The organism is Pseudomonas sp. p21 (genome assembly GCF_001642705.1).
GTDB lineage: Bacteria > Pseudomonadota > Gammaproteobacteria > Pseudomonadales > Pseudomonadaceae > Aquipseudomonas.
On the sequence record NZ_LWBV01000008.1, the window covers coordinates 283,700 to 339,115 of the forward strand.

Consider the following 55,416-nt stretch of genomic DNA (forward strand, 5'->3'; position numbering starts at 1 on the left):
GCGGCCGTGCAGAGAGCTCGCAGAGGCGAATCTGCCCATCGCTGCGGCGCAAGTGGCACGTGAAGTCGCGCACGAAGCCATCGCGGTTGAGCTGTTCGACCAGGCGCTTGCGTTCGTTGAGGTCGACCCAGATGCCCAGGTCCAGCGAGGTCTGGTCGAGGGTCGGGCTGAGGTCATAGCCGGTGAGGCGGCAGAAGCCCTCGTTCACTTCGAGCAGCAAGCCGTCGCTCTGGCGCGACAGCAACAGGCCGTCGGGCGAGGCGTGGAAGGCCTTGGCGAATTTCTCTTCCGAGGTTTGCAGCTGCTCCTGGGTTTCCTTGAGCTGGCTGATGTCGCGTACCGCCACCACCAATGCGAGGTTGCCGTCGAGCTCGAAGGTTTCGGCCGAGGTCAGGCCGGTGAACAGCTGGCCGTTGCTGCGGCGGAAGCTCATTTCCAGGTTGCGGATACCGCCCTGATGCAGGCGTTCGAGCAGCCGCGGGCCGGTGCCTTCGACGCCCCACAGGTTGAGATCGGTGGCAGTGCGGCCGATGACCTGGCCCGGGGAGAGGCCGATCTGCTCTTCGAAGGCTTCGTTCACCTCCAGCAGGCAGCCGTCGCTGTGGCGGGCGATCAGCAGGATGTCGGGGCACTGCTGGAACACCGAGGCGAACTTTTGCTCGGACAGGCGCAGGGCGTCCTCGGTGCGCTTGGTCTCGCTGATGTCGATCATCAGCCCGCGCATCACTGGCTGGTGGCCATGCTCGATCATGCTGACGATGTTGCGCACCCACAATGGCTGGCCATCGGCCCGGATCACCCGGTAGTCGAGGCTGTGGTCGCGCCCGGCGGCGGTTTCGCTGTCGCAGTAGGCCTGGGCCCAGAGGGCATCCTCCGGGTGCAGGATGCTGCGCCAGAAGCCGGGCTTGAGCCAGTCGCCCAGTGGGTAGCCGAGCAGGCCTTCGGCGTGGGGCGAGACGTAGCTGTAGGTGAAGTCGTTGGCGTCGGCCTCCCAGGCGATGGCGGACAGGCTCTCGACCAGGCTGCGGTAGTGGTACTCGCTGCTGCGCAGCTCCTGTTCGAGGGCGATGCGTCGAGAAATTTCCGAGCTGAGCCGACGGTTGATGCGGATGACCACTGCCAGCACGGCCATCAATACCAGCACCGCGGGCAGGCCATACACCAGCAGGTCGGACCAGAACATCCGTTGGTCGACCACATAGCCCACCCAGCGTTGCTGGATCTGGCTGACTTCGCCACTGCTCATGTCGGCCATCACTTTGTCGAGAATGCCGACCAGTACCTTGTTGTCGCGCGGGGCGGCCATGGCCAGTTGGTAGCGGTAGGGCGTTTCGCCGCTGACGTAGAGGCCGTCGAGCTTGAGCTGGCGCAGGCTCCAGATGCTTGAAGCGAGGTCACCGACCACCGCGTCCACTTCGTCGGTGGCCAGGGCCTGCAGGGTGGAGCTGACGTTGGGCAGGGCCACCAGGTTGAGGTCCGGGTGGTGGGTGCGCAGCAGTTCGTGCGGAGCGTAGTTTTCGACCACGGCAATCTTCAGGCCGTACAGGTCTTTCAGGTTGCGCGGCTGTGCGCCGCCTTTGTGGGCGAGGATGACGATGGGGAAGTCGAGGTACGGCCGGGTGAAGGCCAGGTAGCCTTGGCGTTCGGGGGTGGACATGATGCCGGGCAGCAGGTCGATGCGGCTTTCGCGGGCTTGCGCCAGTACCTCGGTCCAGCTGCTGGGTTCGACCGGTTTGAGCGTCACACCCAGGCGTTGCTGGATCGTGGCGATGTAATCGGCGGCCAATCCCTGGTACCGGCCCTCCTGGTCGCGAAACTCGAACGGTGGCCAAGAGGCGTCTACACCCAGGCTCAGCTGCGGATGGGCAGCCAACCAGGTTTTTTCCTCGTCTGTCAGGGTCAGGGCGCCGGCCGTTGTGTTCCACAAAATCAGGAGCAGCAACAGGATGGCCGGCATCAGCGGCATAGCGGCCTCACATTCAAGTGGTATGAAGTCGAGTGTAGACGGGCATTGCGGCCGGTGTGTGGTGGAGGGCGGGGTCTTTTGTCAGAGGCAACAGGGTCTTGCGGGTGTGGGGCGGCCTGTAGCGCCATCATGGGCATGCGCGCCCCCTGTAGGAGCAGCCTTGTGCTGCGAAGACGCCAGTTAGGCGAAAGATCATCTACTGTTGCAATGGACTCTTCGCAGCACAAGGCTGCTCCTACAGAGATCGCGCCAGAATTCAGATTTTGCGCAACAGGCGGAAAAGAAAAACCCCGGCCTGGGCCGGGGTTTTGTCATCACTCGTCGAGGAAGGAGCGCAGATGCTCGCTGCGAGTCGGGTGGCGCAGTTTGCGCAACGCCTTCGCTTCGATCTGACGGATCCGCTCACGGGTCACGTCGAACTGCTTGCCCACCTCTTCGAGGGTGTGGTCGGTGTTCATGTCGATACCGAAACGCATGCGCAGCACCTTGGCTTCGCGTGCGGTCAGGCCCGAGAGCACGTCACGGGTGGCTTCCTTGAGGCTTTCGACCGTGGCCACGTCGATCGGGGACTGCATGGTCGAGTCCTCGATGAAGTCGCCCAGGTGCGAATCTTCGTCGTCACCGATCGGGGTTTCCATGGAGATCGGCTCTTTGGCGATCTTCAGTACCTTGCGGATCTTGTCCTCAGGCATTTCCATGCGCTCACCCAGCTCTTCCGGGGTCGGTTCGCGACCCATTTCCTGCAGCATCTGGCGGGAAATACGGTTGAGCTTGTTGATCGTCTCGATCATGTGCACCGGAATACGGATGGTGCGCGCCTGGTCGGCGATCGAACGGGTGATTGCCTGGCGAATCCACCAGGTGGCGTAGGTCGAGAACTTGTAGCCGCGACGGTATTCGAACTTGTCCACCGCTTTCATCAAGCCGATGTTGCCTTCCTGGATCAGGTCGAGGAACTGCAGGCCACGGTTGGTGTACTTCTTGGCGATGGAGATCACCAGACGCAGGTTCGCCTCGACCATTTCTTTCTTGGCGCGGCGTGCCTTGGCTTCACCGATCGACATGCGACGGTTGATTTCCTTGATCTCGGCAACGGTCAGGCCGGTTTCGGTCTCAAGGTCGATCAGCTTCTGCTGGCAAGCGACGATGGCAGCGTCCTTTTCACCCAGGGCGGCAGCCCACTTGGTGTTGCGCTTGGCCAGGTCACCGCTCCAGGTCTGGTCGGTTTCGTTGCTCGGGAACATGCGCAGGAAGTCGGCACGCGGCATGCGGGCGTCACGCACGCACAGCTGCATGATGGCGCGTTCCTGCTGGCGCAGACGGTTCAGGGAGTCACGAACACGCTCTACCAGTACCTCGAACTGCTTGGGTACCAGCTTGATCGGCATGAACAGGTCGGCCAGGGCCTGCAGGGCCTCGACGCTGTCCTTGTGGGTGCGACCGTTTTTCTTCAGGACCTTGTTGGTGGCCTGCAGTTGGTCGTTGACCGCACCGAAGCGCTGACGGGCAACTTCCGGGTCCGGGCCGCTCTCGGCCTCTTCCTCGTCGTCACCGCTTTCGGACTCTTCCTCGTCGTCGTCGGACTCTTCCTTCGCGGCGGCGGCCTTGGTGCCCGGGATCGGCACTTCTTCGGTCGGCGCGGCGATATTGTCGTCAGGGTCGATGTAACCGCTGAGAACGTCCGACAGACGGCCACCTTCGCTGGTGACGCGGTCGTATTCGCCGAGAATGTAGTCGACAGTGCCCGGGAAGTGGGCGATGGCGCCCATGACTTCACGGATGCCTTCCTCGATACGCTTGGCGATTTCGATTTCGCCTTCGCGGGTCAGCAGCTCGACGGTACCCATTTCGCGCATGTACATGCGCACCGGGTCGGTCGTGCGGCCGATATCGGTTTCAACTGCCGCCAACGCAGCAGCGGCTTCTTCGGCCGCGGCTTCGTCGGTGTCGGCTTCCGCCAACAGAAGGGCATCCGCATCCGGAGCACTCTCGAATACGTTGATCCCCATGTCGTTGATCATGCGGATGATGTCTTCCACCTGTTCCGGATCTGAAATATCCTCAGGCAGGTGGTCGTTGACCTCCGCGTAAGTCAGGTAGCCCTGCTCACGACCGCGGGTGATCAACTCTTTGATACGAGACTGCTGTTGCGCTTTTCCGGACATAACACCCTATCCACTGAAGGTCTTGGCGGGCAAAAAACAAGCCGAGGATTATACCCGAGCATGGGCCTCACGCGCCAGATGAGGTCGGCGTTTGTGCGGGAACATTCCGGCTCAGCAGGGCGAGGAGCTGGGTTTTTTCCTCGCTGGTCAATTCGCTTTGACGTGATTTCCTGAGCAGTTGTTCCAGGCTGCGCTCGCGTTGGCGGGCGGACAAGCTAGTTATAGTGTCGAAAAACTGTTGTTCAAGGTTGTCGGCCACGATCAGCCATTCCTTTTCCGCCAGGGCTCGCAGCAGGCGCCCCTGTTCGGTGCCGTGCCAACGTGCGATCAACTGCATTGAGCTTAGCCCAGGATTTTTCTGCGCGGCTTCGATCAGTGCCACCAGCAGCTGGCTGTACAGGTGCTCTTCGTCGGCGAAGTGGCTGGCATCTTCCACCTTGCCGGCCAGCAGCGGGTGGTGCAGCAGGGTGCGCAGGGCGGCCAGGGTGGGCGGCTCGACCGGGGCCGGCACGCGGGGTGGCGCTTCGTCACGTTGCTGCCAGGGCTTGCCGCCCTTGCGGTTCTTGTCCCAGGGCTTGTCGCTCCACTGCTTCTTGCCAGCACCCTTGTTCGGCTTCCACTCCTGTTCCTGATGAACGGGGGCGTAGTCGTGCTGCGGCATGTCGCCGTAGTCGGGGGTGTAGCTGGCCATGGCGTCGTAGTCGTAGCCAGGGTCGTAGTCCGGCACGCTGCTGGAGGCCGGGGCGTGTTGCGCCAGTTGCTCGACCTGCTGCGGGTCGAGGCCGGTGATTTCCTTCAGGCGGTTGCGCATCAGTTGGCGCAGGTTGGCGCCGGGGATCTTTTCGATCAACGGTGCGGCCAGGGTCGCCATGTGCGCCTTGCCTTCCAGCGAGCGCGGGTCGGCTTCGACGCTCAGTTGCTCGAAGAAGTAATCGGCCAGCGGCTGGGCGTGCTGGTTGATGCGGGCCATGAAGGCATCGGTGCCTTCGGCGCGCACCAGGCTGTCCGGGTCTTCGCCTTCGGGCAGGAACAGGAAGCGCGCGCGGCGGCCGTCCTGCAGGTTCGACAGGGTCGATTCCAGGGCGCGCCAGGCGGCCTTGCGCCCGGCCTGGTCGCCGTCGAAGCAGAACAGCACGCTGGGTACCACGCGGAACAGGCGCTTGAGGTGCTCTTCGCTAGTGGCGGTGCCGAGCGTGGCCACGGCATTGCGCAGGCCCTGCTGGGCCAGGGCGATGACGTCCATGTAGCCTTCGACGACGATGATTTCGTCGAGGTTGCGGTTGTGCTTGCGTGCCTCGTACAGGCCGTACAGTTCCTGGCCCTTGTGGAACACCGGGGTTTCCGGGGAGTTCAGGTACTTGGGCTTGTCATCACCGAGCACCCGGCCACCGAAGGCGATGATGCGCCCGCGGCTGTCGCGGATCGGGAACATTACCCGGTCGCGGAAGCGGTCGTAGCGCTTGCCGCTTTCGGCGTTCTCGATCAGCAGGCCGGCATCGATCATTACCTTTTGCTGCAGGGTGTCGGCACCCAGGTGCTTGAGCAGGTTGTCCCAGCCTGGCGGGGCGAAGCCCAGGCCGAAGTCACGGGCGATTTCCCCGGACAGGCCGCGGCCCTTGAGGTACTCCACCGCCGCCTTGCGGGTCGGGTGGTTGCGCAGGGCCTGGCGGTAGAACTCCGAGGCGGCGTCCAGCAGCGGGTACAGCGGCGAATCGGTTGGCTGGCGCGGCTTGTGGTCGCGGCGGCCTTGCTCGCGGGGCACTTCCATGCCAGCGGCGCGGGCCAGCTCCTCGACGGCCTGGGGGAAGTCCAGGTTGTCGTGGTCCATGACGAAGCCCAGGGCGTTGCCGCCGGCACCGCAGCCGAAGCAGTAGTAGAACTGCTTGTCGGGGCTGACCGTGAAGGAAGGGGTCTTTTCCTTGTGGAACGGGCAGCAGGCGGAGTAGTTCTTGCCGGTTTTTTTCAGCTGGACGCGCGAACTCACCACGTCGACGATGTCGAGGCGGTTGATAAGGTCGTCAATGAAACTCTGGGGAATCAGCCCGGCCATGGCAGTCTCGTCATCTGGCAGCTGGCAAGTCTAATCGCTCACGCGCCGAATGGGGCGAGTGCCGCTTGGGGAAGTGCGAGGGAATGTGTGCTCGTCGCCAGCCCCTGAGGGCCCGTCAGTCGGACGTGCACGTCTGGTCATACAACAAGGAGGACCAGCTCTGACGTTTCAGGCAGGTTGCCCATATGCAGTTCGCATGAAGCTTGTGCAGGGCCTTGAGCTAGCTGCCCAAGTTTGAAGCGACCGCTGCCATCGCCCGGCGGTTAGCCGGGCAGGGCAGAAGCTTTGCGTAGAACGTCTGTATTAGTACAGACGAACGGCGCGGCGCTGTTCGCGCTGAACTTTCTTGGCGTGACGCTTAACAGCAGCAGCTGCTTTACGCTTACGCTCGGCGGTCGGCTTCTCGTAAAACTCGCGGCTACGAACTTCAGCCAGTACACCGGCTTTTTCGCAGGAGCGCTTGAAACGACGCAGAGCTACGTCGAAGGGTTCGTTCTCTTTAACTTTGACGGCTGGCATCCAGGGCTACCTTAATTCATTACCGGGGTAGACGTGCTCCTGGCAAAACAAAGGTGTGCTGGAGAACGTCGGTTTTCAAGGGTTGCGGATGTTAACCCTTAGCAAGCCGGAATGCAAAGCCTCTGATCGAAAACCGCTGGTCGGCATCCGACACGGGGACTATCATGCGCGGCTTCGAATTCAGCCCCCACAAGGGACGAACCCATGCTAGTACTGGGATTGGAAACATCCTGCGACGAAACTGGCGTCGCATTATACGACAGCGAGCGCGGTTTGTTGGCCGACGCGCTGTTCAGCCAGATCGACCTGCACCGCGTGTTCGGCGGTGTGGTGCCAGAGCTTGCCTCGCGTGACCACGTCAAGCGCATGCTGCCGCTCATCCGCCAGGTGCTGGACGAGGCCGGCTGCGTCGCCACCGAGATCGACGCCATCGCCTACACCGCGGGCCCGGGCCTGGTCGGTGCATTGCTGGTGGGGGCCTCCTGCGCCCAGGCGCTGGCATTTGCCTGGGACATTCCGGCGATTGGCGTGCACCACATGGAAGGCCACCTGCTGGCGCCCATGCTGGAAGAAAACCCGCCGCAGTTTCCGTTCGTCGCTTTGTTGGTTTCCGGTGGCCATACCCAGCTGGTGCGGGTCGATGGCATCGGCCAATACGAGCTGCTGGGCGAGAGCCTGGACGACGCCGCCGGCGAAGCGTTCGACAAGACGGCCAAGCTGATCGGCCTGAACTATCCCGGTGGCCCGGAAATCGCCCGCCTGGCCGAGCGCGGCGTGCCTGGCCGCTTCGTGTTCCCGCGGCCGATGACCGACCGCCCGGGCCTGGAGTTCAGCTTCAGCGGCCTGAAAACCTTTGCCCTGAACACCTGGCAGCAGTGCCGCGATGCCGGCGACGACAGTGAGCAAACCCGTTGCGACCTGTCCCTGGCATTCCAGCAGGCGGTGGTGGAGACTTTGACCATCAAGTGCAAGCGGGCGCTCAAGCAGACCGGCCTCAAGCGCCTGGTGATTGCCGGTGGCGTCAGCGCCAACAAGGCCCTGCGCGCGTCCCTCGAGGACATGCTCGGCAGCATCAAGGGCAACGTGTACTACGCGCGCCCGCAGTTCTGCACCGACAACGGCGCGATGATCGCCTACGCTGGCTGCCAGCGGTTGTTGGCCGGGCAGCAGCAGGACCTGGCAATCAGCGTGCAGGCACGCTGGCCGATGGAGCAGCTGCCGCCGGTTTAAGCGTCAGAAGTGCCGTTCGCGCCCGGCAAACAGGTCGCGCAGGTTGCTGCGGTGGCGCCACACGATCATCGCCGTCAGCACGGTGATTGGCAGTAGGGCCTCGGGCTCGCGCCAGGCCAGCAATGGCAAGGTCAGTGGTGTGGCGATCAGCGCCGCCAGCGAGCTGGTGCGGGTAAGGTAGAAAGTCAGCAGCCAGGCGCCGATGGCCAGCAGTGCGGCCGGGAAGTACAGGGCCATGAGCATGCCGGCGGCGGTCGCCACGCCCTTGCCGCCCTGGAAGCGGAAGTACAGCGGGAACAGGTGGCCCAGCACCGCGCACACGCCAACCCAGGCCTGCGCGTGCAGGTCAAGCCCGGCAAGGCGGGCGAGCAATACTGGCAACAGGCCCTTGCACAGGTCGCCAAGCAGGGTCAGGATCGCCAGTTTGCGGCCTGCCAGGCGTAGCATGTTGGTGGCGCCGGCATTGCCTGAGCCGCTGGAACGCGGGTCCGGGCTGCCCGTGAGGCGGCTGAGGACGATGGCGAAGGACAGCGAGCCGAGCAGGTAGGCGAGCAACGCCAGTAACCAAAACATGCTAACTATTCCGGGCGAGGACGCCCTGATTCTAACGGCGCCAGTCGCCCTTGTCGTGCTGTGGAGAGAAGTGCTTGGACAGAGTGTTCATCGAAGGCCTGGAAGTCGATACCGTCATCGGTGCCTATGACTGGGAGCGGGATATTCGCCAGTGCTTGCGCCTGGACCTGAGCTTTGCCTGGGACAACCGCCCGGCAGCGGCCGGTGACGACCTGAACCTGGCCCTGGACTATGCCAGCGTGTCGGCGCGCATCCAGGCATTTGCCGAACAGGCCCGTTTCGAGTTGGTGGAAACCTTCGCCGAGCGCCTGGTGGCGACGTTGATGGAAGAGTTCCACATCCCGTGGGTGCGGTTGAAACTGACCAAGCCGGGTGCGGTGCCTGCGGCCCGTGGTGGTGTTGGCGTGGAGATCGAGCGCGGATGTCTCTGAGCACGGTTTACCTTGGTCTTGGCAGTAACATCGAGCGCGAGGCGCACTTGTGCGCCGGGCTCGATGCGTTGGCCGGCATCCTGACCGATATGCGTTGTTCGCCGGCGTTCGAAAGCCAGGCGGTGGGGATCAAGAGCGGGCCGTTCATCAACTTCGTGGTGACCGGGCAGACTGCGTTGCCGTTGATCGAACTGGACCGCCGGCTGAAGTTCATCGAGGCCGACAATGGCCGCTATGCGCCGGACCGCAAAGGGCTGCCGCTGGATATCGATGTGCTGATGTATGACGATTTGCACGGCACGTTCGATGGGCTGGTGTTGCCTCGGGCCGAGATCCTGAAGAATGCCTTCGTCCTGTGGCCGCTGTCGCTGCTGGCGCCGGAGCTGGTGCATCCGGGGGTAGGCAAGACGATGGCGCAGTTGTGGCAGGAGGCGCGGATCGATCAGGTGTTGGCGCCGGTTGCCTTTGAGTGGCGTGGGTTGCAGCTGACTCCGGCATAAGCCTGTACCGGCCCTTTCGCGGCTAAAGCCGCTCCCACAGGGATCGCATGATGCCAAATGTTGTGCGATCCCTGTGGGAGCGGCTTTAGCCGCGAAGGGGCCGGTATGCTCAACCGAGCTTGTAAGCCTCGAGGGCTTTCAGCCGCTCACCTTTGAGCGCTTCGCCCAAGGCCTGGCCAGTCAGCCCTGCCTGCACCAACGGCTTCACATCCACCGCCCGCGCCGCCGCCGCTGCCCCGCGCAGGTAATCGGCCTGTGGATAACCCGACTTGCCCTCGCCCAGCGCGGTCATCTCGCAAGCGATCAGGAAGTCCTCGAACCGCTGCGGTCGCCGGTACACATCGAACTTCTGCAACAGCTCCAGCAATGCCGTGGCAGGCAGCTCCAGCGCCTGGTTGCCTTGCACCAGGCACTCACCCGTCAGTAACGCCAGCTCCTGGCACTCCCGCGGCGCCTTGAGGCGCTGGTTGACGGCTTTGATCGCGGCTGGTGCCAGCTCCCGCAACAAGCAGGCCCAGCGTACATGCAGGGGCTGTTCGTGCAATGCCGCCTGTTCCAGCGCCGCCAGGGCCTGGGGAGCATCATCAAGCTCAGGCAACAGCTGCTGCAGGGCGCCACAAGCATGCAGCACCTGGAAGAACACCTGCGGCTGCGCCTCCATCAGCGCCCGCTCGATTTCCTTCCAGCTGCGCTCGGCAGTCAGCGCCTGCAATTCGCCAGAGGCGCTGATCTGGCGCATCAGCTCAAGTGTCTCATCGGCAACCCGGAAACCCAGCGGTGCATAACGGGCAGCAAAGCGTGCTACGCGCAGCACGCGCAAGGGATCTTCGGCGAATGCCGGGGAAACATGGCGCAAAAGGCGCTGATCGAGATCGTCCTGGCCATGATAAGGGTCGTACACCGTACCCGTCTCGTCCTCGGCCATCGCATTGATGGTCAGGTCGCGGCGGATCAGGTCTTCTTCCAGGGTCACATCGGGGCTGGCGTGGAAGGTGAACCCGCCATAGCCACGCCCGCTCTTGCGTTCGGTGCGCGCCAAGGCGTATTCCTCGCCGGTTTTCGGGTGCAGGAACACCGGGAAATCAGCGCCGACCGGTCGAAAGCCCTTGGCGTGCATTTCCTCGACCGTGGCGCCGACCACCAGCCAGTCGATATCGCTGACGGGGCGGCCGAGCAGGCGGTCGCGCACGGCGCCGCCGACTTTGTAGATGTGCATGTGCAACTCTCCATAACTGCCGACAGGATACCCTGTCGGCAGTTATGGCGTGGCACTAGAGGTGGTGGATGACAGCCAGGTCCATGCGGCCATAGTCGCCGTTTTCGCCGTGCTCGCCGCGTGGCGGCATGTGGTGGGTCTTCATCACCTGCTCGCCCTGTACGGTCTCCAGATGGATGTCGAAGCCCCACAGGCGGTGCAGGTGCTTGAGCACTTCATCGGTCGAGTCGCCCAGCGGTTTGCGGTTGTGTTGCTGGTGGCGCAAGGTCAGCGAGCGGTCGCCGCGGCGGTCGACGCTCCAGATCTGCACGTTTGGTTCGCGGTTGCCCAGGTTGTACTGCGCCGCCAGTAGTTCGCGAATGGTCCTGTAGCCAGCCTCGTCGTGGATGGCAGGTACATACAGGTCGTCGCGCTGGTCGTCATCGAGGATGCTGAACAGTTTGAGATCGCGCATGACCTTGGGCGACAGGTACTGCAGGATGAAACTCTCGTCCTTGAAGCTGCTCATGGCGAACTTGATGGTAGAAAGCCAGTCACTGCCGGCAATGTCGGGGAACCAGCGGCGATCTTCCTCGGTCGGGTTTTCGCACATGCGGCGGATGTCGGTGTACATCGCAAAGCCCAGTGCGTAGGGGTTGATGCCGTTGTAGTAGGGGCTGTCGAAGCCGGGCTGGAACACCACGCTGGTGTGCGACTGCAGGAACTCCATCATGAAGCCTTCGGTGATCAGCCCCTCGTCGTACAGGTCGTTCATCAGCGTGTAGTGCCAGAACGTTGCCCAGCCCTCGTTCATCACCTGGGTCTGGCGCTGCGGGTAGAAATACTGGGCGATCTTGCGCACGATGCGCACCACCTCGCGCTGCCAGGGTTCCAGCAACGGGGCGTTCTTCTCGATGAAATACAGGATGTTTTCCTGCGGTTCGGCGGGGAAGCGCGCATCATCGCGATCGTTGCCCTTGTCGGCGCTTTTCGGAATGGTCCGCCACAGGTCATTGATCTGCCGCTGCAGGTGCTCCTCGCGCTCCTTCTGCCGCCGCCGCTCCTCTTCGGCGGAAATCGGGTAAGGCCGCTTGTAGCGGTCAACGCCGTAGTTCATCAGGGCATGGCAGGAGTCGATCAGGTCTTCCACGGCATCGATGCCATGGCGCTCTTCGCACTGGGCGATGTACTGCTTGGCGAACACCAGGTAGTCGATGATCGAACTGGCATCGGTCCAGGTGCGGAACAGGTAGTTGCCCTTGAAGAAGCTGTTATGGCCGTAGCAGGCATGGGCGATCACCAGTGCCTGCATGCACATGGTGTTTTCTTCCATCAGGTAGGCGATGCACGGGTCGGAGTTGATCACGATCTCGTAGGCCAGGCCCATCTGGCCGCGGCTGTAGGACTTTTCCGTGCTGAGGAACTGCTTGCCGTAGGACCAGTGGTGATAACCCAGCGGCATGCCGACCGAGGCGTAGGCGTCCATCATCTGCTCGGCGGTAATCACCTCGATCTGGTTGGGGTAGGTGTCCAGGGCGTAACGCTCGGCCAGGCGGCTGATTTCCCGGTCGTAGGTCTGGATCAGTTCGAACGTCCACTCGGACCCGGTGGAAATGGGTTGGCGTCTCTGTGCTCTGGCGGTCATGTGGCTAACCTGCGCTGGAAGAGTTCACGGAAGACCGGGTAGATGTCGCCGGCCGATACCAACTGCTGCTGGGCGAACGTGTCGGGGAAGGCTTCGCCGATGCGCTCGTATTCGTACCACAGCGCCTGGTGCTCTCGCGGGGTGATTTCAACGTAAGTGTAGTACTGCACATGCGGCATGATCTGCTTGGCCAGGATGTCGCGGCAGATCGGCGAGTCGTCGTTCCAGTTGTCGCCGTCGGAGGCCTGGGCGGCGTAGATGTTCCAGTCGCTGGCCGGGTAGCGTTCGGCCATGACCTCCTGCATCAGTTTGAGTGCGCTGGAAACGATGGTGCCGCCGGTTTCCCGTGAATAGAAGAATTCTTCCTCGTCGACCTCACGAGCGCTGGTGTGGTGGCGGATGAAGACCACTTCGATGCGCTCGTAGTTACGCTTGAGGAACAGGTACAGCAGGATGAAGAAGCGTTTGGCGATGTCCTTGGTGGCCTGGGTCATCGAGCCGGACACGTCCATCAGGCAGAACATCACCGCCTTGGAGCTGGGGTTGGGCTGCTTGACCAGCAGGTTGTACTTGAGGTCGAAGGTGTCGAGGAAGGGCAGGCGGTTGATGCGTGCCTTCAGGCGTTCGATCTCATGTTCGACTTCCTGGATATCGGTGAAGTTGTCTGGCTCCTCGACCTTCAGGCGGGCGAGTTCCTTCTGCGCTTCGCGCAGCAGGGCGCGGCTGCTGCCGGTCAGGGCGATGCGCCGGGCATGGGCCGAACGCAGGGTGCGCACGATGTTGATGCGTGACGGGTTGCCTTCGTTGGCGATACCGGCGCGCACGGTCTTGAAGGTGTCGGCCCCGGTCAGGTGACGTTTGACCAGGTTGGGCAGTTCGAGGTCCTCGAACATGAACTCGAGGAATTCTTCCTGGGTGATCTGGAAGACGAAGTCGTCCATGCCCTCGCCGGAGTTGCCGGCCTTGCCACGGCCGCTGCCACCGCCGCCGCCGCCTTGCGGCCTGGGGATGTGTTCACCGGCGGTGAACTCCTTGTTGCCTGGGTGCACGATGGTCTGTTTGCCCCCGCGACCATGGTGCAGCACCGGTTCGTCGATGTCGCGCCCCGGAATGCTGATCTGCTCGCCATGTTCCATGTCCATGATGGAACGGCGGCTCACCGCCTCTTCGACGGCTTTCTTGATGTGCTCGCGGTACCGCCGCAAGAAGCGCTGGCGGTTCACCGTGCTCTTGTTCTTGCCGTTCAGGCGTCGATCTATAACGTAGCTCATGGTCCCTCCGGTAGCTGGGAACAGCTGCACGCTTCAAGCTACGAGCCGCTTCACGTAAAGCCAGCAAAGCAGCTGCCGCCGCCCAAGGCTGGTGTAGCAGCCTTGGGCGCGCGGTGGGTAGCTTGTCGCTTTATTGCGATTTCCTGACCCGCAGGTACCATTCCGACAGCAGACGAACCTGTTTGTCGGTATAACCACGCTCCACCATGCGCGTGACGAAGTCGTTGTGTTTCTGTTGGTCCTCCTTGCTGGCCTTGGCGTTGAAGCTGATGACCGGCAGCAGGTCCTCGGTGTTGGAGAACATTTTCTTCTCGATCACCACCCGCAGCTTTTCGTAGCTCAGCCAGCTCGGGTTCTTGCCATTGTTGTTGGCTCGGGCACGCAGCACGAAGTTGACGATTTCGTTGCGGAAATCTTTCGGGTTGCTGATGCCGGCCGGCTTCTCGATCTTCTCCAGTTCTTCGTTGAGGGCGATACGGTTGAGGATTTCGCCGGTTTCCGGGTCGCGGTATTCCTGGTCCTGGATCCAGAAGTCGGCGTAGAGCACGTAGCGGTCGAAGATGTTCTGGCCGTATTCGCTGTAGGACTCCAGGTAGGCGGTCTGGATTTCCTTGCCGATGAACTCGATGTAGCGCGGGGCCAGGTACTCCTTCAGGTAGCGCAGGTAGCGTTCGCGCACTTCGGCAGGGAACTGTTCCTGCTCGATCTGCTGTTCCAGCACATACAGCAGGTGTACCGGGTTGGCGGCCACTTCATGCGGGTCGAAGTTGAACACCTTGGACAGGATCTTGAAGGCAAAGCGGGTCGACAGGCCGTTCATGCCTTCGTCGACACCGGCGGCATCTCGGTATTCCTGGATCGACTTGGCCTTCGGATCGGTGTCCTTGAGGTTTTCTCCATCGTACACCCGCATTTTCGAGTAGATGTTGGAGTTTTCCGGCTCTTTCAGGCGCGACAGCACGGTGAACTGGGCGAGCATCTTCAGCGTGTCTGGTGCGCAGTGGGCCTTGGCCAGCGAACTGTTGATCAGCAGCTTGTCGTAGATCTTGATTTCATCGCTGACGCGCAGGCAGTACGGCACCTTGACGATGTAGATCCGGTCGATGAACGCTTCGTTGTTCTTGTTGTTGCGGAAGGTGTGCCATTCCGATTCGTTGGAGTGGGCCAGCAAAATCCCGGAGTAGGGGATGGCGCCGAGGCCTTCGGTACTGTTGTAGTTGCCTTCCTGGGTGGCGGTGAGCAACGGGTGCAGGACCTTGATCGGGGCCTTGAACATCTCGACGAATTCCATCAGGCCCTGGTTGGCCCGGCACAGCGCGCCCGAATAGGCGTAGGCGTCAGCGTCGTTCTGCGGGAATTCCTCGAGCTTGCGGATATCCACCTTGCCGACCAGGGCCGAGATGTCCTGGTTGTTCTCGTCGCCGGGTTCGGTCTTGGCGATGGCGATCTGGTTGAGGATCGACGGGTACAGCTTGACCACCTTGAACTTGCTGATGTCGCCGCCGAACTCCTGCAGGCGCTTGGTGGCCCAGGGCGACATGATGGTGTTCAGGTAGCGCCGCGGGATGCCGAACTCTTCCTCGAGAATGGCCCCGTCTTCGGTGGCGTTGAACAGCCCCAGGGGCGACTCGAATACCGGCGAGCCCTTGATGGCGTAGAACGGTACCTTTTCCATCAGCTGCTTGAGTTTTTCGGCAAGCGACGATTTACCACCGCCAACCGGGCCCAGCAGATAGAGGATCTGTTTCTTTTCTTCCAGGCCTTGGGCGGCGTGGCGGAAGTAGGACACGATCTGGTCGATGCACTCTTCCATGCCATGGAAGTCGGCAAAGGCCGGATAGCGGCGGATAACCTTGTTGGAGAAGATTCGCGACAGTCTGGAGTTGGTTGAGGTGTCGATCAGCTCCGGCTCACCGATGGCCAGCAACAGCCGTTCGGCCGCCGATGCGTAGGCACTGCGATCCTCTTTGCACAGCTCGAGGTACTCCTGCAGCGAGAGTTCTTCCTGGCGCGTTGACTCGAAACGTTGTTGGAAGTGGCTAAAAATACTCATGACGTCACCTCGCTCGATACGTGGAGACGACGCCGGATCAGTCAGCTGATGCTGGCATGCAACCGGGTCCGCCGGCTGCTGTATACCCCCCAGAACACCCTGTAACGCTACCGATGACCCGCACGCCGGTGTACCGGCTCTCCCCTTTTTCTGGATGGCCTGCGCTTAAGAATAGTTGGTTATCCGCAAGGTCAAGGGCGAGGGGCGGAGAAGTTGCGAACGACCGTTCGTCAGATAAGCCGCAAGCCCGCACGGGGCGCGGGCTGCAGTAAAAATGAAAAAATTATTCGGCAGTGCCCTGGGCGGTCTCGGCCGGGTAGGTGGCGCGCCACAGCTCAAAGCCGCCGTCCACGCTGTACACGTCGGAGAAGCCCTGGTTCACCAGGTAGGCGGCAGCGCTCTGGCTGGAATTGCCGTGGTAGCACACCACCAAGGTCGGGGCATCGAGGTCGGCATTGCGGATGAACTCGGCGACCGAATGGTTATCCAGATGCCTGGCGCCGGTGATGTGGCCGGCGGCAAAGGCCTGCGGGTCGCGAATGTCGACGACTACCGCACCTTGCGCGCGCAGGGCCAGGGCCTGTTCGGGAGGGATGCGCTTGAATTCGCTCATGGGTACGGCTTCCTTCAGGGTTGATCGTTCAGTGTAGGCGTTTGGGTGGGGAGGCGTAAGTTGCCGTCGTCGCTGCAGTCACAGCGGTGGTATTCGCCGCTGTCGACGTTGTACAGGGTCATGGCGCCGCCCCACACGCAACCGGTGTCCAGGGCGATGATGCCGGGCTCGTTCACCTGCCCCTGCAGGGCGGCCCAGTGGCCGAAGATGATCTTCACATGGCGTGAGCGGCGGTCCTTGTGCGCGTACCAGGGCTTGTAGCCTTTGGGCGCGGTATCCAGGCCTTCCTTGCTCTTGAAGTCGAGCTTGCCCTCGGGGGTGCAGAAGCGCATGCGCGTGAGGCAGTTGGTGATGACCCGCAGGCGTTCGATGCCGCTGAGGTTCTTGTTCCACTTGTTCGGCTCGTTGCCGTACATGCCGTCCAGGTACAGCTTCAGGCGCTCATCGTCGCGCAGCACTTCCTCGACCTCGGCGGCCAGCGCCAGGGCTTTGCCCAAGGTCCATTGCGGCGGAATGCCGGCGTGCACCAGGGCGATGCCACGGGGCTCGTCGTAATGCAGCAGCTTTTGCTGGCGCAGCCAGTCGAACAGCTGGTCGGCGTCCGGCGCTTCGATGATCTCGCGCAGGGTGTCGCTTTTCTTCAGGCGTTCGACGTTGTGCCAGGCGGCCAGCAGGTGCAGGTCATGGTTGCCCAGCACGCACACCAGCGAATGGCGGATCGAATAAAGGAAGCGCAGGGTTTCCAGTGACTCGGGGCCGCGGTTGACCAGGTCGCCGACCAGCCACAGGCGGTCGACGGCGGGGTTGAAGTTGACCCGTTCGAGCAGGCATTTGAGTGGCTGCAGGCAGCCCTGCAGGTCACCGACGGCGTAGGTAGCCATCAGTGCAGCGCTCCGGGCACCGCCAGGCGGAAGGGGGCGATCTCGGCATCGAAGCGTTTGCCGTCTTCGGCGAACATCTGGTAGCTGCCCTGCATGGTGCCCACGCGGGTGCTGATGACCGCGCCGCTGCTGTAGGTGTGGCTCTGGCCTGGGTCGATATTGGGCTGTTGGCCAACGACACCGGCACCGCGCACTTCCTCGACCTCGCCGTCACCGTTGGTGATCAGCCAGTGGCGCGACAGCAGCTTGGCCTTGAGCGAGCCATTGTTCTGCACGGTAATGGTGTAGGCGAAAGCGAAGCGACTGTTTTCGGGGTCGGATTGTTCTTTGAGGTAGCGGGTCACGACGCTGACGTCGATCTGATAGCGGGGGTCGGACATGCAAGGGCCTTGGGCGAGCTGACGCAATAATGCAGTCTAGGCCATTGAGAGGGGGGAGGGCCAGCGGTGCAGGGGCTTGAGGTCTTTGTTGCCAGTACCGGCCCTTTCGCGGGTAAACCCGCTCCCACAGGGATCACACAGATTTCAAGGGTTGTGCAATTCCTGTGGGAGCGGGTTTACCCGCGAAAGGGCCGATACAGGCGATATCAGGCTTGCTGATCGGCCAACTGGTCAGCCAGGCGCACGAAGGCGGCCAGGTCCAGCTGTTCGGGGCGCAGGCTGCCGTCCACGCCAGCCGCTTCGATGGCCGCGCTGTCGAGCAGGCCTTTCATGGTGTTGCGCAGGGTCTTGCGGCGCTGGTTGAAGGCTTCGCGTACCACCTGCTCCAGCAGCTTTGCATCCTTGGCCGGGTACGGCAGCACTTCGTGCGGCACCAGGCGGACGATGGCCGAGTCCACTTTCGGTGGTGGGTTGAAGGCGCCAGGGCCAACGTTGAACAGGTGTTCGACCCGGCAGTGGTACTGCACCATGATCGACAAACGCCCCCAGTCACCACCGCCGGGGCCGGCGGCCATGCGCTCGACCACTTCCTTCTGCAGCATGAAGTGCATGTCGCGGATCAGCCCGGCATGGCTGAGCAGGTGGAAGATCAGTGGGGTGGAGATGTTGTAGGGCAGGTTGCCCACCACCTTGAGGCTACGCGGTGGCACGCCCAGCTGGTTGAAGTCGAACTTCAGGGCGTCGCCCTGGTGCAGGCGGAAATTGCTGCGGCCGGCGAACTTGTGCTGCAGGATCGGCACCAGGTCCTTGTCCAGTTCCACCACGTCCAGCTGTGCGCCGCTACCCAGCAGGCCTTCGGTCAGGGCGCCCTGGCCCGGGCCGATTTCCAGCAGATGTTCGCCAGCCTTGGCGTTGATGGCACGCAGGATGCGGTCGATGATGCCGGCGTCATGCAGGAAGTTCTGGCCGAAGCGCTTGCGCGCCCGGTGTTGGTATTGCTCGTTCATGGTCGGTTCTCGGCCATCTGGTAGGCGGTTTCCAGCGCGACGCGCAGGCTGCCGGTGTCGACCTTGCCAGTGCCGGCCAGGTCCAGGGCGGTGCCGTGGTCGACCGACGTGCGGATGATCGGCAGGCCCAGGGTCACGTTGACCGCAGCACCGAAGCCTTTGTACTTGAGTACGGGCAGGCCCTGGTCGTGGTACATCGCCAGCACCGCGTCGCAGTGCTCCAGATATTTGGGGGTAAACAGGGTATCGGCCGGCAGCGGCCCGCGCAGGTCCATGCCTTCGGTGCGCAGGCGGGCCAGGGTCGGCTCGATGATGTCGATTTCCTCGCGGCCCAGGTGGCCGCCCTCACCCGCGTGCGGGTTGAGGCCGCACACCAGGATGCGCGGGTTGGCAATGCCGAACTTGTCGCGCATGTCGGCATGCAGGATACGGGTTACACGCTCGACGCGCTCGGCAGTGATGGCGTCGGCAATGTCGCGCAGCGGCAGGTGCGTGGTCACCAGGGCCACGCGCAGGCCCCGGGTAGCCAGCATCATCACCACCTGCGCGGTGTGGGTGAGTTCAGCGAGGAATTCGGTATGCCCGGAGAAGGCTATACCGCTTTCGTTGATCACGCCCTTGTGTACAGGGGCGGTGATCATCCCGGCGAAATGCCCGTCCAGGCAGCCTTGCCCGGCTCGGGTCAGGGTATCCAGCACGAACGCCGCATTGGCCTTGTCGAGCTGGCCCGGCACTACCGGGGCTGCCAGGGGGGTATCCCAGACGTACAGGCTACCCGCTGGCGCCGGCTGCTCGGGCCATTGGCCCGGTGCTACCGGCAGCAGGTTGACGGCCAGCCCCAGCTGCGTGGCCCGCTCGGCGAGCAGGTCACGGCTGGTGATGGCGATCAGGGGGTGGGGCTGGGCGTCTGCGGCGAGCAGCAGGCACAGGTCGGGGCCTATGCCGGCCGGCTCGCCGGGGGTGACGGCGAAGCGCAGGGGCTTCACTGGGTGGCCTGGTCAGCGCCAGGCAGCTTGATTTCAACGTAGGCCTCGTCGCGGATCTGGCGCAGCCAGGTCTGCAGCTCTTCGTCGTACTTGCGGTTGCGCAGAACGTTCATGGCCTGCTGTTCACGAGCCTGCTCGGTGCTGTCGGTGGCGCGGCGGCCCAGCACTTCCAGGACATGCCAGCCGTACTGGGTCTTGAACGGACGGGTGACTTCGCCTTGGGCGGCGTTGGCCATCTGCTCGCGGAACTCCGGTACCAGGCTGTTCGGGTCAACCCAGTTGAGGTCGCCGCCGTTGAGCGCCGAACCCGGGTCTTCCGAGAAGCTCTTCGCCAGTTCGCCGAAGTCTTCGCCGTTCTTGATGCGATCGTACAGGCGCTCGGCCAGTTGCTCGGTGGCCGCATCGCTGCGGATTTCGCTTGGCTTGATCAGGATGTGGCGCACATGCACTTCGTCACGCAGCACGTTCTCGCTGCCACCGCGCTTCTCCTCGAGCTTGAGGATGATGAAGCCGTTGGGGATGCGAATGGGCTGGGTGATGTCGCCCACCGCCATGCTGCTGAGCATCTTGGCGAAGTCTGGCGGCAGCTGGCCGGCTTTACGCCAGCCCATCTCGCCGCCTTCCAGGGCGTTTTCGCTGGCGGAGCGGGCAATGGCCATCTGGCCGAAGTCCGCGCCCTGCTTGAGCTGCTGGTACACATCGCCAACCTGGCGCGCGGCGGCCTGGATGGCTTCCGAGTTGGCCGCTTCCGGGGTCGGGATCAGGATGTTGGCCAAGCGGTACTCTTCCGACATCTGCATCTTGCCCAGGTCGGAGTTGAGGAAGTTCTTCACTTCCTGCTCGGACACCTGGATACGCTCGGCCACGCGACGCTGGCGCACGCGGCTGATGATCATCTCGCGCTTGACCTGCTCGCGGGCGTCGTCGAACGACAGGCCGTCACGGGCCAGGGCAGCGTGGAACTGCTCCAGCGACATGCCGTTGCGCTGGGCAATGGTGCCCATGGCCTGGTTCAGTTCTTCGTCGGTGATGCGGATGCCGGAGCGCTCGCCGATCTGCAGCTGCAGGTTTTCGACGATCAGGCGCTCCAGCACCTGCTGGTCCAGCGCGCCGGCAGGCGGCATGCCGCCGCCGCGCTTGGCGATGGTTTGCTGGACCTCGCGGACGCGCTGGTCCAGCTGGCTTTGCATGACCACGTCGTTGTCGACGATGGCCACCACGCGATCAAGAGGTTGTACCGCGGCATGCACCGCGCCACTCAGCAATGCAACGCCCAGCAACGCCGGGCGCAGTCGATCAATAAGCTTGGTCTTCACGTTCACGGTAACCTTGAATGCCTTGGTCGAGGAAAGATTCGACCTTGTTGCCGACTACACCACCGAGGCCTTTCAGGACGATCTGAAGGAAGATGCCGTGGTCGCCCTTTTCGTTTGCCGGGAGGGCTTGGCTGAAGTCGTCGTAATCGATCCAGTAGCGGTTGATCAGGCGCAGCTTCCAGCAGCAGTTGTCGTACTCGAAACCACCCATGGCTTCCAGGGTGCGGTTACGGTTGTAGTCATGCTGCCAGCGAGCGATGACGCTCCACTGCGGAACGACCGGCCAGATGACCGAGAAGTCATGCTGCTGGATCTTGTAGTAGTCCTTGATGTAGTTCGGGCTACCAGGAACACCGTAGTCGCCACCGCCCACTTTCCAGGTACCGGTCGTGGAGTCGTAGGAGATGGTGTCGTTACGGTAGCGATAACCGAGGTTGACCACCTTGTTCGGGTTGTCTTCAGGCTGGTAGTGGAACATCGCGCTGCCCGAGCGGGTGCTGCGGCTGTCCGGGTCCCAGTTGAAGTCCGAATTGAAGCGCCAGTCGCGGTTGAAGAAGTAGTTGTACATCAGCGCGTACGGCGATACATCGGACTGCGCATCGTCGCGGGTACGGTAGTTGATGCCTGGCAACTGGACCTTGCGGTCCTTGAAGTAGTAAGCCTGACCGATGCTGAAATTCTGGCGCTCGAAGCCATTGTCCTCGATCCAGCGGGTGGTCACGCCCAGCGACAGCTTGTTCTCGTCACCGATACGGTCGGTACCGCTGAAGCGGTTGTCGCGGAACAGCGAGTCATAGCTGAACAGGGTTTCACCCGAGTCGAACAGCGGAATGTCCTTCTGGTCCTCGTATGGGACGTAGAGGTAGTACATGCGCGGTTCGAGGGTCTGCTTGTAATTGGTGCCGAACAACGACGTATTGCGGTCGAAGTAGAGCCCGCTGTCCACGCTGAAGATCGGGATGTCGCGGTTCAGCGAGCTGTTATAGCTGCCGTACGCCGGGTTGGCCGATTGAGCGATAGCCTGAGTTTTGCCCTGGCTGTCCAGGTCCAGATCGTAGTGGGTGTACGCGTACTTCAGCTTGGGGGTCAGGTAGCCGTAGCTGGCTTCCATCGGCAGGCTGATCGACGGTGCAACGTTGAAGCGGTTGCCGTTGGCGCGGGCAATACCACTGACGTTCTGGTCCAGGCGACGGCCAGGCGCACCTGCCGAAGTGTCGGGAACGCCATCTTCATTGAATACGAAGTCGTCCTTCAGATCACGATCGAAACGGACTGCCTCGGTTTCGTAGGCAATATTGAGCCCACCCGGTTCGTACGGCAGCTTACCGTTGAAGGTAATCTGCGGCAGCCGATCGTACGGCGTGATCCTCGAGATGGTCGCCATCTCGTAGGCATGCACGTTCAACCGCGCGGTGTAGCTGTCACCACGGTAGGTCAGTGCACCCTGCTGATTCAGCAGGTCCTGGGTTTCAACACCGATCTGGTCGGACTCCAGGTCCTGGAAGTAGAACGGGTCGCTGATGTCGGTGTAGTCCACCTCGGCCATCAGGCGCTCGTCCAGCCCGCCCTTGTGCTGCCAGTTGACCATCCAGCGCTGCTCTTTGTAGTCAGTCTGGTCTTTGCGGTCGTCGTTCTTGTCGTTGAGGTACGCGCCACCGAACTGGCCTTCGCTGGAAGGCGTCAGGTAGCGGAACTCGCCTTCCATCAGCAGGCCGCGCTTGGCCATGTAACGCGGGTACAACGTGGCGTCGTAGTTCGGCGCCAGGTTGAAGTAGTACGGCGTGACCAGCATGAAGCCGGTGTCGCTGCTGCTGCTGAACGATGGCGGCAGGAAGCCGGACTGGCGACGGTCGTCGATCGGGAAGTAGATGTACGGTGTGTAGAACACCGGGAAATCCTTGACCCGCAGCGTAACGTTGGTCGCGGTACCGAAACCGGTGGCCGGGTTCAGGGTGATGTTGTTGCCTTTCAGCTGCCAGGCGTTGCTGCCCGGTTCGCAGGTGGTGTACGTACCGTCCTTGAGGCGGATGATGGCGTTTTCGCCACGCTTGGCGTACAGGGCACTGCCGCGGATGTGCGACTTGTGCATCACGTATTCGGCGTTGTCGACCTGGGCTTCGCCCGTGTCGAGCTGGATCTGAGCCTCGTCACCGACTACCAGCGAACCGTTGTCACGGATCTTGACGTTGCCCTTGAGCTCGCCACGGTTTTCGGTCTGGTAGAGGTTGGCCTCGTCGGCTTCGGCCTGCATGCTGCCCTGGCGCATCACCACGTCACCGGCGAGGGTAGCGATCTGCTGCTCCTGCTGGTACTTGGACACCTTGGCGTTGATGTAGGTCGGCGACTCGTCCTTCGGCGTGGTGTCGGCCATGCCCGGGCGGGTTGGCTCGATGTACGCGCCACCGCAGTACGGGCCGGTTTCGGCCAGTTGCGCGGCGGTGAGCTTTTCACGCGGTACCCAGTCCAGGTGGCTGTAGTCTTCGCTGCGCGACTTCAGGGCACGGCCCTTGGCCTCGGTGACCAGCACCGGCCGGTCCGCAGTTTCGCCTTCGCTCGCGGCTTCGGTGCCGGTGCTGACGGCAGCACCCTCGTGCACCGGGCGCGGCGGCAGGTTGTTGACTGGGGTCTTGGGCTTGCAGTCCCAACCACCGGAGGCGGACACTTGGCAGTCGAACTGTTCGGCTGCCACCACGTAAGACGTGGCCAGAGGTTGCAGGGCCAGCAGACCGCCGGTTACCAGCAACGGAAACTTTCTACGAAACGCGGGGGATTTCAATGCCATCTTATTAGTCCGGGCTTCCTGCGTGCCATCTGCCCGCGTGTGGGGCCGCACGCCTCTCGATGGTCTGAAAAAGATGCTGGATAATAAAGCATGACCCGCTTGACGGCTAGGGCCGTCGGAGACCCTTGTAATGCCTGAACACGATGTACGCCTGCAACAACTGACGGTCTGGCTCGATGAGCAGCTCAATGATCTTTTCCGGAAAAACGCCTGGGGCGATGTGCCCGCAGGCAGCCTGACCGCGGCCAGCAGCGATGCCAGCTTCCGCCGTTATTTCCGCTGGCAGGGCGCCGGCCACAGCTTCGTGATCATGGATGCGCCTCCGCCGCAGGAAAACTGCCGACCGTTCGTCGCCATCGACCACCTGCTGGCCAGCGCCGACGTGCATGTGCCGCAAATCCACGCCCAGGACCTGGAACGTGGCTTCCTGCTGCTGGGTGACCTGGGCCACCAGACATACCTCGACATCATTGATGCCGACAACGCCGACGGCCTGTTCGCCGATGCCATCGACGCGCTGCTGGCGTTCCAGCGCCTGCCGATGGACGCGCCGCTGCCCAGCTACGACGATGCGCTGCTGCGCCGTGAAGTCGAACTGTTCCCCGAGTGGTACGTGGGGCGTGAACTTGGCGTTACCTTCAGCGAAGCCCAGAAAGCCACCTGGCAGCGTATCAGCCAGATGCTGATCGACAGCGCCCTGGCCCAGCCCAAGGTGCTGGTGCACCGCGACTACATGCCGCGCAACCTGATGCAGAGCACGCCCAACCCCGGCGTGCTGGACTTCCAGGATGCCGTGTACGGCCCGGTCACCTACGACATCACCTGCCTGTTCAAGGACGCCTTCCTCAGCTGGCCGCAGGCGCGGGTCGAAGGCTGGCTGCGCGACTACTGGCAGAAGGCGCAGGCTGCTGGCATCCCGGTGCAGGCTGACTTCGAAGCGTTCCAGCGTGCCAGCGACCTGATGGGGGTGCAGCGCCACCTGAAGGTGATCGGCATCTTCGCCCGTATTTGCCACCGTGACGGCAAACCCCGTTACCTGGGCGACGTGCCGCGCTTCTTCGCCTATATAGAAGAAGTGATCAGCCGCCGGCCCGAATTGGCGGAGCTGGGTGAGCTGATTGCCGAGTTGCAGGCCGGAGCGCGTGCATGAAGGCAATGATCCTGGCAGCGGGTAAAGGCGAGCGCATGCGCCCGCTGACCCTGCATACCCCCAAACCGCTGGTCCCGGTCGCCGGCCAGCCACTGATCGAGTACCACCTGCGGGCCCTGGCTGCGGCGGGCGTCACCGAGGTGGTGATCAACCATGCCTGGCTCGGCCAGCAGATCGAGGACCACCTGGGCGACGGCAGCCGTTTCGGCCTGAGCATTCGCTATTCGCCCGAAGGCGAGCCGCTGGAAACCGGCGGCGGCATCTTCAAGGCCCTGCCATTGCTAGGGGATGCGCCGTTCCTGCTGGTGAACGGCGATGTCTGGACCGACTACGACTTCGCGCGCCTGCAGGCCCCCCTGCAAGGCCTGGCTCACCTGGTGCTGGTCGATAACCCTGGCCATCACGGGCGCGGCGACTTCCGCCTGGTGGGCGAGCGGGTGGTCGATGGTGACGATGCGCCCGGCACGCTGACTTTCAGCGGCCTTTCGGTACTGCACCCGGCACTGTTCGAAGGCTGCCAGCCCGGTGCCTTCAAGCTGGCGCCGTTGCTGCGCCAGGCCATGGCGGCGGGCCAGGTCAGTGGTGAGCACTACCGCGGGCACTGGGTGGATGTCGGTACGCTAGAACGCCTGGCCGAGGCCGAGCGCCTGATCGGCGAGCGCGCCTGAAATGTGGTGGCCAAGCACGGTGATTGCTGCCGGTGCCGGCTTTGCCGTTGCCAGCATTCCCGGCGCCCTGCTCGGCGCTTTGCTCGGGCAGGCCATTGACCGCCGCCTGCGTTTGCAAGGCTGGGAGGACATGCGCGAACGCCTGGGCGGGCGGCCGGCCTTGCAGGACGACGAGTTGCTGTTCGTGATGCTCGGGCGCCTGGCCAAGTGCGATGGCCGGGTGGGTGAGCAGCATATCCAGCAGGCGCGTCAGGAAATGGTGCGCCTGGACCTGGCCGAAGCGGCCCGGCTGCGCGCGATTGCCGCGTTCAACCGTGGCAAGGCGGGCAAGGATCGGCTGGGCGGGCACCTGCGGCGCATTCGCCAGCAGCCACATGCGGCCGAGGGCACCCTGCGTGCCTGCTGGCGCATGGTCTGGGCCGACGGCAAGATGGGCAACAAGGAGCGTGAACTGTTGCTGGACTGGGGGCAGAAGCTGGGCCTGAGCCGGCGGCAGGTGCAGGCCATGTCGCTCGAGTACGAGCCGCGCAAGGCGGGGCCAGAAGGGGGGGCCATGACCTATGCGGCGGCGTTGCGCTTGCTGGCGGTCGAGGCAGACACTGATGGCGACAAGGTCAAGCAGGCGTATCGCCGGCTGGTCAGCCGGCACCACCCGGACAAGCTGGCGGGCACTGGCGCCAGTGAGGCACAGGTGCGGGAAGCGACCGAGCGGACCCGGGAGTTGCATCAGGCCTATGCCATGATCCGCAAGCGGCGGGGCCTGTAAAAGCGGGGGCGCTTCGCACCCCTTTCGCGACACAAGGCCGCTCCCACAACTACAGCGCAGCCCCCAGGATTTGCGGGGCACCTGTGGGAGCGGCCTTGTGTCGCGAAAGGGCCGCAAAGCGGCCCCTGCATTCCTGGATCAACCCTACAGGCTCATCCACCCCCGCACCCGGCGGAACAGTTGTTCCTGCTCGGCCGCCTTGTTCCCCGGCATGCCAATCAGCGACAACTGCCGGTACTGGCTGTCCTTCTGCCGCTTGCTGGCCTGCAGGCGCTGCGCGGCCGCATTGCGGTCACCGCTGCGGGTGGCGTAGTAGATGTCGGCAGTCGGCACTCTCAAGGTCGGGGCCAGGCTTGTCAGGTCATGCTCCACCCGCGCCGGTGTCTGCGCGGCGACCATTACCAGTTTCTGCACCTGCGGCGGCTGTTTCTCGCTCAGGTAACGGGCCGCCCAGTACGCGCCGCTGCCATGGCCGATCAGCACGATGCTGCGGGCATTGTGTTGCTGGGCAAAGGCCACCGCGGCATCCAGGCGGGCGAAAACGCGCTCGGCATCGGCCGGGTCGGTTTGCTCGCTGGCCTGTTTGGCGTCAGTGCTTTCTGCGGTGTCGGCATCGGCCGCCGTGGCCTGGGCAACGTTGGCATTGGCATCGGCCGGCACGTCCTTGGCCGGCGCGCTTTCGCCCTTGTCTTGCTCCGGCTCGGCAGCCGGCTTGGCTTCGACCCGCGCCTGCGGGCTGTCGGCGAGCAGGTCGGGCAGGCTGATGCTCAGGCTGTGCCAGCCGATATCGGGGAATTTCTGCCGCAATGGGCCGACTGCATTTGGCCAGTCGACCGTTTCGCCGGCACCGGGGACGATGATGACTGCCCCTTGCGGGTCGCTGTCGTTGGCCGGTTTCCACAGGGCCAGGAAGCTGTCGGCACCGGCCTGCAGGGTCTGCTGCTCGGCCTTGGGCAGCAGCCGTTCGAGCGCCTGGGCATCCTCCTGGCTGCGTTCCAGTAGCGGTGGGCGCGGGGCTTGTGCCGCGGGGGCCTCGGTGGTGGTGGATGGTTTTTCGGCATCGGCGGCAAGAGCGCCGAGAGGAAGGATCGAGGCCAGGCAGCACATTGCCAGCGTCGTGCGATAAAGTGTGGACATGAGTCAACCCGGGGCCAGAATGATACCGGCAGCCTAATAGTATTTGCCCGTGACGGCCATGCTGCATGGCCGCCTTTGCCAAGACGAGCGTATAGATGAAGCGAGTGCGTCGCCTGTTGGTTATCGGCTGCTTGTGGCTGCCCTTGATTGCATTGGCCAGGCCCGAGACGGTGCCCACGGTTACCCTGGAAGCGGCCCAGCAGCAATGGCTGGATACGCACCGCAGCCTGCGCGTCGGCCTGGTGTTGCAGGCGCCCTACGCTCAGTTCGACCGGCGCCTGCAGCAACTGTACGGGGCCAACGTGGAATTGGTGAGCAGCCTGGCGCAGGTGCTGCGCCTGGACCTGACCTGGCGCAATTTCACCGACCAGGCCAGCCTTGAGCATGCCCTGCAGGCCGGCGAAATCGACTTTGCCCCAGGCCTTACCCAGACCCCCGCCAGCCTGCGCCTGTGGTTGTTCAGCGACCCTTACATGCGCGTGCCGCAACTGGTGGTGGGGCCGCGCACCGGGACCATGGCCGTGGAACTGGAAACGCTCGGGGCCGAGCAGCGGGTGGCTGTGCGCATGCCCAGCCAACTGGCGGACTACCTGCGCGGCAACTACAGCAACCTCAACCTGCAAGGGGTGCCCAGCGAGCGCGAGGCCCTGCAACTGGTGGTGGGCGGCCAGGCCAGTTTCGCCGTGCTGGATGAAGCCCAGCTCAGCCGCCTGTCGCGCGAAAGCGAGTTCGGCGAGCTGGCGGTGGTCGGCGATATCGGCCTGCCGCAACTGTTGCGCATCGGTTCGCGGCGCGACTGGCCGCTACTGGCCGATGTGCTCGAGCGTGGGCTGCAGGCGCTGCCGGCCAAGGAACTGGAACAACTGCACCAGCGTTGGTTGCAGCCAAAGTACCCACGTCTGAGTGAGTCGACTGGTTTCTGGCAGAACCTGGCCTTGCTGTCCGGCCTGCTGCTGTTGTGCGCGCTGGCCACCCTGGTGTGGCAGCGTCGGCAGCAGCGCCAACTGGAGCGCAGCCTGCTGGCCACGCGAGAAAGCCTGGTGGAGCGGCAAGTGCGTGAAGAAGCGTTGCGTCTGAGCCAGTTCGCCATCGACCAGAGCACGGTGGGCATCCTCTGGGTCAACTGGGACAGCCACGTACGGTACGCCAACCATGCCGCCGAGCGCATGCTGGGCTACGGTGAAGGCGCGCTGCTGGAGCGGCCGCTGAGCGACTTTGAACCCAGCTTGAGCATGGACCGCTGGCTGGAGCTGTGGAAGGGCGCGCGCACCGGGTCGGGCGGTGTCGGCCAGTTCGAGACGCAGTGCCGTCGGGCTGATCAGAGCCTGCTGCCGGTCGAGCTGTCGCTGAGTTTTCTGCGCTTTCGTGATTCCGAGTACCTGGTGGTCTACCTCGCCGATGTCACCGAGCGCCACCGCGCCCTGGCGGCCCTGCGCGAAAGCGAGGCGCGGCTCAAGGGCATTGCCGGCAACGTGCCGGGGCTGGTGTTTCGCCTGGAGCGCGACCCGGCCGAGGGCGACCTGGAGTTCCCCTACATCAGCGAGGGCAGCGAGGCCCTGGTGGGTTATGCGCCCAGCGAGATCCAGCACCCGCAGATGGGCCTGCGCAACCTGGTGCATCCCGAGGACCGCGCCGATTACCACCGGGTGCAGGACCTGGCCCTGGCCAGCGACCAGGACTGGTCCTGGCAGGGGCGTATCCTCACCCGCCAGGGTGAACAGCGCTGGGCCGACATCAAGGCCAGTACCCGGCGCCTGGGCAACGGCCAGGTGGTGTGGGACGGCGTGGTGTGGGACATCACCCAAGGCAAGCGGGCCGAGCTGGCGCTGGCCAGGTCCCAGGAGCAGCTGCGCGAACTGTCGGCCCACCTGGAAAGCGTGCGCGAGGAAGAAAAAGCCCGCATCGCCCGGGAAGTGCACGATGAACTGGGGCAGATGCTGACTGTGCTCAAGCTGGAGGTGTCGATGTGCGAGCTGGCCTTTGCCGAACTGGACCCGGGCCTGAACGAGCGCCTGGCCAGCATGAAGCGCCTGATCGCCCAACTGTTCCAGCTGGTGCGCGATGTGGCCACCGCCTTGCGCCCGCCGATTCTCGATGCCGGCATCGCCTCGGCCATCGAATGGCAGGCGCGGCGCTTTGAAGCACGCACGCAAATCCCCTGCCTGGTACAAGTACCGGATAATCTGCCAGCATTGAGCGATGCCAAGGCCATCGGGCTGTTCCGTATCCTCCAGGAGGCGCTGACCAACGTGATGCGCCACGCCCAGGCGCACAGCGTGGAGATCGAACTGGTGCGTGAGCACGGGCAATTGCGCATGACCGTCAGCGATGACGGCCAGGGCTTTTGCCGCGACCAGCCCCGGCCCACCTCGTTTGGCCTGGTGGGGGTGCGTGAGCGGGTGCTGATGCTGGGCGGCAGCATGGTGCTGGACAGTGAACCGGGCGAAGGCACCAGCCTGAGCGTGGCCATACCCTTGGAGTAGGAGAGCGATCGTGATTCGAGTGCTGGTGGCCGAAGACCACACCATTGTCCGTGAGGGCATCAAGCAGTTGATTGGCCTGGCCAAGGACATGCAGGTGGCGGGGGAGGCCGGTAATGGCGAGCAGTTGCTGGAAACCCTGCGCCACACACCGTGCGAAGTGGTGTTGCTGGATATCTCGATGCCGGGCGTGAATGGCCTGGAGGCAATCCCGCGTATCCGCGCGTTGCACGACGCCCCGGCGATCCTGATGCTGTCGATGCACGATGAAGCGCAGATGGCGGCGCGGGCGCTGAAGGCCGGGGCGGCGGGCTATGCCACCAAGGACAGCGACCCGGCGCTGTTGCTGACCGCGATTCGCCGGGTTGCCGCTGGCGGGCGCTATATCGACCCGGCGTTGGCCGACCGCATGGTCTTCGAAGTGGGCCTGACCGAGTCGCGGCCGTTGCACACGCTGCTGTCGGAGCGGGAGTTTTCGGTGTTCGAGCGCCTGGCCCAGGGCGCCAACGTCAACGACATCGCCCAGCAGCTGGCACTGTCGAGCAAAACCATCAGTACCCACAAGGCGCGCCTGATGCAGAAGCTGAAAGTGAACTCGCTGGCGGAGCTGGTGAAGTACGCCATGGAGCACAAGCTGGTCTGATTGCGACATGCACTTCCTGCAGTCTGTAGCGAGTCCTTGTGGGAGCGGGTTTACCCGCGAAAGGGCCTGACCTGCCATCTGCGGTGCCTGGGCCGGCCTCTTCGCGGGTGAACCCGCTCCCACAGCGGGCGCCGGAGGGCTGAGGGGAGCATTCCAAAACCGCCATCTTTGTAGGGGAATCCCTACAAAAAATCTTCCATCCGGATGATGGCATTCTCTCAGCACCCCCGATTTTCCGGCGCTTGCCGCTTGTCTAGTCTTTGCCTACGCAGTCATCCAACAAGAAGGTGCAGGCATGAGCGAGGCGAAGTCGAACGCTGCAACCAGCGAAACGCTGGTCAGCTTCCGTGGTGTGCAGAAGAGCTACGACGGCGAGTCGCTGATCGTCAAAGACCTCAACCTGGATATTCGCAAGGGCGAGTTCCTCACCCTGCTTGGCCCGTCCGGGTCGGGCAAAACCACCAGCCTGATGATGCTGGCCGGCTTCGAAACCCCCACCGCCGGTGAGATCCAACTGGCCGGGCGCTCGATCAACAACGTGCCGCCGCACAAGCGCGACATCGGCATGGTGTTCCAGAACTACGCGCTGTTCCCGCACATGACCGTGGCCGAGAACCTGGCCTTCCCGCTGACCGTGCGCAACCTGAGCAAGACCGACATCAGCGAGCGGGTCAAACGGGTGCTGAACATGGTCCAGCTCGACGCCTTCGCCAAGCGCTACCCCGGCCAGTTGTCCGGCGGCCAGCAGCAGCGTGTGGCCCTGGCCCGGGCACTGGTGTTCGAGCCGCAACTGGTGCTGATGGACGAACCGCTGGGCGCCCTCGACAAGCAGCTGCGTGAACACATGCAGATGGAGATCAAGCACATCCACCAGCGCCTGGGCGTGACCGTGGTGTACGTGACCCACGACCAGGGCGAGGCACTGACCATGTCCGACCGCGTGGCGGTGTTCCACCAGGGCGAGATCCAGCAGATCGCCGACCCGCGCACGCTGTATGAAGAACCCTGCAACACCTTCGTCGCCAACTTCATCGGCGAGAACAACCGCATCAACGGCACCCTGCTGGGCAGCGATGGCAAGCGCTGCCAGGTGCAGTTGCCGCGTGGCGAGCGGGTCGAGGCGCTGGCGGTGAATGTCGGCCAGGCCGGCGAGCCGGTGACCCTGTCGATTCGTCCGGAGCGCGTGCGCCTGAACGGCCACAGCGAAAGCTGCGTGAACCGCTTCTCGGGCCGGGTGGCCGAATTCATTTACCTGGGCGACCACGTGCGGGTGCGCCTGGAGGTTTGCGGCAAGGGCGACTTCTTCGTGAAGCAGCCGATTGCCGAGCTCGACCCGGCCCTGGCCGTGGGCGATGTGGTACCGCTGGGCTGGGAGGTGGAGCACGCCCGCGCGCTCGATCCGATTGCCGAAGCCCATTGATGGATTGCTTCACCAACCCTGTACTGTGGAGAGAATAATAATGCGCAAGCAGTTGAAACTGACCGCCCTGGCCCTGGGGCTGTTCGTCGCTGGCCAGGCCATGGCCGCAGACCTCACTGTGGTCTCGTTCGGCGGTGCCAACAAGGCGGCCCAGGTCAAGGCGTTCTACGAGCCGTGGGAGAAGGCCGGCAAGGGCAAGATCGTCGCTGGCGAGTACAACGGCGAAATGGCCAAGGTCAAAGCCATGGTCGACACCAAGAGCGTGTCGTGGAACCTGGTGGAAGTAGAGTCGCCGGAGCTGGCCCGCGGTTGTGACGAGGGCATGTTCGAAGAGCTCGACCCGGCTCTGTTCGGCAACGAGGGTGACTACGTGCCGGGCGCTATCCAGCCCTGCGGCGTGGGCTTCTTCGTATGGTCCACGGTACTGGCCTACAACGCCGACAAGCTGAAGACCGCACCGACCAGCTGGGCCGATTTCTGGGATACCAAGAAATTCCCGGGCAAGCGCGGCCTGCGCAAGGGCGCCAAGTACACCCTGGAATTCGCCCTGATGGCCGACGGCGTGGCGCCGAAGGACGTGTACCAGGTGCTGGGCACCAAAGAGGGCGTGGACCGCGCCTTCAAGAAGCTCGACGAACTCAAGCCAAGCATCCAGTGGTGGGAGGCCGGCGCCCAGCCGCCGCAGTACCTGGCCTCGGGTGACGTGGTCATGAGCTCGGCCTACAACGGCCGCATCGCTGCCGTGCAGAAAGAGAGCAACCTCAAGGTGGTGTGGAACGGCGGCATCTACGACTTCGACGCCTGGGCCATCCCGAAAGGTGCCAAGGATGTCGAGGAAGCGAAGAAATTCATCGCTTTCAGCGTGCAGCCCGAGCAGCAGAAGACCTACTCCGAAAACATCGCCTACGGCCCGGCCAACTCCAAGGCCGTGAGCCTGCTGTCGGATGCGGTGAAGAAGGACATGCCGACCACGCCTGAAAACATTGCCAACCAGGTGCAGATCGACGTGGCCTTCTGGGCTGACAACAGCGAGCAGCTGGAGCAACGCTTCAACGCCTGGGCGGCGAAGAAGTAAACGACCAGTGTGTGGGGCTGCATTGCAGCCCCCATTTCAGCCTGTATCGCGGAGTTCGCCATGGCCATTGCAGTGCCCCTCAAAGAAGGCGCAGGTCCAAGTCTCAAGCAGCGCCTCAAGCACGCCGAGCGGGTCAACCGCTGGAAGGCGCAGGCGTTGATCGCGCCGCTGGCGCTGTTTCTCCTGCTGGTGTTCCTGGTGCCGATCGCAGCGCTGCTGTACAAGAGCGTCGGCAACCCGGAAGTGGTTGGCGGCCTGCCACGCACCGTGGGTGTCATCACCCAGTGGGATGGCAAGAGCCTGCCGGGCGAGGACGTGTACAAAGCGTTGAGCCAGGACCTGGCCGAATCGCGCAAGAACCAGACCCTGGGCGACCTGTCCAAGCGCCTGAACATGGAGCTGGCCGGCTACCGCAGCCTGCTGGCCAAGACCGCGCGGGCGCTGCCGTTCAAGAGCGAACCCGCTTCCTATAAAGATGCCTTGCAGGCCCTCGACGAGCGTTGGGGCGACCCTGCCTACTGGCAGGCGATCCGCCGCAACACCAGCACGGTCACCTCGTTCTACCTGCTGGCTTCGCTGGACCACCGTATCGATGACCTTGGCGAACTGGCCAAGGCCACCCCGGACCAGGCCATCTACCTGGACATCTTCGCCCGCACCCTGTGGATGGGTGTGGTGATTACCGCCATCTGCCTGGTGCTGGCCTACCCGCTGGCCTACCTGCTGGCCAACCTGCCGACCCGGCAGAGCAACCTGCTGATGATTCTGGTGCTGCTGCCATTCTGGACCTCGATCCTGGTGCGGGTGGCGGCGTGGATCGTGCTGCTGCAGTCGGGTGGCCTGATCAACAGCGCGCTGATGGCCATGGGCATCATCGACCAGCCGCTGGAACTGGTGTTCAACCGTACCGGCGTGTACATCTCGATGGTGCATATCCTGCTGCCGTTCATGATCCTGCCGCTGTACAGCGTGATGAAGGGCATTTCACCCAGCTACATGCGTGCGGCGATCTCGCTGGGCTGCCACCCGTTCGCCAGCTTCTGGCGGGTGTACTTCCCGCAGACCTACGCCGGTGTTGGCGCCGGTTGCCTGCTGGTGTTCATCCTGGCCATCGGCTACTACATCACCCCGGCACTGCTGGGCAGCCCGAACGACCAGATGGTCAGCTACTTCGTGGCCTTCTATACCAACACCAGCATCAACTGGGGCATGGCCACCGCGCTGGGCGGGCTGTTGCTGCTGGCGACCGTGCTGTTGTACCTGATCTATAGCTGGCTGGTCGGCGCCAGCCGCCTGCGCCTGAGCTGAGGAGCCTTGTCATGCTGAGCCCTTACATGTCGCCCGTGGAGCGGGTGTGGTTCTACAGCCTGCGCATTCTTTGCGGCCTGATCCTGCTGTTCCTCATTCTGCCGGTTCTGGTAATCGTGCCGCTGTCGTTCAACAGTGGCAGTTTCCTGGTGTACCCGCTGCAGGGCTTCTCGCTGCAGTGGTACCAGGACTTCTTCGGCTCGGCCGAGTGGATGCGGGCCTTGAAGAACAGCATCATCGTCGCCCCGGCGGCCACGGTGCTGGCCATGGTGTTCGGTACCCTGGCAGCCATCGGCCTGACCCGTGGCGACTTCCCGGGCAAGTCGCTGGTGATGGCGCTGGTGATTTCGCCGATGGTGGTGCCGGTGGTGATCATCGGTGTGGCCAGCTACCTGTTCTTCGCCCCGCTGGGCATGGGCAACAGCTTCACCTCGCTGATCCTGGTGCATGCTGTACTGGGCGTGCCGTTCGTCATCATTACCGTGTCGGCGACCTTGCAGGGCTTCAACTATAATCTGGTGCGCGCTGCGGCCAGCCTGGGCGCCTCGCCACTGCTGACGTTCCGCCGGGTGACCCTGCCGTTGATCGCGCCCGGGGTGATTTCGGGGGCGTTGTTCGCCTTTGCCACGTCGTTTGACGAAGTAGTGGTGACCCTGTTCCTGGCCGGGCCGGAGCAGGCGACCCTGCCGCGGCAGATGTTCAGTGGTATTCGCGAAAACCTGAGCCCGACCATTGCCGCGGCGGCGACCTTGCTGATTGCCTTCTCGGTGGTGTTGCTGCTGACCCTGGAGTGGTTGCGCGGGCGTAGCGAGAAGTTGAGAACCCAGCAGCCTGGTTGAAGGTATGTTGCCTGTGCTGGCCTCTTCGCGGCTAAAGCCGCTCCCACAGGGTTTGTGCACCTGTGGGAGCGGCTTTAGCCGCGAAGAGGCCAGTACAGGTTGATGCTAATCAGCCTTCATCCGCTTCCCTGGGTTACAATGCGCGCCACCGTGATTCTGCCAACAGGTGCGCCATGCAGCCCTACGCTATTGCCCCCTCCATTCTCTCCGCCGATTTCGCCCGCCTGGGCGAGGATGTCGACAAGGTATTGGCCGCGGGTGCCGACATCGTCCACTTCGATGTCATGGACAACCACTACGTCCCCAACCTGACCATCGGCCCGATGGTCTGCACCGCCCTGCGCAAGTACGGCGTCACCGCCCCCATCGACGTGCACCTGATGGTCAGCCCGGTCGACCGCATCATCGGTGACTTCATCGAAGCTGGTGCCACCTACATCACCTTCCACCCGGAAGCCTCGCAGCACATCGACCGTTCGCTGCAACTGATCAAGGACGGCGGCTGCAAGGCCGGCCTGGTGTTCAACCCGGCCACCAGCCTGGACGCCCTGAAGTACGTGATGGACAAGGTCGATATGGTGCTGCTGATGAGCGTCAACCCAGGCTTCGGCGGGCAGAAGTTCATCCCTGGCACCCTCGACAAGCTGCGCGAGGCGCGTGCGCTGATCGACGCCAGTGGCCGTGATATCCGCCTGGAAATCGACGGTGGCGTCAACGTCAACAACATCCGCGAGATCGCTGCCGCTGGCGCCGACACCTTCGTGGCCGGCTCGGCGATCTTCAACGCCCCGGACTACCAGGAAGTCATCGCCAGGATGCGCGCCGAACTGGCTCAGGCCCGCCCATGAGCGGCTTCGAGCAGCTGTTCCCGGGGACGCTGCCCAGGCTGGTGATGTTCGATCTGGACGGTACCCTGATCGATTCCGTGCCAGACCTGGCCGCCGCCGTGGACCGCATGCTGCTCGAACTGGGGCGCCCGCCCGCAGGCCTGGAGGCGGTGCGCCACTGGGTGGGCAACGGCGCCCAGGTGCTGGTGCGCCGGGCGCTGGCCGGTGGCATCGACCACGCCGCCGTGGACGATGCGCTGGCCGACAAGGCGCTGGCGCTGTTCATGGACGCCTATGCCGAAAGCCACGAACTGACCGTGGTCTACCCTGGTGTGCAGGACACCCTGCGCTGGCTGCGCAAGCGGGGCGTGGAGATGGCGCTGATCACCAACAAGCCCGAGCGCTTCGTCGGCCCGTTGCTGGACCAGATGAAGATCGGCAACTACTTCCGCTGGATCATCGGCGGCGACACCCTGCCACAGAAAAAGCCCGACCCGGCGGCGCTGCTGTTCGTCATGCAGATGGCCGGCGTTACCCCGCAACAGTCGCTGTTCGTCGGCGATTCGCGCAGTGACGTGCTGGCGGCCAAGGCGGCTGGCGTGCAGTGCGTGGGCCTGACCTACGGCTACAACCACGGCCGGCCGATCCACGACGAATCCCCCAGCCTGGTGATCGACGACCTGCGCGCATTGCTGCCCGGTTGCGCAGACCCGGCCACTGGGATAACGTTGGCGGACCTTCAAGCCTCACAAGACAGAGAGTCCACCGTGGCGGTTACTGGCAAATTCTGGATGAAAGTCATCAAGGCCCTGGCCCGTTGGCGTTGGCGCGCCTGACTTTAGCCTGCCGGCGCGTGCCGGCCCGTCCGTTTGCCTGACCTATTGCTGCTTGCCACGAGGCTACCCATGACCCGCGAAGAATTCCTGCGCCTGGCCGCTGCCGGCTACAACCGCATTCCCCTGGCCTGCGAAACCCTGGCCGACTTCGACACGCCGCTGTCGATCTACCTGAAACTGGCCGACCAGCCCAACTCGTACCTGCTCGAATCGGTGCAGGGCGGCGAGAAATGGGGCCGTTATTCGATGATCGGCCTGCCGTCGCGCACCGTGATGCGTGTGCACGGTTACCATGTCAGCATCCTGCAGGATGGCGTGGAGGTGGAAAGCTTTGAGGTCGAAGACCCACTGGCCTTCGTCGAAACCTTCAAGGACCGTTACAAGGTTGCTGATATCCCCGGCCTGCCGCGCTTCAACGGCGGCCTGGTCGGCTACTTCGGCTACGACTGCGTGCGCTATGTGGAAAAGCGCCTGGGCGCCAGCCCCAACCCGGACCCGCTGGGCGTGCCGGATATCCTGCTGATGGTGTCCGATGCGGTGGTGGTGTTCGACAACCTGGCGGGCAAGATGCACGCGATCGTGCTGGTCGACCCGGCTCAAGAGCAGGCTTTCGAACAGGGCCAGGCACGCCTGCAAGGCTTGCTGGAAACCCTGCGTCAGCCGATCACCCCACGCCGTGGTCTGGACCTGAGTGGCCCGCAGGCTGCAGAGCCGGAGTTCCGCTCCAGCTACACCCGCGAGGATTACGAGAACGCCGTCGGCCGTATCAAGGAATACATCCTGGCCGGTGACTGCATGCAGGTGGTGCCGTCGCAGCGCATGTCGATCGACTTCAAGGCCGCGCCTATCGACCTTTACCGTGCGCTGCGCTGCTTCAACCCGACGCCTTACATGTACTTCTTCAACTTTGGCGACTTCCATGTGGTCGGCAGCTCGCCCGAGGTGCTGGTGCGCGTCGAGGACAACCTGGTCACCGTGCGCCCGATTGCCGGCACTCGCCCGCGTGGTGCTACCGAAGAGGCCGACCGCGCGCTGGAAGACGACCTGCTGTCGGACGACAAGGAAATTGCCGAGCACCTGATGCTGATCGACCTGGGCCGTAACGACGTGGGCCGTGTGTCCTCGACCGGCAGCGTGCGCCTGACCGAGAAAATGGTGATCGAGCGTTACTCCAACGTGATGCACATTGTGTCCAACGTCACTGGCCAGCTGCGCGAAGGGCTGACGGCAATGGACGCGCTGCGGGCAATCCTGCCGGCCGGTACGCTTTCGGGGGCGCCGAAGATTCGTGCGATGGAGATCATCGACGAACTGGAGCCGGTCAAGCGTGGGGTTTATGGTGGTGCCGTCGGTTACTTCGCGTGGAACGGCAACATGGATACTGCGATTGCCATCCGTACTGCGGTGATCAAAGACGGCGAACTGCATGTGCAGGCGGGGGGCGGTATCGTTGCCGACTCGGTGCCGGCGCTGGAATGGGAAGAAACCATCAACAAACGCCGGGCGATGTTCCGTGCGGTCGCGCTGGCTGAGCAGACTTCCGCCAAATAAATTGTTTGGGGCTGCGTTGCAGCCCTTCGCGGGCACGCCCGCGAAGGGCCGCAAAGCGGCCCCATCAATTCAGAAGTCGACGCTGACACCCAAACTTACCCCCTGCTGCGTCAACTCATCACTCTTGCGCCAGTTGTAGTTGCCGCGCAAATGCACCCCCGCCACCACTTCATGGCTCACCCCCAGGCTCGCCCGGGTCAGGTCGCTGTGCGGCGTATACCCGGTCAGGGTGAAGTCGTTCGCCGGCAGGCTGGTCAGGTGCATCGTCACATCCTGCTGGTCATCCTCGAACTCATGCTCCTGCGCCACCTCGGCGAACAGCCGGGTACTCGGCAGCACCTGCACACTGCCCAGCAACCCCACGCCCAAACGGCGTGATGTACGTTCCTGGTCATCGAAGCCCAGTGCCGTCGAGCGCCCGCTCTTCTCGTCATAGCCATCCACCTTCACCCGCGCATAGTCGGCGCCGATGAACGGCGCCAGCTGCCAGCTGCTGCCCTCGGCCGCCAGGTTGTAGCCCAGCCGAGCCGACATCGCCCAGGCCTCGCCATTGGTGTCGCCCTTTTCGCTGCGGTTGTTCACGCCAAGGGCGAAGGTGCGCTTGAGGTCGCTGTAGTCCAGGTGCCCGGCGGTGAGCGCTGCATCGGCCCACCAATGGTCCTCGCGGTACTGGGCGAAGGCGCTGGCCAGATAGCTGTCCAGCTTGTAGTTCGAGTCCTCTGCGCCGGCTTCCAGCTTCTGCCGGTACACGCCGCCGGCCAGGCCCAGGCGCCAGGCATCGTTCAGGCGGTAGCTGCCGCCCAGGGTAAGGTTGTAGCCGCGGCCATCGCCGCTGGCTGCGCTGCGCTGGCCGTCGAAGTCCAGGTCTTGGGCGCCGCTGGCGACGAAGGACTGCCACTGGCCAACTGCCTGCCAGGGTGTCTGCCATTGGTTGCGTAATTCGTCCTGGTGGGCGCGCAAGCTGGCGTGGGCCATCTCTGGCAACAGGGTCAGTTCCCACGGGGCGGAAAGGATCGAGTAGCCGTAGTCGGCAATCAGTTGCTGGCCGGCAATGGTCGGGTGCACCGAGTCGTTGAACAGCAGCTTGGTCGGGTCCGGCGTGGTGCCGTTGATGCCATACACCGGGTTTTCCACGCAGCCTTCGCCGCTGTAGCAGGTGCCGACCAGGTTCTGGCCACTGGCCAGGCCGAACTGCTCGGGACTGGCCAGCGCTTCGCTCAGCAGCATGGGGATGTTCAGTGGAATGATCTCGGCATCGATCTGCCGCAGTTGGCCGAGCAGTGACTGGTTGAAGGCACCGGACAGCAGCGACAGCGGGTTCTGCTGCGGCGTACCGCTGAAGTTCGGCGTCTGGCCGAGATCGGGCAGCAGCCAGACCATGATATAGCGGGCACCGCCTTGCTGCAGGGCCTGGGCGCTGGCGGCCAGGCGGGCGCCAGCGGCCACGGCATCTGCCGGGCTGTTGACCAGGCCTTGCAGGAAGTCGTTGCCGCCACCGGTCAGGTAGTACAACGCGTTGGGGTCGGCGCGCAGGCCGTTGGCCAGGTAGCCCGGTTTTTCTCGCAGTACCTGCCCGGCGCCGGGGCGCCCGGGTGGGATGACCGTCTTGGACGTAGTGGTGATCGAATCCAGGATCTGCTGGGTGGTATAGCCGCCAACGGCCCAGTTGTTGCCGTCGGGAATCCCCAGTGCCGGGTTGATGGGGGATGTGGAAGGGCCCAGCGCTGTCGGGTCTACCCCGAGCTTCCCACCAAGGATCATCGGCGACACCGGCGCATAATTGCCATCGGCATCGCGGTTGGTAAAGCGCACGCCGCCAAACTGTCCCGCGTCGCTGAGGCTGTCGCCAAACACGATCATGCTGGAGTAGGGAGAGGGGGCGGCGAAGGCTTGGCTGCAGGCTAAGCCCAAGGAGGCGAGGGTAAAGCGCAATAACGGTGCTTTTCGCATCTGGGAATATCCTTTTCTTTGTTTTTTTATGAAGGACAACCCGATCGACCTTAGCAAATCGCAGTGCATCCCTCCCAAGTCCATTCGTTTCCCCGTGTTTACGGGCATATTGCGCCCGCCGCCCCGGTAGGCTACTGTGCCGTGACGTATGAGCGAGACCTATCCTGTGTTGATCGTCAGCAAACTCTTGATGCGCGTAATCAAGGCCCACGCCCGTTGGCGTTGGCGCGCCTGACTTTATCTCCTGCCGGCCCGTCCGGCCCGCCCCCGTTTGCCTTCCTGTCTACCGCCCCTTGTGGCAAAGCCGCGCCTGTTGGCGGGTGCAGAAAGGTTCGAATTCTGAAGTCAGTAGATTCAAGAGGTTTAACCCGATGTTACTGATGATCGACAATTACGACTCATTCACTTACAACGTCGTTCAGTACCTTGGCGAGCTGGGTGCCGAGGTCAAGGTCATTCGCAATGACGAAATGACCATCGCCCAGATCGAAGCCCTCAACCCCGAGCGCATCGTCGTATCTCCAGGCCCGTGCACACCGAGCGAGGCGGGCGTGTCGATCGAGGCCATCCTGCATTTTGCCGGCAAGCTGCCAATCCTCGGCGTGTGCCTGGGCCACCAGTCCATCGGCCAGGCCTTTGGCGGTGACGTAGTGCGTGCCCGCCAGGTGATGCACGGCAAGACCAGCCCGGTCCACCACCGCGACCTGGGCGTGTTCGCCACCCTCAACAACCCGTTGACCGTGACCCGTTACCACTCGCTGGTGGTAAAGCGCGAAACCTTGCCCGAGTGCCTGGAAGTGACCGCCTGGACCGCCCATGCTGACGGTTCGGTCGACGAGATCATGGGCCTGCGCCACAAAACGCTGAATATCGAAGGGGTGCAGTTCCACCCCGAGTCGATCCTGACCGAACAGGGCCACGAACTGTTCGCCAACTTCCTCAAGCAGACCGGCGGCCGCCGCTAAGGATCGAACATGGATATCAAGAGTGCGTTGAGCCGTATCGTCGGCCAGCTGGACCTTTCCACCGAAGAAATGCGTGACGTCATGCGCCAGATCATGACCGGCCAGTGCAGCGAAGCGCAGATCGGCGCCTTCCTGATGGGCATGCGCATGAAGAGCGAAAGCATCGACGAGATCGTCGGTGCGGTGTCGGTGATGCGCGAGCTGGCCGACAAGGTCGAACTGCAAAGTCTCGATGGCGTGGTCGATATCGTCGGTACCGGCGGTGATGGCGCCAACATCTTCAACGTATCCACCGCCTCGTCGTTCGTCCTGGCGGCGGCGGGTTGCACCGTGGCCAAGCATGGCAACCGCGCGGTATCGGGCAAGAGCGGCAGTGCCGACCTGCTGGAGGCCGCCGGCATCTACCTGAACCTGACGCCCACCCAGGTGGCCCGCTGCATCGACAGCCTGGGCATCGGCTTCATGTTCGCGCAAAGCCATCACTCGGCCATGAAGCATGCTGCCGGCCCGCGTCGCGACCTGGGGCTGCGTACCCTGTTCAACATGCTCGGCCCGCTTACGAATCCGGCCGGAGTGAAGCATCAGGTGGTCGGTGTATTCGCCCAGACCCTGTGCCGCCCGTTGGCTGAAGTATTGCAGCGCCTGGGCAGCAAGCACGTGCTGGTGGTGCACTCCAAGGACGGCCTGGACGAGTTCAGCCTGGCCGCGCCGACTTTCGTCGCCGAACTGAAGAATGGCGAAATCACCGAATACTGGGTCGAGCCGGAAGACCTCGGCATGAAGAGCCAGAGCCTGCATGGCCTGGCTGTCGAGAACCCCCAGGCGTCGCTGGAGCTGATTCGCGATGCGCTGGGCCGACGCAAGACCGAGAACGGCCAGAAGGCCGCCGAGATGATCGTGCTCAATGCGGGCGCGGCGCTGTATGCCGCTGACCATGCCATGAGCCTGAAAGCCGGTGTGGAACTGGCCCACGACGTACTGCATACCGGGCTAGCCTGGGAGAAGCTGCAGGAGCTGGGTGCCTTTACTGCAGTATTCAAGGTGGAGAACGAAGCATGAGTGTGCCGACGGTGCTGGAAAGGATCATTGCCCGCAAGTTCCAGGAAGTGGCCGAGCGCAGTGCGCGCGTCAGCCTCGCCGAACTGGAGGGCCTGGCCAAGGCTGCCGATGCCCCGCGTGGCTTTGCCAAGGCCCTGATCGAGCAAGCCGGGCGCAAGCAGCCGGCGGTAATTGCCGAAATCAAGAAGGCCTCGCCGAGCAAGGGCGTGATTCGCGAGCATTTCGTGCCGGCGGAAATTGCCGTCAGCTACGAGAAGGGCGGGGCGACTTGCCTTTCGGTGCTGACCGATGTGGATTACTTCCAGGGTGCCGACGAGTACCTGCAGCAGGCCCGCGCGGCGGTGTCGCTGCCGGTGATCCGCAAGGACTTCATGGTAGACCCGTACCAGATCGTTGAAGCCCGGGCCCTGGGCGCGGACTGTGTGCTGCTGATCGTGTCGGCGCTGGATGACGTGAAAATGGCCGAACTGGCGGCCACGGCCAAGGATGTCGGCCTCGACGTGCTGGTGGAAGTGCACGATGGCGATGAGCTGGAGCGTGCGTTGAAAACCCTGGATACACCGCTGGTGGGGGTGAACAACCGTAACCTGCATACCTTCGAGGTCAGCCTGGAAACCACCCTCGACCTGCTGCCGCGTATTCCGCGTGATCGCCTGGCGATTACCGAGAGCGGTATCTTGAACCGGGCCGATGTGGAGCTGATGGCGATCAACGAGGTCTACTCGTTCCTGGTGGGTGAGGCGTTCATGCGCGCCGAGCAGCCAGGGCTTGAGCTGCAGCGGTTGTTCTTCCCGGATCAGGTGAAGAAGACTGTTCAGCAACTGGACTGATCGAAACGAAGCCGGCATTGTCGCCGGCTTTTTTGTATGCCTGCCATGCCCTCTTCGCGGGCTCGCCCGCTTCCACGGGATGATCACTGCCTTTGGCATCTGCGGAATCCCTGTGGGAGCGGGCGAGCCCGCGAAGAGGCCGGTGAAAACAACAACATAGGTGGATCAATGACCGATCAACCCCTGGCCCTGACCGTAGAACAAGGCCTGCACGCCGAACAGGAACTGCTGGGCGCCGTCTGCCGCGGCGAACGCGACAGTGGCGTGCTGTTCTGGCGCCCGACCGACCACGCCCTGGTCATGCCTCGGCGCATGAGCCGTCTGGAAAACTTTGAAGCCGCCTGCTCGGAGCTGGCAATCGCCGGCTGGCCGGTGCTGCTACGCGAAACCGGTGGTGAGCCGGTGCCGCAGTCGCATTCGACGGTGAACGTTGCGCTGGTCTACGTCGCCCCCCGCAGTGAAGGCGACCACGGCCGTATCGAGAACGCCTACGAGCGCCTGTGCCTGCCGTTGTGCGAGGTGTTGCGCGAGTGGGGCGGGGTGGCGTCGGTGGGCGAAATCGACGGCGCTTTCTGCGATGGCCGCTACAACGTCAACCTCAATGGCCGCAAGCTGGTGGGCACTGCTCAACGCTGGCGCCAGGGGCTGGGCGGCAAGCGCCCGGTGGTGCTGGTGCACGGTGCGCTGCTGCTGGATAACGAGCGTGAGTCGATGGTGGCGGCAGTCAACCGCTTCAACGAGTGCTGCGAGCTGGAGCAGCGCTGCCGCGCCGATGCGCACATCGCCCTGCACGAAGTGGCGCCCGCGGCGCCCTGGTTCGAGCGGCTGTCGCAGGCCTATGCCAAGGTGCTGGCCGACCTGCCCAAGGACTAGCGGGTACCGTAGACCACCATGGTCTTGCCTTTGACCTGCACCAGGCTGCGCTCTTCAAGGTCCTTGAGGACGCGGCCGACCATTTCCCGGGAGCAACCGACGATACGGCCGATTTCCTGACGGGTGATCTTGATCTGCATGCCGTCGGGGTGGGTCATGGCGTCGGGTTGCTTGCACAGCTCCAGCAGGCAACGGGCGACGCGCCCGGTAACGTCGAAGAACGCCAGGTCGCCGACCTTGCGCGTGGTGTTGCGCAGGCGCTGGGCCATCTGGCTGCCCAGGGCGTACAAGATTTCCGGGTCCTGGCGCGCCAGTTCGCGAAACTTCTCGTAACTGATTTCGGCTACTTCGCATTCGGTCTTGGCGCGCACCCAGGCACTGCGCTGTTGTTCACCCTCGACCGGTTCGAACAGGCCCAGCTCGCCGAAGAAGTCACCGTTGTTGAGGTAGGCGATGATCATTTCATGGCCGTCGTCGTCCTCGATGAGGATGGTGACCGAACCCTTGATGATGAATGACAGTGTCTCGGCCCGGTCGCCGGCGCAGATGATGTTGCTTTTGGCGGTATAGCGGCGGCGCTGGCAGTGCGCCAGCAGCTTGTCGATGTTCTTGATCTTGGCGGGTAGGGCGGAGGCAACCATCACGAAATCCTGTTCGATACGACGCATAGGCCTTGTTACAAAGGTTGGCTGGCGGTATACGCCAGTCATTTGGCGCCAGCTTATCAGACACTACAGGATGTTTCGGTACTAAACCGACACGACTCGTACTTTTCCCGCAGCCACACAAGGTCTAAGCTGACACCCTTTTTCGAATATCAGGAGTCCGGGTAGATGAAGGCACGTATCCAGTGGGCCGGTGAGGCGATGTTCCTCGGCGAATCGGGGAGCGGCCATGTCGTCGTGATGGACGGCCCGCCCGAGGCCGGCGGCCGCAACCTGGGCGTGCGCCCGATGGAAATGCTGTTGCTGGGCCTGGGTGGCTGCAGCAGCTTTGACGTGGTCAGCATTCTGAAGAAATCGCGCCAGGCGGTGGAAAGCTGCGAGGCATTCCTGGAGGCCGAGCGTGCCAGCGAAGACCCGAAGGTGTTTACCAAGATCCACATGAACTTCGTGGTGAAGGGGCGTGGGCTGAAAGAGGCCCAGGTCAAGCGTGCGGTGGAGCTGTCGGCGGAGAAGTATTGCTCGGCTTCGATCATGCTCGAGCGTGCCGGGGTTGAGATTACCCACGGGTACGAGATTGTAGAGCTGGGTTGAACCCCAGATTTTTGGGGCTGCGTTGCAGCCCATCGCTGGCAAGCCGGCTCCCACAGGGATAGCACATGGCTTGAGGTCAATGCGGTCGAGGTGGGTGCTGGCTTGCCGGCGATGGGGCGCGGAGCGGCCCCGACAATATCAGCTGCGAAGCGCCGGCAGTGCAGCTCGCAACCATTGCGGCAAGCAACCCCGCATCACCCGGCTCAACCGCTCCCGCCGCTTCTGGTAAACCAGCCCCAGCCCGATAACCCCAAGCCCGATCAGGGTCACCACCACCGGGAACAGCAGCGAGTCGGCAAACACCTCGTACGACAGGTACCCCAGGTAAGCCGCCACCCCCAGCGCCCCGAACACCATGAACACCGGCCGACGCAACAGCACCGCCATGCCCATCAGCGCAATATTGATCAGGCAGTACAGGGCCTTGCCCAACTCGCTGCCGCTGTCCACCAGTGTCAGCCCGCCCCAGAATGCCGCCAGCCCGGCCAGGTAGCCCCAGTGGGCGTAGTCTTCGCGGGTGCGACCATCCACCCCGACGAACACCACCAGCAACCCCAGCCCGAACCACAACGAAACCTCGCGGCGTTGCTCCCAGCTGAATGGCGAGCCGAAGAACCATTCGCTCAGGTCCATCGACATGAACCACAAGGCCACGGCAATCGGCATGACGATGAACGGGTAGGGGATCAGCCGCAGCATCAACAACCCGGCAAGCACCGTGGCCGCTTCCATTGCCAGCCAGCCGCCCTGCACGTAGGTGTAGTACTGGTGATAGTTTGCCTGCGCATCATCCATCGGCCACCAGCCGGCCAGCCGTTCGATGGCGAACACCGCCAACGGCACGATGCTGACCGCCACCGCCGCCAGCACCCCGGCCGCGACGGGCTGTACGCGCCGTTGCAGGTTAACGGCGAACAGCGTGAGCAGCAGAATATAGAGGCTGGCGATGACCAGCAGCGCCCAGTCGCCGATGCGCATCCAGGCTTCGGTGAGCAACCAGCCCATGGCAGCCATGATCAGCATGGCGCCGAAGTAGAAAGCGACATGGGCCAGCTGGAAACTGCCACGCTGTGCCGGTTGCTGGCGCAGGAACGCCAGCAGGGCCTGGTCCTGGCCCGGCTGGAGAATGCCGGCTTGCACGGCGCGCGCCAGGTCCTTGGCGTCGAAACGGTCCGTCATGGTGATGCCTTCAGATACGGTAGGTGCTCTTGGTCATGACCTTGGCCAACAGGCTCATGCCAAAGCGAACCGGGGCGGGGAAGCGATAACCGCCGGCTTCCAGTGCAGACTCGGCGTGCTGTTCCTCATCGATGCGCATCTGCTCGAGGATGGCCCGGGACTTTTCGTCTTCCTGCGGGATCTGCTCCAGGTGCTCGTCGAGGTGCTTGCAGACCTGATGCTCGGTGGCAGCGACGAAGCCCAGGCTGACCTTGTCACTGACCAGCCCGGCGAGTGCGCCGATGCCGAACGACATGCCGTAGAACAAAGGGTTGAGTACGCTGGGGTGGCTGTTCAGCTGGCGAATGCGCTGTTCGCACCAGGCCAGGTGGTCCACTTCTTCCTCGGCCGCGTGTTCCATGGCCTTGCGCACTTCGGGCAGCTTGGCGGTCAGGGCTTGGCCCTGGTACAGCGCCTGGGCGCAGACTTCACCGGTGTGGTTGATGCGCATCAGCCCGGCAACATGGCGGGCCTGCTGCTCGTCCAGGTCGACGTCCGGCTGGACGATGGCCGGCGATGGGCGGGCGGGTTGGCCGCTGAAGGGCAGCAAGGTGCGCATGGCGGTATCGGCCTGCAGCAACAAGCGGTCGAGCGGCGAGTAGTGACGTTCGGTAGCCATCGGGCACCTCCGCAAGAATGTGCCCGACAGTTTACCGCAATAGTGGCAGGGTCGCTTGCCGTGGATCAGCCCGGTGGCCAGTGCATCTGGCGCTGGCCAAGCACGTGCATGTGGATGTGGTAGACGGTCTGGCCGCCCTGCTCGTTGCAGTTCATGACCACGCGGAAGCCGTCCTCGCAGCCAAGTTCCTTGGCCAGGCGCTGGGCGGTGAACAAGATGTGGCCAGCCAGGCCTTTGTCTTCTTCGGTCAAGTCATTGAGGGTGCGGATGTGCTTTTTCGGGATGACCAGAAAATGCACCGGCGCCTGGGGGGCGATATCGTGGAACGCCAGTACCTGGTCGTCCTCGTAGATGATCTTCGCCGGGATATCCCGGTTGATGATCTTGATGAATAAATCGTCCACAGCACTTGCTCCATGGTGAGGGTCGGGCCGAGTGTACTCAGCCGGGCGCCGCTCGCCCAGTGGCTATTCCATGCCGATCGGGCAATAGCGGCGGTGGATGGCCCCGGCCAGCTTGCGCACCAGCCAGCGTGGCAGCAGGCGTGGGGCGAACGCCAGCCAGCGGTTGCGCCGGCCGGGCAGGATCAGCGCGCGGTTCTTGTCCAGCGCGCGCACCGTGTACAGCGCCACTTCCTCAGGGCTGAGGCAGCGCGGTTTGCCATCCAGCCGCGGAATGCGCCGGCGCGAGGAGCGCACCGGGCCAGGGCACAGTACCGAGACTTTGATGCCGGTGCGCTTGAGTTCTTCGCGCAGGGCCTGGGAGAAGCTCAGCACATAGGCCTTGCTGGCAGCATAGGCGGCCATCCACGGGCCAGGCGCTACCCCGGCCAGGCCGGCGACGTTGAGGATCTGCCCGCCGCCCTGTACCGCCATCAGGTTGCCGATGGCGTGGCACAGGCGGCTCAGGGCCAGTACGTTGACTTCCAGCAGGTCCTGCTCGTCGGCCCACTCATGGGCCAGGAATGGCCCGTAGGTGCGCAGGCCGGCACAATTGACCAGCAGGTCGATGCGCCGCTCGCCTTCTTCCAGCTCCAGCACGAAGCCCGACAGGCGCAGCGGCTGGCTGAGGTCGCAGGCACGGAACAGCACCTCGACACCGAAGCGCTGGGTCAGCTCGATGGCCACCGGTTCCAGCGTTTCACGCTGGCGTGCCACCAGGATCAGGTTGCGCCCGCGCCGCGCCAGGGCTTCCGCCAGGGCCAGGCCCAGGCCGCTGGAAGCACCAGTGATCATGGCGTAACGGGTCATGCAAGGCTCCTGGGGGCTGAAGAGGGCGCCTAGTGTACAGCTTGGCCGGGCAAGGTGTTGCCTTTTGCTACAAGGTGCGGTCGCGCAGGGCCTGGCAGCGTTTCAGGGCGTCCCGGTACTCGTCATGCAGCCGTCCGATCAGCGCGCTGGCGCTGGGCAGGTCGTCGATACCGCCGACCCCCTGGCCCGCCGACCACACGGTCTTCCAGGCCTTGGCTTCGTCGTCGATCGGCTTGAGCTTGCCTTGCTCGTGGCCGCTCTTGAGGGCGTTCATGTCATAGCCAGCCTGCTCCAGGCTCGGGCGCAGGAAGCTGGCAGGAACGCCGGACACCGCCGGGGTGTGGATGATGTCGGCGGCATGGGCATCGAGCAGCATCTGCTTGTAGGCGCCCGGGGCCTGGCTTTCTGCTGTGGCGATGAAGCGGGTGCCCATGTACGCAAGGTCCGCCCCAAGCATTTGCGCAGCGAGGATCTCGTTGCCGTGGTTGAGGCAGCCGGCCAGCAGCAGGGTCTTGTCGAAGAACTGGCGAATTTCCGCGGCCAGGGCGAACGGGCTCCAGGTGCCGGCATGGCCGCCTGCGCCGGCGGCGACGGCGATCAGGCCATCGACACCGGCTTCGGCGGCTTTCTCGGCATGGCGGCGGGTGGTGACATCGTGGAACACCAGGCCGCCGTAGCCATGCACGGCATCGACCACTTCCTTCGCCGCGCCCAGGCTGGTGATGACGATCGGCACGCGGTGTTCCACGCACAACGCCAGGTCGGCCTGCAGGCGCGGGTTGCTTGGGTGGACGATGAGGTTGACGGCATAGGGCGCTGGCGCCTGCAATTGCGCCAGGCCTGCCTCGATTTCCTCCAGCCAGGCCTTGAAGCCGGCGCTGTCGCGCTGGTTCAGGGCCGGGAAGCTGCCGACCACGCCGCTGGCGCAGCAGGCCAGTACCAGCCTGGGGTTGGAGATCAGGAACATCGGTGCGGCAACCACGGGCAGGCGCAGGCGTTGTTCGAGCGAGGCGGGTAGCGACATGGCAAGGCTCCTTGAGCGGGTGGCTATGTCAGAACGGTTTGACCACCACCAGAATTACGATACCCAGCAGGAACAGTACGGGTACTTCGTTGAACCAGCGATAGTAGACGTGGCCGTGAGTGTTGCTGCCGCTGGCGAAACGTTTGCGCTGGGCGCCGCACATGTGATGGTAGACGGTCAGCAGGATGACCAGGGTCAGCTTGGCATGCAGCCAGCCCTGGCTGAGCCAGCCGGGTGTGAGATAGAGCATCCACGCGCCGAACACATAGGTGGCGATCATCGCCGGGTTCATGATGCCGCGGAACAGCTTGCGCTCCATGGTCACGAAGCGTTCCTGGCTGATGCTGTCCTGGCTTTGGGCGTGGTAGACGAACAGCCGCGGCAGGTAGAAAAGGCCGGCGAACCAGCAGACCACGCTGACGATATGCAGCGCTTTGATCCATGGGTAAAGCATGGGGGAGTTCCTTCAGGTATTCACGGTCGTCAGATAGTAGTGGTCAAGCGCCCGAAGGGTCACCCGAAGAGTTGTTACAGGCGCCTTGCGCCCCTATTATCGTGCGCTTTCCAGACGGCTCGTTGATAAGGGGCAAGCGTTATGATCAAGGTCGGTATCGTCGGCGGCACGGGTTACACCGGCGTCGAACTGTTGCGTCTGCTGGCACAGCATCCACAGGCCGAGGTGGCGGTCATCACTTCGCGCTCCGAGGCGGGCGTTGCAGTGGCGGACATGTACCCGAACCTGCGCGGCCACTATGACGGGCTGGCGTTCAGCGTGCCGGACAGCAAGACCCTGGCCGCCTGCGACGTGGTGTTCTTCGCCACCCCGCACGGTGTAGCCCACGCCCTGGCCGGCGAGCTGCTGGCGGCCGGTACCAAGGTGATCGACCTGTCGGCCGACTTCCGCCTGCAGGACGCCGCCGAGTGGGGCAAGTGGTACGGCCAGCCGCATGGTGCGCCAGAGCTGCTCAAGGACGCGGTGTACGGCCTGCCTGAAGTCAACCGCGAGAAGATCCGCCAGGCGCGCCTGATCGCAGTGCCGGGCTGCTACCCGACCGCCACCCAGTTGGGCTTCCTGCCGCTGCTGGAAGCTGGCCTGGCCGACCCGTCGCGCCTGATCGCCGACTGCAAGTCGGGCGTCAGCGGCGCTGGCCGTGGCGCGGCGGTGGGTTCGCTGTTCTGCGAAGCCGGCGAAAGCATGAAAGCCTATGCAGTGAAGGGCCACCGCCACCTGCCGGAGATCAGCCAGGGCCTGCGCCTGGCCGCTGGCAAGGATATCGGCCTGACCTTCGTGCCACACCTGACACCAATGATCCGTGGCATTCACGCGACCCTGTACGCTACCGTCGCCGACACCTCGGTCGACCTGCAGGCGCTGTTCGAGAAGCGCTACGCCGATGAGCCGTTCGTCGACGTGATGCCGGCTGGTAGCCACCCGGAAACACGCAGCGTGCGCGGCGCCAACGTCTGCCGCATTGCCGTTCATCGCCCGCAGGGTGGTGACCTGGTAGTAGTACTGTCGGTGATCGACAACCTGGTCAAGGGCGCGTCCGGCCAGGCGGTGCAGAACCTCAACATCCTGTTCGGTCTGGACGAGCGCATGGGCCTGTCCCACGCGGGCTTGCTGCCGTAAGCAGCCAGCGTTCGAAAAGGCCCGCGTCGTGCGGGCCTTTTTGTATGTCGCGACTAAAGCCGCACAATTCTTGACCGATTTTCTCGGGAAAGCGGATAATGCGCGTCATCGAGTTTTATGGCGGCTACCGCGCCGGGAGAATCAACATGAGCGTCGAAACCTTCACCCCCACGGCTTTGGAATTCACCCACGGCGCTGCACAAAAGGTGAAGAACCTGGTTTCCGAGGAAGGCAACGATCGTCTGAAGCTGCGCGTGTTCGTCACCGGTGGCGGCTGCTCGGGCTTCCAATATGGCTTCACCTTCGATGAAGACGTGGCCGAAGACGACACCATCGTCGAGCGTGAAGGTGTTTCCCTCGTGGTCGACCCGATGAGCTTCCAGTACCTGGCTGGCGCCGAAGTGGATTACCAGGAAGGCCTGGAAGGTTCGCGCTTCGTGATCAAGAACCCGAATGCTGCTACCACCTGCGGCTGCGGCTCGTCGTTCTCGATCTGAGGCTTGGCCATACGAAAACGCCGCGCAATTGCGCGGCGTTTTGCTTTCTGGCGTAGCGCTCAGGCCGGGTAGATTGCGCCGAGTACGCGCAGGCCCTTGGCCGCTGTCACGCTAGGGCGATTGGCGGCGATGCCTTCCAGGCAACAGTGGGCCAGCCAGGCGAAGGCCATGGCTTCGACCCAGTCCGGGTCCACGCCGTGGGCACTGGTGCTGGCGACACAGGTGTGGGGCAGCAACTGGCCGAGGCGCGCCATCAGGGCGCCGTTGCGCGCACCGCCACCGCAGACCAGCAACGCTTCGGTGCCTTGCTGGGCGTTGCTCAGCGAGTCGATGATGCTGCGTGCGGTCAGCTCCAGCAATGTCGCCTGCACGTCCTCGTCGCGGTAAGCGGGCAAGCGGGCCAGGTGGCCATCCAGCCAAGGCAGGTTGAACACTTCGCGGCCGGTGCTCTTCGGGCCGCTGCCGGCGAAGAACGGGTCGGCCAGCAGTGCGCTGAGCAAGTGGGGCTGCACCACACCCGAGGCAGCCCACGCCCCATCCGCATCGTAGGCCTGGCCGCGCTTGCGCTCGATCCAGGCATCCAGCAGCACGTTGCCCGGGCCACAGTCGAAGCCGTGGACCGGCTTGTCGTGTTCGATCAGGCTGAGGTTGCTGAAGCCGCCCACGTTGAGGATGGCCAGGCGCTGGCCGAGGTGGCTGAACAGGGTTTCATGGAAGGCCGGCACCAGTGGCGCACCTTGGCCACCGGCCGCCACATCGCGACGGCGGAAGTCAGCGACCACGCTGATACCGGTAAGCTCGGCCAGCAGCGCCGGGTTGCCGATCTGCACGGTAAAACCGCGTGCTGGTTCGTGGCGGATGGTCTGGCCGTGGCTGCCGATGGCACGGATGGCATCGGCCTGCAGCCCTTGCCTGGCCAACAGTTGGCGGATGCCTTCGCCTGCCAGGCTGGCCCAGCGGTTTTCTGCCAGTGCGGCGCGGGCGATCTCGTCAGGGCCGCTGCTGCAAAGGCTCAGCAGTTCCTGGCGCAGGTCGCCGGGCATGGGCAGGTAGTGGGTGGCGAGCAGTTCGAGCTGCTCGCCTTGTTTGATCAAGGCAATGTCCAGGCCATCGAGGCTGGTGCCGGACATCACCCCCAGGTAGAGCGCCATGGGCTTAGCGCTTGTTCGCTGCGAGCAGGGTGGCCTTTTCCTGATCCATGCGGGCGATCAGGGGCTGGCTCTGCTGCAGGAAACGCTGGCGCTCGTTCCTGGCGATCGGATCGGCCATCGGCACTTTCTGGCTCAGCGGGTCGACGTGTACACCGTTGACCTGGAACTCGTAGTGCAGGTGCGGGCCAGTGGACAGGCCGGTGGTGCCGATGTAGCCGATGATCTGGCCCTGCTTGACCGAGCTGCCGGTCTTGATGCCCTTGGCAAAGCCCTGCATGTGGCCGTACAGCGTCTTGTAGCGGTTGCCATGCTGGATGATCACGGTGTTGCCATAACCACCGCGGCGCCCGGCCAGTTCGATGCGGCCGTCACCGGCTGCCTTGATCGGCGTGCCGCGTGGGGCGGCATAGTCGACGCCTTTATGGGCGCGGATCTTGTTCAGAATGGGGTGCTTGCGGCCGGCGGAGAAGCGCGAGCTGATGCGGGCGAAATCGACCGGAGTACGGATGAAGGCCTTGCGCAGGCTGTTGCCATCGGCGGTGTAGTAGTTGGTGTTGCCCTGCTTGTTGGTGTAGCGCACGGCGGTGTAGGTCTTGCCGCGGTTGGTGAAGCGCGCAGACAGGATGTTGCCGGTGCCGACCACCTTACCGTCCATCACTTTCTGCTCGTAGACCACGTCGAATTCATCGCCTGGGCGAATATCCTGGGCGAAATCGATGTCGTAACCCAGCACGCGGGCCATGTCCATGGTCATGCTGTGGGACAGGCCGGCGCGCTGGGCCGAGGCCGACAGCGAGCTTTTGATCACGCCATGGGCGTAGGCGGTACGCATTACCGGCTTGCTGATTTCGCGGTTGAAGGTGTAGCCCTTGGCGGTCTTGGTCAGGCGAATGGTTTCGAGGTTGCTCACCTTGCTGTGCAGGCTGGCCAGCTGGCCGTCCTTGTCGAGCTCGAACTGCAGTACCTGGCCGTGCTTGAGCTGGCTGAACTGCTTGGCCTGCTTGTTGCTGGCCAGCAGGTCGTGCACCGCATTGGTCGGCAGGCCGACCTTGGCGAACAGGGTGGACAGCGTATCACCACGGGCCACGGTGACTTCGCGGTGGCTGGGTTCCTTGGCGGCTTCGACGACCGGTTCGGCAGCAGGCGCCTCCTGTTCGGCCTTCTGGGTCTCGGGGGCAGCGTCTTCGATCTGGGCGAATGGCGAGCTTTGCTCACTTTCTGCCTGCACCAGGGGCGCAGCGCGGGATTCGTCCTTCAACTGCTCGGCAGGGCTCTCCAGCTCGAGGTTGAGGGTGGTTTTCTTGGCTTCCACTTCGCTGGAGGGAAACACCAGCAGGGCCAGGCTGAGCAGGGCGGCGATGCCGCTGGCGGCCAACAGATGGCTTTTCGGATAAAGCGGGGGCGCTTTAGGCGGTTCGTTGGTCATGGGCAAGGTGACTTTGAAAAAGGTGAAATGGAAAAGATGAATGACATGATGAAGATGAAATAACTGTATAAAATATAACCAAATCCATTTTCACGCAAGGGCGCGTAGACGCCGCAAGCCTGTGTTCGGGTCACATTCCTTTGCGAAACTTGTAATTGACGGCCGATCTTGTATGGTTGGCTCCCCCTGAATCTGAGCCTTGCGGGTTTGTCTATGAAGTCGGTTGAAGAGCAGCTGGCGCTTATCAAGCGCGGTGCGGAAGAAGTACTGGTCGAGTCGGAACTGGTGGAGAAGCTCAAGCGCGGCCAGCCTCTGCGCATCAAGGCCGGCTTCGACCCGACCGCGCCTGACCTGCACCTTGGGCACACGGTGCTGATCAACAAGCTGCGCCAGTTCCAGGATCTGGGGCACCAGGTCATCTTCCTGATTGGTGACTTCACCGGCATGATCGGCGACCCGAGCGGCAAGAGCGCCACGCGCCCGCCGCTGACCCGCGAGCAGGTGCTGGAAAACGCCGAGACCTACAAGCAGCAAGTGTTCAAGATCCTCGACCCGGCCAAGACCGAGGTCGCGTTCAACTCCACCTGGATGGACAAGCTGACCCCGGCCGACTTCATTCGCCTGGCGTCGCAGTACACCGTGGCGCGCATGCTCGAGCGCGATGACTTCGACAAGCGCTACACCACCAATCAGCCGATCGCCATCCACGAGTTCCTGTACCCGCTGGTGCAGGGCTATGACTCGGTGGCGCTGAAGGCGGATGTCGAGCTGGGTGGTACTGACCAGAAGTTCAACCTGCTGATGGGGCGCGAACTGCAGCGCGCCTATGGCCAGGAAGCGCAGAACATCGTGACCATGCCGCTGCTCGAAGGGCTCGACGGTGTGAAGAAGATGTCCAAGTCGCTGGGTAACTATGTAGGTATCCAGGAAGCGCCGGGGGTGATGTACAGCAAGCTGGTATCGATCCCGGATACCCTGATGTGGCGCTACTTCGAGCTGCTGAGCTTCCGTTCGATGGAAGAGATCGAGCAGTTCCGGGCCGATGTCGCCAATGGCGCCAACCCGCGGGACATCAAGATCAAGCTGGCCGAAGAGATCGTTGCGCGCTTCCATGGCGAGGAGGCTGCGGCCAATGCTCACCGTGCTGCGGGTAACCGTATGAAGGAAGGTGAGCTGCCGGAAGACCTGCCGGAAGTCGAAGTGGCTGCGGCGGAAAGCCTGCCGATTGCTGCCGTGCTGAACCGGGCTGGCCTGGTGAAGAACTCGGCGCAGGCGCGGGACTTGCTGAGTGGTGGTGCGGTCAAGGTTGATGGTGCGGTGGTTGATCGCGATTTCGTGTTTGCGCTGGGTGCGACGCATGTGTGCCAGGCGGGCAAGAAGTCGTTTGCGCGGGTTACCTTGAAGG

Annotated in this window: 50 protein-coding genes (2 of these 50 only partly in view); 23 read left to right on the forward strand and 27 right to left on the reverse strand. The window is 63.5% G+C overall.

The features are described 5' to 3' along the window. The 4 genes from A4C63_RS22025 to rpsU all read right to left on the reverse strand — a co-directional run. A protein-coding gene (locus A4C63_RS22025; protein ID WP_063914571.1) for an EAL domain-containing protein crosses the window boundary here: on the reverse strand, positions 1-1,966 show its 5' portion. It extends 1,778 nt beyond the left edge of the window; the window shows 1,966 of its 3,744 coding nt (coding positions 1-1,966); the start codon lies at positions 1,964-1,966; the stop codon falls past the left edge of the window. 314 nt (positions 1,967-2,280) lie between these two features. After that, positions 2,281-4,131: an RNA polymerase sigma factor RpoD gene (gene rpoD / locus A4C63_RS22030; protein WP_063914572.1), complete on the reverse strand. Its 1,851-nt coding sequence runs from the start codon at positions 4,129-4,131 to the stop codon at positions 2,281-2,283. Positions 4,132-4,198: 67 nt separating this feature from the next. Continuing rightward, the gene (dnaG, locus tag A4C63_RS22035; protein WP_063914573.1) at positions 4,199-6,181 is read right to left on the reverse strand and encodes a DNA primase; all 1,983 of its coding nucleotides are present in this window, start codon (positions 6,179-6,181) and stop codon (positions 4,199-4,201) included. Between the two features lie 303 nt (positions 6,182-6,484). Further along, positions 6,485-6,700, reverse strand: coding sequence for a 30S ribosomal protein S21 (gene rpsU / locus A4C63_RS22040; RefSeq protein ID WP_003255575.1), 216 nt, complete (start codon positions 6,698-6,700; stop codon positions 6,485-6,487). Between the two features lie 204 nt (positions 6,701-6,904). Here rpsU and tsaD point away from each other — a divergent pair, with 204 nt between their 5' ends. Next, entirely contained in the window at positions 6,905-7,930 is a 1,026-nt protein-coding gene (gene tsaD, locus A4C63_RS22045) for a tRNA (adenosine(37)-N6)-threonylcarbamoyltransferase complex transferase subunit TsaD (RefSeq protein ID WP_063914574.1), read from the forward strand. 3 nt (positions 7,931-7,933) lie between these two features. On the opposite strand, the gene plsY is transcribed toward tsaD, so the two are convergent. Beyond that, complete coding sequence (gene plsY, locus A4C63_RS22050) at positions 7,934-8,503, reverse strand: glycerol-3-phosphate 1-O-acyltransferase PlsY (protein ID WP_063914575.1); 570 nt, start codon at positions 8,501-8,503, stop codon at positions 7,934-7,936. 74 nt (positions 8,504-8,577) lie between these two features. Here plsY and folB point away from each other — a divergent pair, with 74 nt between their 5' ends. Both folB and folK read left to right on the forward strand, forming a co-directional pair. Continuing rightward, the gene (gene folB / locus A4C63_RS22055) at positions 8,578-8,934 is read left to right on the forward strand and encodes a dihydroneopterin aldolase (RefSeq protein WP_004375185.1); all 357 of its coding nucleotides are present in this window, start codon (positions 8,578-8,580) and stop codon (positions 8,932-8,934) included. Further along, positions 8,925-9,434, forward strand: coding sequence for a 2-amino-4-hydroxy-6-hydroxymethyldihydropteridine diphosphokinase (gene folK / locus A4C63_RS22060; protein ID WP_063914576.1), 510 nt, complete (start codon positions 8,925-8,927; stop codon positions 9,432-9,434). Before folB ends, folK begins: the two co-directional genes overlap by 10 nt. 109 nt (positions 9,435-9,543) lie before the next feature. Here folK and A4C63_RS22065 read toward each other — a convergent pair whose 3' ends face one another. The 11 genes from A4C63_RS22065 to A4C63_RS22115 form a co-directional block, all read right to left on the reverse strand. After that, positions 9,544-10,650, reverse strand: a complete 1,107-nt coding sequence (locus A4C63_RS22065) for a multifunctional CCA addition/repair protein (RefSeq protein WP_063914577.1) — start codon at positions 10,648-10,650, stop codon at positions 9,544-9,546. Positions 10,651-10,705: 55 nt separating this feature from the next. After that, positions 10,706-12,274, reverse strand: coding sequence for a SpoVR family protein (locus tag A4C63_RS22070; protein ID WP_063914578.1), 1,569 nt, complete (start codon positions 12,272-12,274; stop codon positions 10,706-10,708). Next, on the reverse strand, positions 12,271-13,545 hold the full coding sequence (locus A4C63_RS22075; RefSeq protein WP_046614422.1) for a YeaH/YhbH family protein: 1,275 nt from the start codon (positions 13,543-13,545) through the stop codon (positions 12,271-12,273). The genes A4C63_RS22070 and A4C63_RS22075 overlap by 4 nt, the downstream gene beginning before the upstream one ends. 130 nt (positions 13,546-13,675) lie before the next feature. Continuing rightward, positions 13,676-15,598, reverse strand: a complete 1,923-nt coding sequence (locus A4C63_RS22080) for a PrkA family serine protein kinase (protein ID WP_015268718.1) — start codon at positions 15,596-15,598, stop codon at positions 13,676-13,678. Positions 15,599-15,881: 283 nt separating this feature from the next. Further along, positions 15,882-16,211 (reverse strand): thiosulfate sulfurtransferase GlpE, encoded by a 330-nt coding sequence (glpE, locus tag A4C63_RS22085; RefSeq protein WP_063914579.1) that lies wholly within the window; start codon positions 16,209-16,211, stop codon positions 15,882-15,884. 14 nt (positions 16,212-16,225) lie between these two features. Then, the gene (locus A4C63_RS22090; protein ID WP_063914580.1) at positions 16,226-17,092 is read right to left on the reverse strand and encodes a symmetrical bis(5'-nucleosyl)-tetraphosphatase; all 867 of its coding nucleotides are present in this window, start codon (positions 17,090-17,092) and stop codon (positions 16,226-16,228) included. Then, the gene (apaG, locus tag A4C63_RS22095; RefSeq protein WP_012270198.1) at positions 17,092-17,472 is read right to left on the reverse strand and encodes a Co2+/Mg2+ efflux protein ApaG; all 381 of its coding nucleotides are present in this window, start codon (positions 17,470-17,472) and stop codon (positions 17,092-17,094) included. The genes A4C63_RS22090 and apaG overlap by 1 nt, the downstream gene beginning before the upstream one ends. 206 nt (positions 17,473-17,678) lie before the next feature. Further along, positions 17,679-18,479 carry a 16S rRNA (adenine(1518)-N(6)/adenine(1519)-N(6))-dimethyltransferase RsmA gene (rsmA, locus tag A4C63_RS22100; RefSeq protein WP_025337458.1) on the reverse strand — a complete coding sequence of 267 codons (801 nt, stop codon included), beginning with the start codon at positions 18,477-18,479 and terminating at the stop codon, positions 17,679-17,681. Then, positions 18,476-19,465, reverse strand: a complete 990-nt coding sequence (gene pdxA, locus A4C63_RS22105) for a 4-hydroxythreonine-4-phosphate dehydrogenase PdxA (RefSeq protein ID WP_063914581.1) — start codon at positions 19,463-19,465, stop codon at positions 18,476-18,478. Before pdxA ends, rsmA begins: the two co-directional genes overlap by 4 nt. Beyond that, positions 19,462-20,781 carry a peptidylprolyl isomerase gene (locus A4C63_RS22110; protein ID WP_063914582.1) on the reverse strand — a complete coding sequence of 440 codons (1,320 nt, stop codon included), beginning with the start codon at positions 20,779-20,781 and terminating at the stop codon, positions 19,462-19,464. Before A4C63_RS22110 ends, pdxA begins: the two co-directional genes overlap by 4 nt. Then, positions 20,762-23,563, reverse strand: a complete 2,802-nt coding sequence (locus A4C63_RS22115; RefSeq protein ID WP_063914583.1) for an LPS-assembly protein LptD — start codon at positions 23,561-23,563, stop codon at positions 20,762-20,764. Before A4C63_RS22115 ends, A4C63_RS22110 begins: the two co-directional genes overlap by 20 nt. A gap of 130 nt (positions 23,564-23,693) precedes the next feature. On the opposite strand from A4C63_RS22115, the gene A4C63_RS22120 reads away from it, so the two are divergent. Genes A4C63_RS22120 through A4C63_RS22130 form a run of 3 tightly spaced genes read left to right on the forward strand, consistent with a single transcriptional unit; the run spans position 23,694 to position 26,147 of the window. Then, positions 23,694-24,713 (forward strand): aminoglycoside phosphotransferase family protein, encoded by a 1,020-nt coding sequence (locus A4C63_RS22120; RefSeq protein ID WP_063914584.1) that lies wholly within the window; start codon positions 23,694-23,696, stop codon positions 24,711-24,713. Further along, entirely contained in the window at positions 24,710-25,381 is a 672-nt protein-coding gene (gene murU / locus A4C63_RS22125; RefSeq protein ID WP_063914585.1) for an N-acetylmuramate alpha-1-phosphate uridylyltransferase MurU, read from the forward strand. Before A4C63_RS22120 ends, murU begins: the two co-directional genes overlap by 4 nt. Position 25,382: 1 nt before the next feature. After that, positions 25,383-26,147 (forward strand): TerB family tellurite resistance protein, encoded by a 765-nt coding sequence (locus A4C63_RS22130; protein WP_063914586.1) that lies wholly within the window; start codon positions 25,383-25,385, stop codon positions 26,145-26,147. A gap of 144 nt (positions 26,148-26,291) precedes the next feature. Here A4C63_RS22130 and A4C63_RS22135 read toward each other — a convergent pair whose 3' ends face one another. Next, entirely contained in the window at positions 26,292-27,284 is a 993-nt protein-coding gene (locus A4C63_RS22135; RefSeq protein WP_063914587.1) for an alpha/beta hydrolase family protein, read from the reverse strand. Positions 27,285-27,379: 95 nt separating this feature from the next. Here A4C63_RS22135 and A4C63_RS22140 point away from each other — a divergent pair, with 95 nt between their 5' ends. The 9 genes from A4C63_RS22140 (at position 27,380) to trpE (ending at position 38,263) form a co-directional block, all read left to right on the forward strand. Further along, positions 27,380-29,767 carry a PAS domain S-box protein gene (locus tag A4C63_RS22140; RefSeq protein WP_063914588.1) on the forward strand — a complete coding sequence of 796 codons (2,388 nt, stop codon included), beginning with the start codon at positions 27,380-27,382 and terminating at the stop codon, positions 29,765-29,767. Positions 29,768-29,774: 7 nt separating this feature from the next. Continuing rightward, complete coding sequence (locus tag A4C63_RS22145; RefSeq protein WP_170929296.1) at positions 29,775-30,407, forward strand: response regulator transcription factor; 633 nt, start codon at positions 29,775-29,777, stop codon at positions 30,405-30,407. Positions 30,408-30,702: 295 nt separating this feature from the next. Further along, a complete protein-coding gene (locus A4C63_RS22150) occupies positions 30,703-31,827 on the forward strand; it encodes an ABC transporter ATP-binding protein (RefSeq protein ID WP_063914589.1) in 1,125 nt (374 codons plus the stop codon). Positions 31,828-31,867: 40 nt separating this feature from the next. Next, positions 31,868-32,902 (forward strand): ABC transporter substrate-binding protein, encoded by a 1,035-nt coding sequence (locus A4C63_RS22155; RefSeq protein WP_063914590.1) that lies wholly within the window; start codon positions 31,868-31,870, stop codon positions 32,900-32,902. A 60-nt stretch (positions 32,903-32,962) separates the two neighbouring features. Beyond that, on the forward strand, positions 32,963-34,210 hold the full coding sequence (locus A4C63_RS22160; RefSeq protein ID WP_013970602.1) for an ABC transporter permease: 1,248 nt from the start codon (positions 32,963-32,965) through the stop codon (positions 34,208-34,210). 11 nt (positions 34,211-34,221) lie between these two features. Next, positions 34,222-35,049: an ABC transporter permease gene (locus tag A4C63_RS22165; protein ID WP_013970603.1), complete on the forward strand. Its 828-nt coding sequence runs from the start codon at positions 34,222-34,224 to the stop codon at positions 35,047-35,049. A gap of 173 nt (positions 35,050-35,222) precedes the next feature. Then, on the forward strand, positions 35,223-35,897 hold the full coding sequence (gene rpe, locus A4C63_RS22170) for a ribulose-phosphate 3-epimerase (RefSeq protein WP_038408593.1): 675 nt from the start codon (positions 35,223-35,225) through the stop codon (positions 35,895-35,897). Continuing rightward, entirely contained in the window at positions 35,894-36,712 is an 819-nt protein-coding gene (locus A4C63_RS22175) for a phosphoglycolate phosphatase (RefSeq protein WP_063914591.1), read from the forward strand. Before rpe ends, A4C63_RS22175 begins: the two co-directional genes overlap by 4 nt. A 69-nt stretch (positions 36,713-36,781) precedes the next feature. Then, on the forward strand, positions 36,782-38,263 hold the full coding sequence (gene trpE / locus A4C63_RS22180; protein WP_063914592.1) for an anthranilate synthase component I: 1,482 nt from the start codon (positions 36,782-36,784) through the stop codon (positions 38,261-38,263). Positions 38,264-38,332: 69 nt separating this feature from the next. Here trpE and estP read toward each other — a convergent pair whose 3' ends face one another. Continuing rightward, positions 38,333-40,213, reverse strand: a complete 1,881-nt coding sequence (estP, locus tag A4C63_RS22185) for an esterase EstP (protein WP_063914593.1) — start codon at positions 40,211-40,213, stop codon at positions 38,333-38,335. A gap of 371 nt (positions 40,214-40,584) precedes the next feature. Here estP and A4C63_RS22190 point away from each other — a divergent pair, with 371 nt between their 5' ends. The 4 genes from A4C63_RS22190 (at position 40,585) to A4C63_RS22205 (ending at position 43,940) form a co-directional block, all read left to right on the forward strand. Further along, positions 40,585-41,178 carry an aminodeoxychorismate/anthranilate synthase component II gene (locus tag A4C63_RS22190; RefSeq protein ID WP_063914594.1) on the forward strand — a complete coding sequence of 198 codons (594 nt, stop codon included), beginning with the start codon at positions 40,585-40,587 and terminating at the stop codon, positions 41,176-41,178. 9 nt (positions 41,179-41,187) lie between these two features. Next, positions 41,188-42,237 carry an anthranilate phosphoribosyltransferase gene (gene trpD, locus A4C63_RS22195; RefSeq protein ID WP_013970609.1) on the forward strand — a complete coding sequence of 350 codons (1,050 nt, stop codon included), beginning with the start codon at positions 41,188-41,190 and terminating at the stop codon, positions 42,235-42,237. Next, entirely contained in the window at positions 42,234-43,067 is an 834-nt protein-coding gene (gene trpC / locus A4C63_RS22200) for an indole-3-glycerol phosphate synthase TrpC (RefSeq protein ID WP_063914595.1), read from the forward strand. Before trpD ends, trpC begins: the two co-directional genes overlap by 4 nt. A 168-nt stretch (positions 43,068-43,235) precedes the next feature. Next, on the forward strand, positions 43,236-43,940 hold the full coding sequence (locus A4C63_RS22205) for a lipoate--protein ligase family protein (RefSeq protein WP_063914596.1): 705 nt from the start codon (positions 43,236-43,238) through the stop codon (positions 43,938-43,940). Here A4C63_RS22205 and crp read toward each other — a convergent pair. After that, positions 43,937-44,581: a cAMP-activated global transcriptional regulator CRP gene (gene crp / locus A4C63_RS22210; RefSeq protein WP_063914597.1), complete on the reverse strand. Its 645-nt coding sequence runs from the start codon at positions 44,579-44,581 to the stop codon at positions 43,937-43,939. The genes A4C63_RS22205 and crp overlap by 4 nt on opposite strands. Before the next feature lie 192 nt (positions 44,582-44,773). Here crp and A4C63_RS22215 point away from each other — a divergent pair, with 192 nt between their 5' ends. Next, positions 44,774-45,196 carry an OsmC family protein gene (locus A4C63_RS22215; protein WP_004376171.1) on the forward strand — a complete coding sequence of 141 codons (423 nt, stop codon included), beginning with the start codon at positions 44,774-44,776 and terminating at the stop codon, positions 45,194-45,196. 138 nt (positions 45,197-45,334) lie between these two features. Here A4C63_RS22215 and A4C63_RS22220 read toward each other — a convergent pair whose 3' ends face one another. From A4C63_RS22220 to hemJ, 6 genes are all read right to left on the reverse strand, one after another. Continuing rightward, on the reverse strand, positions 45,335-46,375 hold the full coding sequence (locus tag A4C63_RS22220) for a hypothetical protein (RefSeq protein ID WP_063914598.1): 1,041 nt from the start codon (positions 46,373-46,375) through the stop codon (positions 45,335-45,337). Positions 46,376-46,385: 10 nt separating this feature from the next. Then, entirely contained in the window at positions 46,386-47,033 is a 648-nt protein-coding gene (gene coq7 / locus A4C63_RS22225) for a 2-polyprenyl-3-methyl-6-methoxy-1,4-benzoquinone monooxygenase (RefSeq protein WP_025337477.1), read from the reverse strand. 65 nt (positions 47,034-47,098) lie between these two features. Continuing rightward, a complete protein-coding gene (locus A4C63_RS22230; protein ID WP_063914599.1) occupies positions 47,099-47,437 on the reverse strand; it encodes a histidine triad nucleotide-binding protein in 339 nt (112 codons plus the stop codon). Between the two features lie 63 nt (positions 47,438-47,500). Continuing rightward, on the reverse strand, positions 47,501-48,283 hold the full coding sequence (locus A4C63_RS22235) for an SDR family oxidoreductase (protein WP_063914600.1): 783 nt from the start codon (positions 48,281-48,283) through the stop codon (positions 47,501-47,503). Between the two features lie 67 nt (positions 48,284-48,350). Next, complete coding sequence (locus tag A4C63_RS22240) at positions 48,351-49,307, reverse strand: nitronate monooxygenase family protein (RefSeq protein WP_063914601.1); 957 nt, start codon at positions 49,305-49,307, stop codon at positions 48,351-48,353. Positions 49,308-49,335: 28 nt separating this feature from the next. Continuing rightward, a complete protein-coding gene (gene hemJ / locus A4C63_RS22245) occupies positions 49,336-49,761 on the reverse strand; it encodes a protoporphyrinogen oxidase HemJ (RefSeq protein WP_063914602.1) in 426 nt (141 codons plus the stop codon). Between the two features lie 141 nt (positions 49,762-49,902). On the opposite strand from hemJ, the gene argC reads away from it, so the two are divergent. Then, positions 49,903-50,937: an N-acetyl-gamma-glutamyl-phosphate reductase gene (argC, locus tag A4C63_RS22250; protein WP_025337480.1), complete on the forward strand. Its 1,035-nt coding sequence runs from the start codon at positions 49,903-49,905 to the stop codon at positions 50,935-50,937. Positions 50,938-51,083: 146 nt separating this feature from the next. Further along, positions 51,084-51,434: an iron-sulfur cluster insertion protein ErpA gene (gene erpA / locus A4C63_RS22255; RefSeq protein ID WP_015268740.1), complete on the forward strand. Its 351-nt coding sequence runs from the start codon at positions 51,084-51,086 to the stop codon at positions 51,432-51,434. Between the two features lie 59 nt (positions 51,435-51,493). On the opposite strand, the gene A4C63_RS22260 is transcribed toward erpA, so the two are convergent. Both A4C63_RS22260 and A4C63_RS22265 read right to left on the reverse strand, forming a co-directional pair. Continuing rightward, a complete protein-coding gene (locus A4C63_RS22260) occupies positions 51,494-52,585 on the reverse strand; it encodes an anhydro-N-acetylmuramic acid kinase (RefSeq protein ID WP_063914603.1) in 1,092 nt (363 codons plus the stop codon). A gap of 4 nt (positions 52,586-52,589) precedes the next feature. After that, positions 52,590-54,011, reverse strand: coding sequence for a peptidoglycan DD-metalloendopeptidase family protein (locus A4C63_RS22265; protein ID WP_063914604.1), 1,422 nt, complete (start codon positions 54,009-54,011; stop codon positions 52,590-52,592). 213 nt (positions 54,012-54,224) lie between these two features. On the opposite strand from A4C63_RS22265, the gene tyrS reads away from it, so the two are divergent. Continuing rightward, on the forward strand, positions 54,225-55,416 hold the 5' portion of the coding sequence (gene tyrS, locus A4C63_RS22270; protein WP_061550921.1) for a tyrosine--tRNA ligase. The gene runs 8 nt beyond the window's last position; 1,192 of the gene's 1,200 nt are visible here — the first part of the coding sequence; its start codon is at positions 54,225-54,227; its stop codon lies off the right edge, out of view.

What these genes read in the sequence shown, in the direction of transcription:
- rpoD (WP_063914572.1), bottom strand. Translation starts at nt 4,131, where the DNA reads ATGTCCGGAAAAGCGCAACAGCAGTCTCGTATCAAAGAGTTGATCACC.
- dnaG (WP_063914573.1), bottom strand. Translation starts at nt 6,181, where the DNA reads ATGGCCGGGCTGATTCCCCAGAGTTTCATTGACGACCTTATCAACCGC.
- rpsU (WP_003255575.1), bottom strand. Translation starts at nt 6,700, where the DNA reads ATGCCAGCCGTCAAAGTTAAAGAGAACGAACCCTTCGACGTAGCTCTG.
- tsaD (WP_063914574.1), top strand. Translation starts at nt 6,905, where the DNA reads ATGCTAGTACTGGGATTGGAAACATCCTGCGACGAAACTGGCGTCGCA.
- plsY (WP_063914575.1), bottom strand. Translation starts at nt 8,503, where the DNA reads ATGTTTTGGTTACTGGCGTTGCTCGCCTACCTGCTCGGCTCGCTGTCC.
- folK (WP_063914576.1), top strand. Translation starts at nt 8,925, where the DNA reads ATGTCTCTGAGCACGGTTTACCTTGGTCTTGGCAGTAACATCGAGCGC.
- A4C63_RS22065 (WP_063914577.1), bottom strand. Translation starts at nt 10,650, where the DNA reads ATGCACATCTACAAAGTCGGCGGCGCCGTGCGCGACCGCCTGCTCGGC.
- A4C63_RS22070 (WP_063914578.1), bottom strand. Translation starts at nt 12,274, where the DNA reads ATGACCGCCAGAGCACAGAGACGCCAACCCATTTCCACCGGGTCCGAG.
- A4C63_RS22075 (WP_046614422.1), bottom strand. Translation starts at nt 13,545, where the DNA reads ATGAGCTACGTTATAGATCGACGCCTGAACGGCAAGAACAAGAGCACG.
- A4C63_RS22080 (WP_015268718.1), bottom strand. Translation starts at nt 15,598, where the DNA reads ATGAGTATTTTTAGCCACTTCCAACAACGTTTCGAGTCAACGCGCCAG.
- glpE (WP_063914579.1), bottom strand. Translation starts at nt 16,211, where the DNA reads ATGAGCGAATTCAAGCGCATCCCTCCCGAACAGGCCCTGGCCCTGCGC.
- A4C63_RS22090 (WP_063914580.1), bottom strand. Translation starts at nt 17,092, where the DNA reads ATGGCTACCTACGCCGTCGGTGACCTGCAGGGCTGCCTGCAGCCACTC.
- apaG (WP_012270198.1), bottom strand. Translation starts at nt 17,472, where the DNA reads ATGTCCGACCCCCGCTATCAGATCGACGTCAGCGTCGTGACCCGCTAC.
- rsmA (WP_025337458.1), bottom strand. Translation starts at nt 18,479, where the DNA reads ATGAACGAGCAATACCAACACCGGGCGCGCAAGCGCTTCGGCCAGAAC.
- A4C63_RS22115 (WP_063914583.1), bottom strand. Translation starts at nt 23,563, where the DNA reads ATGGCATTGAAATCCCCCGCGTTTCGTAGAAAGTTTCCGTTGCTGGTA.
- A4C63_RS22120 (WP_063914584.1), top strand. Translation starts at nt 23,694, where the DNA reads ATGCCTGAACACGATGTACGCCTGCAACAACTGACGGTCTGGCTCGAT.
- murU (WP_063914585.1), top strand. Translation starts at nt 24,710, where the DNA reads ATGAAGGCAATGATCCTGGCAGCGGGTAAAGGCGAGCGCATGCGCCCG.
- A4C63_RS22130 (WP_063914586.1), top strand. Translation starts at nt 25,383, where the DNA reads ATGTGGTGGCCAAGCACGGTGATTGCTGCCGGTGCCGGCTTTGCCGTT.
- A4C63_RS22135 (WP_063914587.1), bottom strand. Translation starts at nt 27,284, where the DNA reads ATGTCCACACTTTATCGCACGACGCTGGCAATGTGCTGCCTGGCCTCG.
- A4C63_RS22140 (WP_063914588.1), top strand. Translation starts at nt 27,380, where the DNA reads ATGAAGCGAGTGCGTCGCCTGTTGGTTATCGGCTGCTTGTGGCTGCCC.
- A4C63_RS22150 (WP_063914589.1), top strand. Translation starts at nt 30,703, where the DNA reads ATGAGCGAGGCGAAGTCGAACGCTGCAACCAGCGAAACGCTGGTCAGC.
- A4C63_RS22155 (WP_063914590.1), top strand. Translation starts at nt 31,868, where the DNA reads ATGCGCAAGCAGTTGAAACTGACCGCCCTGGCCCTGGGGCTGTTCGTC.
- A4C63_RS22160 (WP_013970602.1), top strand. Translation starts at nt 32,963, where the DNA reads ATGGCCATTGCAGTGCCCCTCAAAGAAGGCGCAGGTCCAAGTCTCAAG.
- A4C63_RS22165 (WP_013970603.1), top strand. Translation starts at nt 34,222, where the DNA reads ATGCTGAGCCCTTACATGTCGCCCGTGGAGCGGGTGTGGTTCTACAGC.
- rpe (WP_038408593.1), top strand. Translation starts at nt 35,223, where the DNA reads ATGCAGCCCTACGCTATTGCCCCCTCCATTCTCTCCGCCGATTTCGCC.
- A4C63_RS22175 (WP_063914591.1), top strand. Translation starts at nt 35,894, where the DNA reads ATGAGCGGCTTCGAGCAGCTGTTCCCGGGGACGCTGCCCAGGCTGGTG.
- trpE (WP_063914592.1), top strand. Translation starts at nt 36,782, where the DNA reads ATGACCCGCGAAGAATTCCTGCGCCTGGCCGCTGCCGGCTACAACCGC.
- estP (WP_063914593.1), bottom strand. Translation starts at nt 40,213, where the DNA reads ATGCGAAAAGCACCGTTATTGCGCTTTACCCTCGCCTCCTTGGGCTTA.
- A4C63_RS22190 (WP_063914594.1), top strand. Translation starts at nt 40,585, where the DNA reads ATGTTACTGATGATCGACAATTACGACTCATTCACTTACAACGTCGTT.
- trpD (WP_013970609.1), top strand. Translation starts at nt 41,188, where the DNA reads ATGGATATCAAGAGTGCGTTGAGCCGTATCGTCGGCCAGCTGGACCTT.
- trpC (WP_063914595.1), top strand. Translation starts at nt 42,234, where the DNA reads ATGAGTGTGCCGACGGTGCTGGAAAGGATCATTGCCCGCAAGTTCCAG.
- A4C63_RS22205 (WP_063914596.1), top strand. Translation starts at nt 43,236, where the DNA reads ATGACCGATCAACCCCTGGCCCTGACCGTAGAACAAGGCCTGCACGCC.
- crp (WP_063914597.1), bottom strand. Translation starts at nt 44,581, where the DNA reads ATGGTTGCCTCCGCCCTACCCGCCAAGATCAAGAACATCGACAAGCTG.
- A4C63_RS22215 (WP_004376171.1), top strand. Translation starts at nt 44,774, where the DNA reads ATGAAGGCACGTATCCAGTGGGCCGGTGAGGCGATGTTCCTCGGCGAA.
- A4C63_RS22220 (WP_063914598.1), bottom strand. Translation starts at nt 46,375, where the DNA reads ATGACGGACCGTTTCGACGCCAAGGACCTGGCGCGCGCCGTGCAAGCC.
- coq7 (WP_025337477.1), bottom strand. Translation starts at nt 47,033, where the DNA reads ATGGCTACCGAACGTCACTACTCGCCGCTCGACCGCTTGTTGCTGCAG.
- A4C63_RS22235 (WP_063914600.1), bottom strand. Translation starts at nt 48,283, where the DNA reads ATGACCCGTTACGCCATGATCACTGGTGCTTCCAGCGGCCTGGGCCTG.
- A4C63_RS22240 (WP_063914601.1), bottom strand. Translation starts at nt 49,307, where the DNA reads ATGTCGCTACCCGCCTCGCTCGAACAACGCCTGCGCCTGCCCGTGGTT.
- hemJ (WP_063914602.1), bottom strand. Translation starts at nt 49,761, where the DNA reads ATGCTTTACCCATGGATCAAAGCGCTGCATATCGTCAGCGTGGTCTGC.
- argC (WP_025337480.1), top strand. Translation starts at nt 49,903, where the DNA reads ATGATCAAGGTCGGTATCGTCGGCGGCACGGGTTACACCGGCGTCGAA.
- erpA (WP_015268740.1), top strand. Translation starts at nt 51,084, where the DNA reads ATGAGCGTCGAAACCTTCACCCCCACGGCTTTGGAATTCACCCACGGC.
- A4C63_RS22260 (WP_063914603.1), bottom strand. Translation starts at nt 52,585, where the DNA reads ATGGCGCTCTACCTGGGGGTGATGTCCGGCACCAGCCTCGATGGCCTG.
- A4C63_RS22265 (WP_063914604.1), bottom strand. Translation starts at nt 54,011, where the DNA reads ATGACCAACGAACCGCCTAAAGCGCCCCCGCTTTATCCGAAAAGCCAT.